This window comes from Actibacterium sp. D185-2 (assembly GCF_054954595.1).
This window is the reverse complement of record NZ_JBPWNX010000005.1, coordinates 110,022-164,323: the sequence shown is the minus strand read 5'-3', so window position 1 is coordinate 164,323 and position 54,302 is coordinate 110,022. Positions and strand designations below refer to the sequence as shown.

General features: G+C 65.1%; 59 protein-coding genes (2 of these 59 cut by a window edge). 21 read left to right on the top strand and 38 right to left on the bottom strand.

Going from position 1 to position 54,302, the window contains the following annotated elements:
* Both ACSR1C_RS11195 and ACSR1C_RS11190 read right to left on the bottom strand, forming a co-directional pair.
* A protein-coding gene (locus ACSR1C_RS11195; RefSeq protein ID WP_460259389.1) for an urease subunit gamma crosses the window boundary here: on the bottom strand, positions 1-220 show its 5' portion. It extends 83 nt beyond the left edge of the window; the window shows 220 of its 303 coding nt (coding positions 1-220); its start codon is at positions 218-220; its stop codon lies beyond the left edge, outside the window.
* Positions 221-229: 9 nt separating this feature from the next.
* On the bottom strand, positions 230-1,066 hold the full coding sequence (locus ACSR1C_RS11190) for an urease accessory protein UreD (protein ID WP_460259390.1): 837 nt from the start codon (positions 1,064-1,066) through the stop codon (positions 230-232).
* Positions 1,067-1,244: 178 nt separating this feature from the next.
* On the opposite strand from ACSR1C_RS11190, the gene pyrC reads away from it, so the two are divergent.
* The 15 genes from pyrC (at position 1,245) to ACSR1C_RS11115 (ending at position 16,721) form a co-directional block, all read left to right on the top strand.
* Positions 1,245-2,282: a dihydroorotase gene (gene pyrC, locus ACSR1C_RS11185; RefSeq protein WP_460259391.1), complete on the top strand. Its 1,038-nt coding sequence runs from the start codon at positions 1,245-1,247 to the stop codon at positions 2,280-2,282.
* A 73-nt stretch (positions 2,283-2,355) separates the two neighbouring features.
* Entirely contained in the window at positions 2,356-3,036 is a 681-nt protein-coding gene (locus ACSR1C_RS11180) for an orotate phosphoribosyltransferase (protein ID WP_460259392.1), read from the top strand.
* Between the two features lie 237 nt (positions 3,037-3,273).
* Positions 3,274-4,767: a replicative DNA helicase gene (locus tag ACSR1C_RS11175; RefSeq protein ID WP_460259393.1), complete on the top strand. Its 1,494-nt coding sequence runs from the start codon at positions 3,274-3,276 to the stop codon at positions 4,765-4,767.
* A 35-nt stretch (positions 4,768-4,802) separates the two neighbouring features.
* Positions 4,803-6,506: a phosphatidylglycerol lysyltransferase domain-containing protein gene (locus ACSR1C_RS11170; protein WP_460259394.1), complete on the top strand. Its 1,704-nt coding sequence runs from the start codon at positions 4,803-4,805 to the stop codon at positions 6,504-6,506.
* Positions 6,507-6,580: 74 nt separating this feature from the next.
* Positions 6,581-7,630: an alanine racemase gene (alr, locus tag ACSR1C_RS11165; protein ID WP_460259395.1), complete on the top strand. Its 1,050-nt coding sequence runs from the start codon at positions 6,581-6,583 to the stop codon at positions 7,628-7,630.
* Positions 7,630-8,409 (top strand): MlaE family ABC transporter permease, encoded by a 780-nt coding sequence (locus ACSR1C_RS11160; RefSeq protein WP_460259551.1) that lies wholly within the window; start codon positions 7,630-7,632, stop codon positions 8,407-8,409. The genes alr and ACSR1C_RS11160 overlap by 1 nt, the downstream gene beginning before the upstream one ends.
* Positions 8,406-9,152, top strand: coding sequence for an ABC transporter ATP-binding protein (locus ACSR1C_RS11155; protein ID WP_460259396.1), 747 nt, complete (start codon positions 8,406-8,408; stop codon positions 9,150-9,152). The genes ACSR1C_RS11160 and ACSR1C_RS11155 overlap by 4 nt, the downstream gene beginning before the upstream one ends.
* Positions 9,152-9,586, top strand: a complete 435-nt coding sequence (locus ACSR1C_RS11150; RefSeq protein ID WP_460259397.1) for a paraquat-inducible protein A — start codon at positions 9,152-9,154, stop codon at positions 9,584-9,586. Before ACSR1C_RS11155 ends, ACSR1C_RS11150 begins: the two co-directional genes overlap by 1 nt.
* Before the next feature lie 251 nt (positions 9,587-9,837).
* A complete protein-coding gene (gene radA, locus ACSR1C_RS11145; protein ID WP_460259398.1) occupies positions 9,838-11,205 on the top strand; it encodes a DNA repair protein RadA in 1,368 nt (455 codons plus the stop codon).
* 18 nt (positions 11,206-11,223) lie between these two features.
* Positions 11,224-11,784, top strand: a complete 561-nt coding sequence (locus ACSR1C_RS11140) for a CvpA family protein (protein WP_460259399.1) — start codon at positions 11,224-11,226, stop codon at positions 11,782-11,784.
* A gap of 138 nt (positions 11,785-11,922) precedes the next feature.
* Entirely contained in the window at positions 11,923-13,386 is a 1,464-nt protein-coding gene (gene purF, locus ACSR1C_RS11135) for an amidophosphoribosyltransferase (protein WP_460259552.1), read from the top strand.
* Complete coding sequence (locus ACSR1C_RS11130; protein WP_460259400.1) at positions 13,383-14,033, top strand: SDR family NAD(P)-dependent oxidoreductase; 651 nt, start codon at positions 13,383-13,385, stop codon at positions 14,031-14,033. The genes purF and ACSR1C_RS11130 overlap by 4 nt, the downstream gene beginning before the upstream one ends.
* A 67-nt stretch (positions 14,034-14,100) precedes the next feature.
* Positions 14,101-14,886, top strand: coding sequence for a 5'/3'-nucleotidase SurE (gene surE, locus ACSR1C_RS11125; protein WP_460259401.1), 786 nt, complete (start codon positions 14,101-14,103; stop codon positions 14,884-14,886).
* Positions 14,883-15,524 carry a protein-L-isoaspartate(D-aspartate) O-methyltransferase gene (locus tag ACSR1C_RS11120; RefSeq protein WP_460259402.1) on the top strand — a complete coding sequence of 214 codons (642 nt, stop codon included), beginning with the start codon at positions 14,883-14,885 and terminating at the stop codon, positions 15,522-15,524. Before surE ends, ACSR1C_RS11120 begins: the two co-directional genes overlap by 4 nt.
* A 57-nt stretch (positions 15,525-15,581) precedes the next feature.
* Positions 15,582-16,721 (top strand): peptidoglycan DD-metalloendopeptidase family protein, encoded by a 1,140-nt coding sequence (locus tag ACSR1C_RS11115; protein ID WP_460259403.1) that lies wholly within the window; start codon positions 15,582-15,584, stop codon positions 16,719-16,721.
* 44 nt (positions 16,722-16,765) lie between these two features.
* Here ACSR1C_RS11115 and ACSR1C_RS11110 read toward each other — a convergent pair whose 3' ends face one another.
* The 4 genes from ACSR1C_RS11110 to ACSR1C_RS11095 are packed head-to-tail and all read right to left on the bottom strand — an operon-like array spanning position 16,766 to position 19,372.
* A complete protein-coding gene (locus ACSR1C_RS11110; protein ID WP_460259404.1) occupies positions 16,766-17,605 on the bottom strand; it encodes an ATP-binding protein in 840 nt (279 codons plus the stop codon).
* Positions 17,602-18,543 carry a twin-arginine translocase subunit TatC gene (gene tatC / locus ACSR1C_RS11105; protein ID WP_460259405.1) on the bottom strand — a complete coding sequence of 314 codons (942 nt, stop codon included), beginning with the start codon at positions 18,541-18,543 and terminating at the stop codon, positions 17,602-17,604. The genes ACSR1C_RS11110 and tatC overlap by 4 nt, the downstream gene beginning before the upstream one ends.
* Positions 18,540-19,121, bottom strand: coding sequence for a Sec-independent protein translocase protein TatB (gene tatB / locus ACSR1C_RS11100; RefSeq protein WP_460259406.1), 582 nt, complete (start codon positions 19,119-19,121; stop codon positions 18,540-18,542). Before tatB ends, tatC begins: the two co-directional genes overlap by 4 nt.
* A 32-nt stretch (positions 19,122-19,153) precedes the next feature.
* Complete coding sequence (locus ACSR1C_RS11095; protein ID WP_460259407.1) at positions 19,154-19,372, bottom strand: twin-arginine translocase TatA/TatE family subunit; 219 nt, start codon at positions 19,370-19,372, stop codon at positions 19,154-19,156.
* A gap of 231 nt (positions 19,373-19,603) precedes the next feature.
* Here ACSR1C_RS11095 and ACSR1C_RS11090 point away from each other — a divergent pair, with 231 nt between their 5' ends.
* The gene (locus ACSR1C_RS11090; RefSeq protein WP_460259408.1) at positions 19,604-19,978 is read left to right on the top strand and encodes a rhodanese-like domain-containing protein; all 375 of its coding nucleotides are present in this window, start codon (positions 19,604-19,606) and stop codon (positions 19,976-19,978) included.
* Positions 19,979-19,989: 11 nt separating this feature from the next.
* Here the strand turns inward: ACSR1C_RS11090 and ACSR1C_RS11085 are convergent, their stop codons facing one another.
* Positions 19,990-21,072 carry an ABC transporter ATP-binding protein gene (locus ACSR1C_RS11085; protein WP_460259409.1) on the bottom strand — a complete coding sequence of 361 codons (1,083 nt, stop codon included), beginning with the start codon at positions 21,070-21,072 and terminating at the stop codon, positions 19,990-19,992.
* An 85-nt stretch (positions 21,073-21,157) separates the two neighbouring features.
* The gene (locus tag ACSR1C_RS11080; RefSeq protein WP_460259410.1) at positions 21,158-21,937 is read right to left on the bottom strand and encodes an SDR family oxidoreductase; all 780 of its coding nucleotides are present in this window, start codon (positions 21,935-21,937) and stop codon (positions 21,158-21,160) included.
* 218 nt (positions 21,938-22,155) lie between these two features.
* On the opposite strand from ACSR1C_RS11080, the gene ACSR1C_RS11075 reads away from it, so the two are divergent.
* Positions 22,156-23,217, top strand: a complete 1,062-nt coding sequence (locus ACSR1C_RS11075) for a Hint domain-containing protein (protein ID WP_460259411.1) — start codon at positions 22,156-22,158, stop codon at positions 23,215-23,217.
* Positions 23,218-23,221: 4 nt separating this feature from the next.
* Here the strand turns inward: ACSR1C_RS11075 and ACSR1C_RS11070 are convergent, their stop codons facing one another.
* A complete protein-coding gene (locus ACSR1C_RS11070; RefSeq protein WP_460259412.1) occupies positions 23,222-23,845 on the bottom strand; it encodes a ParA family protein in 624 nt (207 codons plus the stop codon).
* The gene (locus tag ACSR1C_RS11065; protein ID WP_460259413.1) at positions 23,842-24,006 is read right to left on the bottom strand and encodes a hypothetical protein; all 165 of its coding nucleotides are present in this window, start codon (positions 24,004-24,006) and stop codon (positions 23,842-23,844) included. The genes ACSR1C_RS11070 and ACSR1C_RS11065 overlap by 4 nt, the downstream gene beginning before the upstream one ends.
* A gap of 99 nt (positions 24,007-24,105) precedes the next feature.
* Between ACSR1C_RS11065 and ACSR1C_RS11060 the strand changes: the two genes are divergently transcribed.
* The gene (locus ACSR1C_RS11060) at positions 24,106-25,713 is read left to right on the top strand and encodes a peptide chain release factor 3 (RefSeq protein ID WP_460259414.1); all 1,608 of its coding nucleotides are present in this window, start codon (positions 24,106-24,108) and stop codon (positions 25,711-25,713) included.
* Complete coding sequence (locus ACSR1C_RS11055) at positions 25,641-26,540, top strand: alpha/beta hydrolase (protein WP_460259415.1); 900 nt, start codon at positions 25,641-25,643, stop codon at positions 26,538-26,540. Before ACSR1C_RS11060 ends, ACSR1C_RS11055 begins: the two co-directional genes overlap by 73 nt.
* Before the next feature lie 22 nt (positions 26,541-26,562).
* Here the strand turns inward: ACSR1C_RS11055 and ACSR1C_RS11050 are convergent, their stop codons facing one another.
* A complete protein-coding gene (locus tag ACSR1C_RS11050) occupies positions 26,563-28,131 on the bottom strand; it encodes a calcium-binding protein (protein WP_460259416.1) in 1,569 nt (522 codons plus the stop codon).
* Positions 28,132-28,411: 280 nt separating this feature from the next.
* On the opposite strand from ACSR1C_RS11050, the gene ACSR1C_RS11045 reads away from it, so the two are divergent.
* Positions 28,412-29,845 (top strand): DEAD/DEAH box helicase, encoded by a 1,434-nt coding sequence (locus tag ACSR1C_RS11045; RefSeq protein WP_460259417.1) that lies wholly within the window; start codon positions 28,412-28,414, stop codon positions 29,843-29,845.
* A gap of 81 nt (positions 29,846-29,926) precedes the next feature.
* On the opposite strand, the gene ACSR1C_RS11040 is transcribed toward ACSR1C_RS11045, so the two are convergent.
* The 25 genes from ACSR1C_RS11040 to ACSR1C_RS10920 form a co-directional block, all read right to left on the bottom strand.
* Entirely contained in the window at positions 29,927-31,597 is a 1,671-nt protein-coding gene (locus tag ACSR1C_RS11040; protein WP_460259418.1) for a ribonuclease J, read from the bottom strand.
* Positions 31,594-32,373 (bottom strand): type III pantothenate kinase, encoded by a 780-nt coding sequence (locus ACSR1C_RS11035; RefSeq protein WP_460259419.1) that lies wholly within the window; start codon positions 32,371-32,373, stop codon positions 31,594-31,596. Before ACSR1C_RS11035 ends, ACSR1C_RS11040 begins: the two co-directional genes overlap by 4 nt.
* An 11-nt stretch (positions 32,374-32,384) precedes the next feature.
* Positions 32,385-33,077, bottom strand: a complete 693-nt coding sequence (locus ACSR1C_RS11030; protein ID WP_460259553.1) for a biotin--[acetyl-CoA-carboxylase] ligase — start codon at positions 33,075-33,077, stop codon at positions 32,385-32,387.
* Between the two features lie 52 nt (positions 33,078-33,129).
* The gene (gene nuoN / locus ACSR1C_RS11025) at positions 33,130-34,572 is read right to left on the bottom strand and encodes an NADH-quinone oxidoreductase subunit NuoN (protein ID WP_460259420.1); all 1,443 of its coding nucleotides are present in this window, start codon (positions 34,570-34,572) and stop codon (positions 33,130-33,132) included.
* An 11-nt stretch (positions 34,573-34,583) separates the two neighbouring features.
* The gene (locus tag ACSR1C_RS11020; protein ID WP_460259421.1) at positions 34,584-36,125 is read right to left on the bottom strand and encodes an NADH-quinone oxidoreductase subunit M; all 1,542 of its coding nucleotides are present in this window, start codon (positions 36,123-36,125) and stop codon (positions 34,584-34,586) included.
* A complete protein-coding gene (nuoL, locus tag ACSR1C_RS11015; RefSeq protein ID WP_460259422.1) occupies positions 36,125-38,266 on the bottom strand; it encodes an NADH-quinone oxidoreductase subunit L in 2,142 nt (713 codons plus the stop codon). The genes ACSR1C_RS11020 and nuoL overlap by 1 nt, the downstream gene beginning before the upstream one ends.
* A 6-nt stretch (positions 38,267-38,272) precedes the next feature.
* A complete protein-coding gene (gene nuoK / locus ACSR1C_RS11010) occupies positions 38,273-38,578 on the bottom strand; it encodes an NADH-quinone oxidoreductase subunit NuoK (protein ID WP_460259423.1) in 306 nt (101 codons plus the stop codon).
* A gap of 35 nt (positions 38,579-38,613) precedes the next feature.
* Entirely contained in the window at positions 38,614-39,228 is a 615-nt protein-coding gene (locus tag ACSR1C_RS11005; protein ID WP_460259424.1) for an NADH-quinone oxidoreductase subunit J, read from the bottom strand.
* On the bottom strand, positions 39,225-39,632 hold the full coding sequence (locus ACSR1C_RS11000) for a carboxymuconolactone decarboxylase family protein (protein WP_460259425.1): 408 nt from the start codon (positions 39,630-39,632) through the stop codon (positions 39,225-39,227). The genes ACSR1C_RS11005 and ACSR1C_RS11000 overlap by 4 nt, the downstream gene beginning before the upstream one ends.
* The gene (gene nuoI, locus ACSR1C_RS10995) at positions 39,629-40,120 is read right to left on the bottom strand and encodes an NADH-quinone oxidoreductase subunit NuoI (protein ID WP_460259426.1); all 492 of its coding nucleotides are present in this window, start codon (positions 40,118-40,120) and stop codon (positions 39,629-39,631) included. The genes ACSR1C_RS11000 and nuoI overlap by 4 nt, the downstream gene beginning before the upstream one ends.
* Position 40,121: 1 nt before the next feature.
* Positions 40,122-41,162 carry an NADH-quinone oxidoreductase subunit NuoH gene (gene nuoH / locus ACSR1C_RS10990; protein WP_460259427.1) on the bottom strand — a complete coding sequence of 347 codons (1,041 nt, stop codon included), beginning with the start codon at positions 41,160-41,162 and terminating at the stop codon, positions 40,122-40,124.
* Between the two features lie 11 nt (positions 41,163-41,173).
* The gene (locus ACSR1C_RS10985; RefSeq protein WP_460259554.1) at positions 41,174-41,581 is read right to left on the bottom strand and encodes a hypothetical protein; all 408 of its coding nucleotides are present in this window, start codon (positions 41,579-41,581) and stop codon (positions 41,174-41,176) included.
* Between the two features lie 11 nt (positions 41,582-41,592).
* Positions 41,593-43,602 (bottom strand): NADH-quinone oxidoreductase subunit NuoG, encoded by a 2,010-nt coding sequence (gene nuoG, locus ACSR1C_RS10980; protein WP_460259428.1) that lies wholly within the window; start codon positions 43,600-43,602, stop codon positions 41,593-41,595.
* A 6-nt stretch (positions 43,603-43,608) separates the two neighbouring features.
* Positions 43,609-44,025, bottom strand: coding sequence for a DUF5333 domain-containing protein (locus tag ACSR1C_RS10975; protein ID WP_460259429.1), 417 nt, complete (start codon positions 44,023-44,025; stop codon positions 43,609-43,611).
* A gap of 112 nt (positions 44,026-44,137) precedes the next feature.
* Positions 44,138-44,644 carry a DUF3291 domain-containing protein gene (locus tag ACSR1C_RS10970; RefSeq protein ID WP_460259430.1) on the bottom strand — a complete coding sequence of 169 codons (507 nt, stop codon included), beginning with the start codon at positions 44,642-44,644 and terminating at the stop codon, positions 44,138-44,140.
* Positions 44,644-44,865, bottom strand: coding sequence for a DUF805 domain-containing protein (locus ACSR1C_RS10965; protein ID WP_460259431.1), 222 nt, complete (start codon positions 44,863-44,865; stop codon positions 44,644-44,646). The genes ACSR1C_RS10970 and ACSR1C_RS10965 overlap by 1 nt, the downstream gene beginning before the upstream one ends.
* Positions 44,866-44,870: 5 nt before the next feature.
* Entirely contained in the window at positions 44,871-46,166 is a 1,296-nt protein-coding gene (gene nuoF, locus ACSR1C_RS10960) for an NADH-quinone oxidoreductase subunit NuoF (RefSeq protein ID WP_460259432.1), read from the bottom strand.
* Positions 46,167-46,175: 9 nt separating this feature from the next.
* Positions 46,176-46,400 (bottom strand): DUF5337 domain-containing protein, encoded by a 225-nt coding sequence (locus tag ACSR1C_RS10955; protein ID WP_460259433.1) that lies wholly within the window; start codon positions 46,398-46,400, stop codon positions 46,176-46,178.
* A gap of 7 nt (positions 46,401-46,407) precedes the next feature.
* The gene (locus ACSR1C_RS10950) at positions 46,408-47,073 is read right to left on the bottom strand and encodes a hypothetical protein (RefSeq protein ID WP_460259434.1); all 666 of its coding nucleotides are present in this window, start codon (positions 47,071-47,073) and stop codon (positions 46,408-46,410) included.
* A 35-nt stretch (positions 47,074-47,108) separates the two neighbouring features.
* Positions 47,109-48,269, bottom strand: coding sequence for an NADH-quinone oxidoreductase subunit E (locus ACSR1C_RS10945; RefSeq protein ID WP_460259435.1), 1,161 nt, complete (start codon positions 48,267-48,269; stop codon positions 47,109-47,111).
* Positions 48,269-48,559: a hypothetical protein gene (locus tag ACSR1C_RS10940; protein ID WP_460259436.1), complete on the bottom strand. Its 291-nt coding sequence runs from the start codon at positions 48,557-48,559 to the stop codon at positions 48,269-48,271. Before ACSR1C_RS10940 ends, ACSR1C_RS10945 begins: the two co-directional genes overlap by 1 nt.
* A gap of 118 nt (positions 48,560-48,677) precedes the next feature.
* The gene (locus tag ACSR1C_RS10935; RefSeq protein ID WP_460259555.1) at positions 48,678-49,886 is read right to left on the bottom strand and encodes an NADH-quinone oxidoreductase subunit D; all 1,209 of its coding nucleotides are present in this window, start codon (positions 49,884-49,886) and stop codon (positions 48,678-48,680) included.
* Positions 49,887-50,227: 341 nt separating this feature from the next.
* Positions 50,228-50,839, bottom strand: coding sequence for an NADH-quinone oxidoreductase subunit C (locus ACSR1C_RS10930; protein WP_460259556.1), 612 nt, complete (start codon positions 50,837-50,839; stop codon positions 50,228-50,230).
* Positions 50,840-50,853: 14 nt separating this feature from the next.
* The gene (locus tag ACSR1C_RS10925) at positions 50,854-51,387 is read right to left on the bottom strand and encodes a NuoB/complex I 20 kDa subunit family protein (RefSeq protein ID WP_460259437.1); all 534 of its coding nucleotides are present in this window, start codon (positions 51,385-51,387) and stop codon (positions 50,854-50,856) included.
* Positions 51,378-51,743 (bottom strand): NADH-quinone oxidoreductase subunit A, encoded by a 366-nt coding sequence (locus tag ACSR1C_RS10920; RefSeq protein ID WP_460259438.1) that lies wholly within the window; start codon positions 51,741-51,743, stop codon positions 51,378-51,380. The genes ACSR1C_RS10925 and ACSR1C_RS10920 overlap by 10 nt, the downstream gene beginning before the upstream one ends.
* Before the next feature lie 270 nt (positions 51,744-52,013).
* Between ACSR1C_RS10920 and ACSR1C_RS10915 the strand changes: the two genes are divergently transcribed.
* Positions 52,014-52,475 carry a CreA family protein gene (locus ACSR1C_RS10915; RefSeq protein WP_460259439.1) on the top strand — a complete coding sequence of 154 codons (462 nt, stop codon included), beginning with the start codon at positions 52,014-52,016 and terminating at the stop codon, positions 52,473-52,475.
* On the opposite strand, the gene ACSR1C_RS10910 is transcribed toward ACSR1C_RS10915, so the two are convergent.
* A complete protein-coding gene (locus tag ACSR1C_RS10910; protein ID WP_460259440.1) occupies positions 52,460-53,674 on the bottom strand; it encodes a DegT/DnrJ/EryC1/StrS family aminotransferase in 1,215 nt (404 codons plus the stop codon). The two genes, ACSR1C_RS10915 and ACSR1C_RS10910, sit on opposite strands and share 16 nt — an antisense overlap.
* A gap of 233 nt (positions 53,675-53,907) precedes the next feature.
* Positions 53,908-54,302, bottom strand: the 3' portion of a protein-coding gene (locus ACSR1C_RS10905) for an HAD-IA family hydrolase (protein WP_460259441.1). It continues 274 nt past the right edge of the window; only the last 395 of its 669 coding nucleotides appear in the window; the start codon falls outside the window, past its right edge — the gene reads right to left on this strand; the stop codon is at positions 53,908-53,910.

Genomic DNA, 54,302 nt, shown 5'->3' with positions numbered 1-54,302 from the left:
GGATGCCGGCCATGCACTGATCCGCGGTGATCACATGGGCCCCGGCCTCCATCAGATCGGACACGGCGCGGCCGTCGCGCGCGCCCTCGACCACGTAATCGGTGATTAGCGCGATCGCCTCGGGGTGGTTCAGCTTTACCCCCCGGTCCAGCCGCCCGCGGGCGACCATCGCCGCCAGGCTGATCAGAAGCTTGTCTTTTTCACGCGGCGTCAGGTTCATGCCGTCTCCTCAGATTTGCCAGACCCGGGGCAGCGGCCCGCCCCGGAGTGTCGTGATCGCCCGCGCCAGCGCCCGGCGCAGCGGCGCGGCCTCGGTGCTGATAAACCGCGCCACGCATTTGCCATCCCAGGCCGAGGCCGCGGCCTCGCACCCGTCTGCCGGCAGCGCGCCGCGCAGCGGGGTCAGCGCATCTTCGGCCCCCGGCGCGACAAGCGCAAGGGTCGCAAAGGCGCGCGCGCCCCGCAACCCGGCCGTGGCGTCGCGACGGGCCAGCGTGTCGGCGGTCAGGCGCAGCGGCTCGATCAGAACCGGGCGCCCGTCGCGCGTCACATGGCGGCTGTCATGCAGCGCCGCGTGATGCAGGGTCTCGCCCATCGCGGTGCGGCCCAGCACCACCATTTCGACCATCAAAAGCCGCGCATCGCCCGCCAGCGCGACCGTGGTGCGCCGGGTCAGCGCCGAATGCTCGAACAGAATCGTTTCCTGCGGCAGCCAGTCCAGCGCGCCGCCCGCGCCCACCCGCATCTCGATATCCAGTCGCGCCACCCCGCCGCCGGCGGCATAGGCCCGCTCTGCCGTTTGCGTGGTCGCGGTGGCCGAGGCGCCAGGCGCCAGCGTCAGGCCAAAGCGCATATGATCACCGCCGGTCAGCCCGCCGGCGGTGTTCAGGAACACCACCTCGGGCCGGGACGCGTGAATGCGCGGCAGCATCGCCTTGGCCGAGCCCGACTGGTGCAGATTGGTCAGCCGTGCACCACCGGGCGCGGCGGCCAGTACCACCTCGGCCCGCCCGCGCGTGCGCTGCATGATCGTTCCGGCCTTTGCGGCCTGTACGCCGTCCAACATGGCCCCCTCATATCCGAGATACGGACAAAGCTAAGTCTAGCACGATGCCGCACCGCAGCAATGCCCTTATTTCAAGCGCCCCGCCGAAATGCTGCGCGCCGCCGCCCCGCACCCCCGCGCGTCACCCCCGCGCGATAGAGACTGGAAACCGCGCCGCCAATTGTGTAACGCCGGGGCCATGACACAAAAGCTGACCCTCCGCCGCCCCGACGACTGGCACCTGCATCTGCGCGACGGCGCGATGCTGCAAGGCGTGCTGCCCGAAACCGCGCGTCATTTCGGTCGCGCGATCGTGATGCCCAATCTGGTGCCGCCCGTGGTGACCGGCGCCCAGGCCGCCGCCTATCGCGACCGCATTCTGGCCGCCCTGCCCGACGGCGCGGAATTCACCCCGCTGATGACGCTTTACCTGACCGAAGACACCGACGCCGCCGATGTCGCCGCCGCCCATGCCAGCGGGCTGGCAACGGCGGTAAAGCTGTACCCCGCCGGGGCCACCACCAATTCGGCCTCGGGGGTCAGCGATTTCGACCGGGTGCGCGGCGTGCTGGAAAAGATGGCCGAGATCGGGATGCCGCTGTGTGTCCATGGCGAGGTGACCGACCCGGAGGTGGATATTTTCGACCGCGAGGCGGTGTTCATCGACCGGGTGCTGGATCCGATCCGCCAGGCCACGCCGGGCCTGCGCGTGGTGATGGAACATATCACCACCGCCGACGGGGTGGCCTATGTGCAGTCCGCCGGGTGCGATCTGGGCGCCACGATCACCACCCATCACCTGATCATCAACCGCAACCATATCCTGGTGGGCGGGATCAAGCCGCATTACTATTGCCTGCCCGTTGCCAAGCGCGAAAGCCACCGGCTGGCGCTGGTCTCGGCCGCCACCTCGGGCGATGCGCGGTTTTTCCTGGGCACCGACAGCGCCCCCCACACCGATCCGGCCAAGGAAAGCGCCTGCGGCTGTGCCGGGGTGTTTTCGGCGACCAACACGATGTCCTGCCTGGCCGAGGTGTTCGAGGCCGAGGGCGCGCTGGACATGCTGGAAGCCTTCGCAAGCCTGAACGGCCCGGCCTTTTACGGCCTGCCGGCCAACACGAAAACCATCACCCTGACCAAGGGCGACCCGGTAACCTATCCCGCCAAGATCGAGACCGGCGCCGGGCCGGTGACCGTGTTCGACCCCGGCTTCGCGCTGCACTGGTGCGTGTCGTAGGACGGGCGCGCCAAAGAGTTTTCTTGCCTCCGGCGGGGATATTTGAACGAAAAAGAAGCTGAAAGGTGCCCCCATGATCCCTTCCTCCTTTCCTGACAAGACGGAAATCGCCCGGCTGACCGCGCGGATGCTGCTGGAAATCAAGGCCGTGCATTTCAATGCGGCAGAGCCGTTCACCCTGGCCTCGGGCCTGCCGTCGCCGACCTATATCGACTGCCGCAAGCTGATCTCTTTCCCGCGCATCCGCAGCACGCTGATGGATTTCCTGGCCGTCACCGTGATGCGCGAGGCCGGGTTCGAGGCGTTCGACAATATCGCCGGCGGTGAAACGGCAGGCATCCCCTTTGCCGCGCTGATGGCCGAACGGCTGGCGCTGCCGATGACCTATGTGCGCAAGAAGCCCAAGGGCTACGGCCGCAACGCCCGGATCGAGGGCGTCATGACCGAGGGCGAGCGGGTGCTTCTGATCGAGGATCTGACCACCGACGGCGGCTCGAAGCTGTCCTTCGTCGATGCGATCCGCGACACCGGTGCCAGCTGCGGCCACACGGCGGTGATTTTCTATTACGGCATCTTCGAGGGCACCGAGGCGCGGCTGGGCGACCACGGCGTCGCCCTGCACCACCTGTGCACCTGGTGGGACGTGCTGGCCGAGGCCAAGGCGTCGGGCGCGTTCGACGCGGACACCCTGGCCGAGGTCGAGTCGTTCCTGAACGCCCCGCGCGCCTGGCAGGAGGCCCGGCAAAAGGGCTGACGATTCGCCCGCGCCGCGGCCCCCGCAGCACCGCGAGGTCCCGGCGCGGCCCCCGTTCGCGGGAAAATCCCTGCGCGTGGGCACCTATGGCGGGTCGCAAATTATTGTGGCACCCCCCGCGCATTACCGCAAAGTTTATGGTATCGTCTGTGTCCACAGGCTATCCACAGACTTATACAATTTGATCGGGCACAGCGCGTTCAGCTATGCAGTCTCGCTAAATGACAGGGGCAGGGAATGAACGAGATCGCCGCAATCCGGCAAGACCAACCGAGCAGTGAAGAGAGCGGAACGCTCCCCCATAACATCGAGGCCGAGCAGCAGCTACTGGGCGCGATCCTGACGAATAACGATGTGTTCGACAGGGTTGCGTCCATCATCCAGCCGCATCACTTCTACGAGCCTGTCCACGCCCGGATCTACGAAGTCGCCGCCGCGCGCATCCAGAAGAACGCGCTGGCCTCGCCGGTCACGCTGAAGGCGTTTCTGGCCGAGGACGAGGGCCTGAAGGAACTGGGTGGCCCGGCCTATCTGGCGCGGCTGGCGGGGGCTGCGATTTCGTCTTTCGCGGCGCGCGACTATGCCCAGATGATCTATGATTTCGCGATCCGGCGCGAGTTGATCGAGCTGGGGCGCAATATTTCGGCCAAGGCGGCGACCGTCGCCGTCGACAGCGAGCCGAAGGCCCAGATCGTCGAGGCCGAGCAGGCGCTTTACAAGCTGGGCGAGCAGGGCCAGTCCGAAAGCGGGTTCCAGTCGTTTCTGAAGGCGGTGACCGATGCGGTGAATGTGGCCAATGCCGCCTATCAGCGCGAAGGCGGGCTGGCCGGCCTGTCCACCGGCCTGATCGACATGGACAAGAAGCTGGGCGGGCTGCACCGGTCGGACCTTCTGATCCTTGCCGGGCGGCCGTCGATGGGCAAGACCTCGCTGGCGACCAACATCGCCTTCAACATTGCCAAGGCCTATAAGAAGGGCACGCTGAACGATGGCGGCGAAGGTGCGGTGGATGGCGGCGTGGTCGGGTTCTATTCGCTGGAGATGTCGGCCGAACAGTTGGCCGCGCGGATCCTGTCGGAAGCTTCGGAAGTGCCGTCCGAACAGATCCGGCGCGGCGACATGACCGAGGCCGAGTTCCGCCGCTTTGTCGAGGCCGCCAAACAGCTGGAGGCCTGCCCGCTGTTCATCGACGACACGCCGGCGCTGCCGATTTCGCAGTTGGCCGCCCGGGCCCGGCGGCTGAAGCGGACCCACGGGCTGGACGTGCTGTTCGTGGACTATCTGCAACTGGTGCGCCCCGCCTCCGCCAAGGACAGCCGGGTGAACGAGGTGTCGGAAATCACCCAAGGCTTGAAGGCCATAGCCAAGGAGCTGGACATCCCGGTGGTCGCGCTGTCGCAGTTGTCGCGTCAGGTCGAAAGTCGCGAGGACAAGCGCCCGCAGCTGTCGGATCTGCGGGAATCGGGCTCGATCGAGCAGGACGCCGACGTGGTAATGTTTGTCTATCGTGGCGAATATTACAAAGAACGCGAAAAGCCCGGCGACGACAATCTGGAGGCCATGGCCAAGTGGCAAGAAGAGATGGAGGCCCTGCACGGCAAGGCCGAGGTCGTGATCGGCAAGCAGCGGCACGGCCCGATCGGCACGGTCGATCTGAGCTTCGAGGGCCGGTTTACCCGGTTCGGCAATCTGGTGAAGCCATGGCAGCAAGGGACGGATGACAGGTTCTGACCGGCTCCGCCCGGTGCGCACGAAAGGCCAAAGGCGTGGCTGAAGAAGGCCCTGCCGCCCCGTCCGAACCACGCCGGGTGGCGGCCTGGCTTGCCCGTCTGGCGCCCTGGGGGCAGCCGGTGGTCGGGCTGTTCCTGCTGTCTGGCCGGATCGCGCCCTATCTGATCGCGGCGCTGGTCTTTCTGGGCGGTCTGGTGCTGCTGCTGTCGGGCGCGTTGCCCGAAACCAGTTGGCGCACGGCGTTGCTGCGCGATGCGCTGCCGCTGCCCTTCGCCGAAGCCTCGCACCTGTCGGCCAGTCTGGCCGGGCTGGCGCTGATCGTGCTGTCGCGCGGGCTGGCGCTGCGGATGGCGCAGGCGCGGCTGGCGGCGACGGCGGTGCTGCTGGCGGGCGCGGTGTTTGCGCTGGCCAAGGGGCTGGACTGGGAAGAGGCCGCGCTGCTGGTGCTGGTGGCCGCGGCGCTGTTCGCCGCGCGCAAGACGTTTTACCGGCGCGGCGACTGGCGCAGCTTCCGCCCCGGTGCCGGTACGCTGATCCTGATCGGGATCACATTGGGCGCGGTCACGCTAATCGGCTTTCTGGGGTACCGCAATGTCGACTACCGCACCGAACTGTGGTGGAGCTTTGCCTGGCATGGCGATGCGCCCCGGTTCCTGCGCGCCACCTTCGCCCTGACCATCGCCGCCGCGGCGCTGGCGCTGGACGCGCTGATCAACCGGCCACTGCATGCCCCGCCCCGCCCGGCCCCTGTGCCCGACGCGGTCCGCAAACTGTTGGCCGACTGCCCCGAAAGCTCCCGGCAGTTGGCGCTGCTGGGTGACAAGCAGTTCCTGGTGTCGCCCGACGAGGACGCCTTTTTGATGTATGCGGTGTCCGGGCGCAGCTGGGTCTGCCTGGGTGGGCCGGTCGGCGCGACCGAGGCCGGCACCGCGTTGATCTGGGACCTGGCCGAACGCGCCGACCGCGTGGGCGGCCGCCCGGTATTCTATGGCGTGTCCGCCGCGCGCATGACCCAGCTCCTGGATCTTGGCCATGCCATTCTGAAAACCGGCGAACTGGCCCGGATCGATCTGGCCGCCTTTTCGCTGGAAGGCTCGCAGCGCAAGGATCTGCGCTATGCGCGCAGCCGGGCCACCCGCGACGGGCTGGTGTTCGGCATCCTGCCCCGCGCAGAGGTACCCGCAAATATCGACGCCCTGCGTACGGTATCGGACACCTGGATGGACAGCCGCAAGGGCAACGAAAAGTCGTTTTCGCTGGGCCGGTTCGACCCCGGTTACCTGGCTGAATTCGATCTGGCCGTGCTGCGTCACGAAGGCCGGATCGTGGCCTTTGCCAACCTGTGGCGCGGCGCCCATGATGAAGAAATCGCCATCGACCTGATGCGCTATCTGCCGGGCATTTCGCCGGTGATGATGGATGCGCTGATGACCGAGACGATCCTTTATGGCCAGTCCCAGGGCTATCGCTGGTTCAACCTTGGCGCGGCACAGCTGTCAGGGCTCAGCCGTCACCCGCTCGCCCCGGTCTGGAGCCGCATCGGCACGCTGATTTACCGGCGCGGCGATGAATTCTATGGCTTCGAGGGGCTGCGCGCCTTCAAGCAGAAATTCGGCCCGGTCTGGACCCCGCAATACCTGACCTGCCCCGGCGGCATGTCGATCCCGCGTGTGCTGGTCGATGTCACCTTGCTGATCTCGCGGCCCCGATCCCGGCCCGACGACACGACGCCCCCCTGACCGGCCCCCTGCGGCACCCGCCGGACGCGTTTTCCCCCTTGACCTTGCCAGCCCGTCAACTCAAACCCTTACCCATGGCGACCGGAACCCTCACGATTGATCTCGACGCGCTGGTGCGCAACTGGAAGACGCTGGACGCGGCCTCGGCCGACAGCGTGGAAACCGCAGCCGTGGTCAAGGCCGACGGCTACGGGCTGGGCGTGGGGCCGGTGGCGCGGGCGCTGGCACAGGCCGGGGCGCGGCGATTCTTCGTGGCCGTCGCCGAAGAAGGCGCCGCCGTACGCGAGGTGCTGGGCCGCGGCCCGGAAATCAGCGTCTTCAGCGGGCATATGCCGGGCGATACCGACATGATCCACGATCTGGATCTGGTGCCGATGCTGAATTCGGTCGAACAACTGACCCGCCATATCGAGGCGCTGCCGGGTCACCCTTTCGGCATTCAGCTTGATACCGGCATGAACCGGCTGGGCATGGAAATGGCCGAATGGGCGGCGGTGGCCGAGATCGCGCTTGGCGCGGGGCCGCAGCTGATCATGAGCCATCTGGCCTGCGCCGACGACCCCGACCACCCCCAGAATGCCGCGCAGCTGGCGATGTTCCACGCCATGACCGACGGCACCGGCGTGGCCCGATCGCTGGCGGCGACCGGCGGCATCCTGCTGGGCCCCGACTATCACTTCGAACTGACCCGCCCCGGCATCGGCCTGTACGGCGGCGCCCCGTTCGAAAAGGCCCACCCCGTCGCCCATCTGTCGCTGCCGGTGATCCAGACCCGCGAGGTCGAGCCCGGCGAAAGCGTGGGCTACGGCGCGACCTGGGTCGCCGAAGAGCCCGCCGTGATCGCCACCGTCGCCAGCGGCTATGCCGACGGGCTGATCCGCGCCATGGGTAACAAGGCGCATTTGTTTTTCGAGGGCACCCCCTGCCCCATTGCCGGACGTGTGTCGATGGATCTGATCACCGTGAATATCACCCATCTGGCCGCGGCTCCGCGCGCGCTGGACATCCTCGGCCCCGATCAGGGCGTCGATGACCTGGCCGGGGCCGCAGGCACGATCGGCTATGAAATCCTGACCTCGCTGGGCGCGCGCTATGCCCGCCGTTACACCGGGGGGGCCGCATGATGGTGACCCACGTGCTGGCCTCGATCGGCCGCAATACGCTGGCGATGCTGGCCGGGCTGGGGCGCGGCGTTCTGTTCGTCGCCCAGACCCTGGCCGCGCTGGCACGCCCGCCCTTCTATTTTCGCGAATTCGGCCACGCGCTGCTGACCATCGGCTATTTCAGCCTGCCGGTGGTGGCGCTGACCGCGATCTTCACCGGCGCCGCGCTGGCGCTGCAGATCTATGCCGGCGGCGCGCGGTTCAACGCCGAACAGGTTGTGCCCTCGATCGTCGCGATCGGCATGACGCGCGAATTGGGCCCGGTGATGGGCGGGCTGATGGTGGCCGCGCGGGTCGCGTCGTCGATCGCCGCCGAGATCGGCACGATGAAAGTGACCGAGCAGATCGACGCACTGGTGACCCTGTCGACCGATCCGATGCGTTATCTGACCGTGCCACGGGTGCTGGCCGCGACGCTGGCGGTGCCGGTTCTGGTGGGCATCGGCGACATCCTTGGCATCATGGGCGGCTATGTCGTGGGGATCGAGCGGCTGGGCTTCAACCCGGCCAATTACCTAAAGAACACCGTGGATTTCCTGGAATTCTGGGATGTGGGCTCGGGTCTGGTCAAGGGCGCGGTCTTCGGCTTCGTCGTGGCGATCGTGGGCTGCTATTACGGGATGCATTCGGGCCGCGGCGCCCAGGGCGTGGGCCGGGCCACCAAATCGGCGGTCGTGGCCGCCTCGGTCCTGATCCTGTCCACCAATTATCTGCTGACAGAGGCGTTTTTCACCGAATGATCGAGCTGCGCGATGTTCATAAGGCGTTCGGCAGCAACAGGGTGCTGCGTGGGGTGGACCTGACGATTCCCACCGGGGAAAGCATGGTCATCATCGGCGGCTCGGGCACCGGCAAGTCGGTGGCGCTGAAATGTATCCTCGGGCTGATAAAGCACGACAGCGGCACGATCCTACTCGACGGTCAGGACGTGACCAAGGCCGAGCGCGATACCTTTCTGGCCCATTTCGGGATGCTGTTTCAGGGTGGCGCGCTGTTCGATTCGCTGTCCGTCTGGCAGAATGTGGCCTTTCGCCTGCTGCGCGGTTCGCTGAAACGCCCCAAGGCCGAGGCGCGCGAGATCGCGATCGAGAAACTGCGCCGCGTCGGGTTGAAGCCCGAAGTGGCCGACCTGTTCCCGGCCGAGTTGTCGGGCGGGATGCAGAAACGCGTGGGCCTGGCCCGCGCCATCGCCGCCGACCCGCAGATCATCTTTTTCGACGAACCCACCACGGGGCTGGACCCGATCATGGCCGGCGTAATCAACGAGTTGATCCGCGAGATCGTGACCGAAATGGGTGCCACCGCCATGACCATCACCCATGACATGAGCTCGGTCCGGGCGATTGCCGACAAGGTGGCGATGCTGCATGACGGGGTGATCAAATGGACCGGCCCGGTGACGCAACTGGACAATAGCGGCGACCCCTATCTGGACCAGTTCATTCACGGCCGTGCAGAGGGGCCGATCGAGGCGGTCCGGTAGTGGCGCTGAAACTCGCCAACCTCGCCCTGCTGATCCTGTTCCCCATCGCCTGGTTTGCCCCGCTTCTGCGCGCGGGGCTCCTTCCGCTGTTCGGCATGTCCGAAATCTCGGTCATCTCGGGCCTGCACAGCCTGTGGCGCAGCGATATCCCGCTGGCGCTGATCGTCACCGCCCTTGCGCTGGTCGCGCCCTATCTGAAAACCATCGGCCTGGCGCTGATCCAGTTCGGGCTGGCCCCGCCCCGGTTGCTGCCCGCGCTGACGGTGATGGGCAAGCTGGCGATGGCCGATGTGTTCCTGATCGCACTTTATGTCGTCATCGCCAAGGGCGTCGGCGTCGGCCGGGTCGAGGTCGCCTGGGGGCTTTACCTGTTCACGTTCTGCATCCTCGCCTCGCTGGGCTTGTCACTGCTGTCGCGTCCCAAAGCCCGCTGACGCGGGCTGCCTGCGGCGCGGATATTTTAACCAAAGCAAAAGGAATCGGTGCAACACTGGCCGCACGGTACAGGCGGGGACGCCGATGACCGTCCAAAGCAAGGCGCCCTGTCTCTGGCTTTGAGGCAGGGCGCTTCGTTTGCCGCTTGCTTTGGGCGAAATATCCCGGGGGGTGCGCCCATCGGGCGCGGGGGGCAGAGCCCCCCTGACGTGGCGCTTGATCCTGCCCCGCCGCTCGGGCAGGAAGGGGCATGGCAAAACCGACCACCCAGTTCACCTGTACCGCCTGCGGCGCCGCGCACAAGAAATGGGCCGGGCGCTGCGACGCCTGCGGCGCCTGGAACACGATCGCCGAAGAGGCGCCGCTCTCCTCCGGCCCGGCGGCGAAAACGCTGGGCGGCGCGCGCGGCAAACCGGTGCCGCTGTTCGATCTGGCCACCCAGGAGGCCCCGCCGCCGCGCAGCAGCGCCGGCATGGCGGAACTGGACCGGGTGCTGGGCGGCGGATTGGTCCCGGCCTCGGCCATTCTGGTGGGCGGCGATCCGGGCATCGGAAAATCCACGCTTCTGCTACAGGCCGCGGCCTCGTTCGCGCGGACCGGGTTGTCGTGCATCTATGTCTCGGGCGAAGAGGCCAGCGCCCAGGTCCGGATGCGCGCCCAGCGTCTGGGTCTGGCCGAGGCGCCGGTGAAACTGGCGGCCGAAACCAATCTGCGCAACATTCTGACCACGCTGGACGCGGAACGCCCCGGCCTGGCGATCATCGATTCGATTCAGACCATGTGGGCCGATCATGTGGACAGCGCACCGGGCAGCGTGGCCCAGGTCCGCGCCGCCGCGCATGAACTGGTCACCTTCGCCAAGCGCACGGGCGTCGCGGTGGTGCTGGTCGGCCACGTCACCAAGGACGGCCAGATCGCCGGCCCCCGTGTGGTCGAGCACATGGTCGACACCGTGCTTTATTTCGAGGGCGAGCGCGGCCACCAGTTCCGCATCCTGCGCGCCGTCAAGAATCGCTTCGGCCCCGCCGACGAAATCGGCGTGTTCGAGATGACCGGCGCCGGGCTGGCCGAGGTCGCGAACCCGTCGGCGCTGTTTCTGTCCGACCGCGACCGGCCCGCCTCGGGTTCGGCCGTCTTTGCCGGGATCGAGGGCACACGCCCGGTGCTGACCGAGATTCAGGCGCTGGTCGCACCCTCGCCCCTTGGCACGCCGCGGCGCACCGTGGTCGGACTGGACGCGGGGCGGCTGTCGACCACGCTGGCGGTGCTCGAGGCGCGCTGCGGCATCCCCTTTGCCGGGCTCGACGTGTTCCTGAACGTGGCGGGCGGCATGAAGGTGACCGAACCCGCCGCCGATCTGGCCGTGGCCGCCGCCTTGCTGAGCGCGCGCGAGGATGTGGCCCTGCCCGCCGATACGGTGGTTTTCGGCGAGATCAGCCTGTCGGGCGCCCTGCGTCCGGTCGGTCAGACCGAAAACAGGTTGAAAGAAGCGCAAAAACTTGGTTTCACACAGGCAATCGCTCCCGCACACGGAAAAACCGGGGGCAGCGCCGGGATAACGCTTCGCGAAATGGCGGATCTCACGGCGTTTGTTGGAGAGATATTCGGGGCTGGATAAGCCACGCAGGAGCGGGACATGGACGGTTTCACCATTATCGACGCGGTCGTGGCCGCGGTTATCGTGCTATCGGCCATTCTGGCCTATTCGCGCGGGATCGTGCGCGAAGGCATGGCCATTCTGGGCTGGATCGCCGCGGCGGTGCTGGCCTTCATGTTCGCGCCGCAGGCCGAACCGCTGGTCAAGCAGATCCCGGTGCTGGATTCGCTGATCGCAGACAGTTGCGAATTGTCGATCATCGCCGCCTTCGCCGCCGTGTTCGCGCTGGCGCTGATCGTGGTGTCGATCTTCACGCCGCTGTTTTCGTCGCTGGTACAGCGTTCGGCCCTGGGCGGTGTCGATCAGGGGCTTGGCTTTCTGTTCGGCGTGGCGCGCGGCGCGCTGCTGGTGGCTGTGGCCTTCTTCGTCTATGATATGATCATTACCAGCGACCCGATCCCGATGGTCGATGACAGCCGCTCGGCCGTAGTGTTCGCCAAGCTTACCGACAATATCGCAGAGCGCGACCCGGAACAGGCCCTGGGCTGGCTGACCACCCAGTATGAGCAGTTGGTGGGCACCTGCGGCACCACAAACTAGGGCGCACCACCGCCGCCGCGAAAAACCTGCGTCGCAGTGTCAGGTTTTATGATCCTTTCGTGACACTGGCCGCACAAGGCACTAAGTAAAGGCCATCCTGAAAGCCCACGGATTCGGAGCCCCGCCCGCATGCGCGAGATGCCGCCCAGCCACCCGTTCGACGACGACAAACTGAAAGAGGAGTGCGGCGTATTCGGCGTGATCGGTGTGACCGACGCGGCGAATTTCGTGGCCCTTGGCCTGCACGCGCTGCAACATCGCGGCCAGGAGGCCGGCGGCATCGTGTCCCATGCGCGCGATATCGGGTTCAGCTCGGCCCACCGCTTCGGTTATGTGCGCGACAATTTCACCAAGGCCAGCCTGATGGAAACCCTGCCGGGGCCACTGGCCATCGGCCATGTGCGCTATTCCACTGCCGGCTCCAAGGGTCAGACCCAGATCCGCGACGTGCAGCCGTTCTTCGGCGAATTCTCGATGGGCGGGGCGGCGATCGCCCATAACGGCAACATCACCAACGCCAACGCCCTGCGCAAGGAACTGATCGAGCGCGGCTCGATCTTCCAGAGCAATTCCGACAGCGAATGTATCATCCATCTGATGGCGCGGTCGCTGCAGCGCAATATCCCCGACCGGATGAAGGATGCGCTGCGCCGGGTCGAGGGCGCGTTTTCCATCGTCGCCATGACACGGACCAAGCTGATCGGCGTGCGCGATCCGCTGGGCGTACGCCCGCTGGTGCTGGGCCGCCTGGGCGACGGCTGGGTGCTGTCGTCGGAAACCTGTGCGCTGGACATCATCGGCGCCGACCTCATCCGCGAGGTCGAGCCGGGCGAGATGGTGGTCATCTCGAACACCGAAGGCGTGCAGAGCTTTCACCCGTTCGAACGCGTCCATTCGCGTTTCTGCATCTTCGAGCATGTTTATTTCTCGCGCCCCGACAGCATTCTGGGCGGGCGCTCCGTCTATGAAACCCGCCACGCCATCGGGGTGGAACTGGCCAAGGAGGCCCCGGTCGAGGCCGATCTTGTCTGTCCGGTGCCCGACAGCGGCACCCCTGCGGCGATCGGCTTCAGCCATCAAAGCGGCATTCCTTACGGCATGGGGATCATCCGCAACCAGTATATGGGCCGCACCTTCATCGAACCGACCGAGCAGATCCGCAACATGGGCGTGCGGCTGAAGCTGAACGTGAACCGCGCGCTGATCCGCGGCAAGCGGGTGATCCTGGTCGACGATTCCGTGGTCCGGGGCACCACCAGCCGCAAGATCAAAGAAATGATTCTGGATGCCGGCGCGGCCGAGGTCCATTTCCGCATCGCATCGCCGCCCACGGCCTGGCCGTGCTTTTACGGCGTCGACACGCCCGAACGCAGCAAGCTGCTGGCCGCGAACATGTCCGAAGACGAGATGCGCGAGCATCTGGGCGTCGATAGCCTTAAATTCATCTCGCTCGACGGGCTGTACCGCGCCGTGGGCGAGGCAAAGGGCCGCAGCAACAGCTGCCCGCAATATTGCGACGCCTGCTTTTCGGGCGAATATCCGGTGGCCCCCAGCGACATGATCGCCAACGGGTTTCAGTTGAAAGCGAAAGCCGCGGAATGACCGAAAAACTGGCCCTGATCACCGGCGCCTCGCGCGGGTTTGGCGCGGCTGTGGCCGAAGAGCTGGCCGCCACCGGCTGGCACGTCGTCGCCGTGGCCCGCACCGTCGGCGCGCTGGAAGAGCTGGACGACCGCATCAAGGCGCGCGGCGGCGTGGCCACCCTGGCGCCGATGGACGTGACCGACCCGGACGCGATGCGCCATCTGTGTCGCTCGATCCATGACCGCTGGGGCGGGCTGGGCCTGTGGGTGCATACCGCCATCCATGTGCCGCCGATGACCCCCGCCGACCATCTGGACGAAAAGGACTGGTCGAAAACCGTGGCCACCGGCATCACCGCGCCGGGCCTTCTGATCCCGTTCATCGCGCCGCTGCTGAATGCCGCGGGCAATGGCCTGGCGGTGCATGTAGACGACCCCAACGCCGGCAAGTTTCTGGGCGCTTACGCCGCCGCCAAGGCGGCGCAGCGCGCGCTGTTCGGGGCCTGGGCCGCCGAAACCGCGAAAACCGCCGCGCCGCGTGTGATCAGCTTTGCCCCCGCGCCGATGCCCACCGCCACCCGTGCGCGGTTCTATCCCGGCGAGGACCGCAGCGCGCTGACCCCGCCTGCGGATGAGGCAAGGCGCCTGACCGCGCTGCTGGGATAGGCCGCGCCGCTTGCCGCCCTGCCCTTGCTCTACTATTGAGGGAACAAGCAGAAAAAGGCAGGCGAACATGCGCATTCTCATCACCAATGACGACGGCATCAATGCACCGGGCCTGGCCGTGCTGCACGATATCGCCACCGACCTCGCCGGCCCCGGCGGCGAAGTCTGGACCGTGGCGCCGGCGTTCGAGCAATCGGGCGTGGCGCACAAGATTTCCTATACCCATCCGATGATGATCGCCGAGCTGGGGCCGCGCCGCTTTGCCGCCGAAGGCTCGCCCGCCGACTGCGTTCTGGCCGGGCTTTACGACGTGCTGGACGGCGAATTGCCCGATCTGGTGCTGTCGGGCGTCAACCGGGGCAATAATTCGGGCGAGAACGCGCTTTATTCCGGCACGCTGGGCGGCGCGATGGAGGCCGCGCTGCAAGGCCTGCCCGCGATCGCGCTGTCGCAATATATGGGGCCGGAAAACTTTGCCAGACCGCATCAGTTCGAGGCCGCCGCCGAACATGGCGTTGCCACCGTGCGCGCCCTGCTGGAACGCGGGCTGTGGGATGGCGAGGATTACCGGCTGTTCTACAACGTCAACTTCCCGCCGGTGCGCAAGGCCGGGGTACGCGGGTTGCGGGTCAGTGCGCAGGGCTATCGCCGCGACGCCTCGTTCGGGGTCGAGCCGCACATGTCACCCTCGGGGCGCAAGTTTCTGTGGATCAAGGGCGGCAAGCAGGACATGCCCACCGACCCCGGCACCGATGTGGCCGACAACCTGGAAGGCTATATCTCGGTCACGCCGATGCGCGCGGACCTGACGGCGCATGACACCCTTGCCTGGCTGAAAGATCAGTTGGAATGAGCGACACTGCCGAGCGGAAAATGCAGTTTCTTTTCGCGCTCCGCTCCAAGGGGGTGACGGATGCCCGCGTGCTGACCGCAATGGAAAAGATCGACCGCGGCGATTTCGTGCGCGGGCTGTTCGAGACCCGCGCCTATGAGGACATGCCGCTGCCCATCGCCTGCGGCCAGACCATCAGCCAGCCCTCGGTGGTGGGGCTGATGACCCAGGCGCTGAAGGTGCAGCCGCGCGACAAGGTGCTTGAGGTCGGCACCGGGTCGGGCTATCAGGCGGCGATCCTCAGCCTGCTGGCGCGTCGGGTCTATACGGTGGAACGCCACCGCCGCCTGGTGCGCGAGGCGCAGCGCTGTTTCGACCTGCTGGGGCTGACCAACGTGACGGCGATCCTGGGCGACGGATCGCACGGTCTGCCCGAACAGGCACCGTTCGACCGCATCATCGTGACCGCCGCCGCCGAAGATCCGCCCGGTCCCCTCTTGGCTCAATTGCGCGAGGGCGGTATCATGGTATTACCAGTGGGGCAGTCGGATGCGGTGCAAAGCCTGATCAAGGTCACCCGCACGTCCCAGGGTTTCGATTATGAAGAACTTCGCCCGGTGCGGTTCGTGCCGCTGGTCGAAGGTCTTGGACTAGAGTAGTGAGCGCCCAAGGCCCGGATCAACGCGGGCCGGCACGTCTTGATTGAGGAGAGAGCCATGCCTGCCTCCGCCCGCCCCGCATTGATGCGCGCAGCATTGCTGGGCACGACCCTTCTGGCGGTCGCCGCCTGCGACGATTTCGATATCGACCTGCGCAACAACGGCGCCAACACCTCCGAGGCGGCGCGCCAGTCCACGGCGGAACTGCCGCCCGCCGACGATCGCGGCGTGATCTCCTATCCCAGCTATCAGGTGGCGGTGGCCCGGCGCGGTGACACCGTGGCCGATGTGGCCGCGCGCGTCGGCCTGCCGCCCGAGGATATCAGCCGCTACAACGGCATCCCGCAGGATGTGGCCCTGCGCAAGGGCGAGCTTCTGGCGCTGCCCACCCGGGTGGCCGAACCCGCGGCCACGACGACCGGGCAGATCGACATCGCCACCCTGGCCGGCGGTGCGATCGAACGCGCCGGCAGCCCCGCAACGCCGGCCGCCGACAATGCCCAGATTACCGCTGCCCCCGAGCCGATCCGCCACAAGGTGGAACGCGGCGAGACCGCCTATTCGATCTCGCGGCTCTACAATGTCTCGGTCAGCGCGCTGGCCGACTGGAACGGGCTGGGCCCCGATCTGAGCGTCCGCGAAGGCCAGTATCTGCTGATCCCGGTTCCCGCCGACAACGCCCCCACCCCCACGGCCGTGGCCGCGACCACCCCGCCGGGTGTGCTGTCGCCGGTGCCGACGCCCCCCAGCGCCGCCAGCCCCCTGCCCGAGGATGAAGCCCCCGCCAGCGAAATCGTGGCGGCCAGCCCGGTGCCCACGCCCAATCTGTCGCAAGACAAGACCGTGAAAAGCAAGCTGGCCTTCCCGGTCAGCGGCGCGATCATCCGCGGCTATGAGAAAAAGAAGAATGACGGCATCGACATCGCCGCCAGCGCCGGAACCCCGGTCAAGGCGGCAGAGGCCGGCACCGTCGCCGCCATCACCCGCGACACCGATCAGGTGCCGATCCTGGTACTGCGCCATGACGACAACCTGCTGACGGTCTATGCCAATATCGGCGATATCAAGGTCGAAAAGGGCCAAAGCGTCAGCCGTGATCAGGCGGTGGCCACTGTGCGCGCCGGCGATCCGGCCTTCCTGCATTTCGAGGTCCGCGACGGGTTCGAAAGCGTCGATCCGATGCCCTATCTGAACTAAGGCCCTGACGTGCCGGCAGAGCCGGTGAATTTCGCGGGCAGGCGCTACAGCGTCACGCCCCGGCGCCCGGCCAGATCGGTGAAATACTGCCATGCCACCCGGCCCGAACGGCTGCCGCGGGTGGCCTGCCACTCGATCGCCTCGGCGCGCAATGTGGCGTCGTCGATCACCAGCCCATGGGCGTCGCAATAGCCGCGGATCATCGCCAGATACTCGTCCTGACTGCATGGATGAAAGCCCAGCCACAGCCCGAACCGGTCCGACAGCGATACCTTTTCCTCGACCGCCTCGGACGGGTTGATGGCGCTGGAACGCTCATTCTCGATCATGTCGCGTGGCATCAGGTGGCGCCGGTTCGAGGTGGCATAGAACACCACGTTTTCCGGCCGCCCCTCGATCCCGCCATCCAGAACCGCCTTGAGCGATTTGTAATGCTGGTCGTCATGGGAAAACGACAGATCGTCGCAAAACAGCAAAAACCGCGCATCGGCATCCCGCAGCAGGGCCAAAAGCCGCGCGATGGAGGGCAGATCCTCGCGCTGGACCTCGACGATCTTCAGATCATGGCCAGCGGCCAGCACCGCCGCATGAACCGCCTTCACCAGCGAGGATTTGCCCATCCCGCGCGCGCCCCACAGCAGCGCGTTGTTGGCCGGCAGGCCGCGCGCGAATTGCAGCGTGTTGTCCACCAGGATGTCGCGGGCGCGGTCGATCCCCAGCAGCAGATCCAGGTCGACCCGGCTGACCCGGTCCACCGGCACCAGACGGTCGGGGGCCACATGCCAGACGAACGCATCGGTCGCGGCGAAATCCGGCGCGGCGGCGGGCGCGGGGCTGATCCGCTCCAGCGCCTGGGCGATACGGGTCAGGCTGTCGTCGTTCATGCGTTCTTGTCGTCCGGCTCTTCGCCCGAATCCTGGTCGAATTCCTTCAGCAACGGGTCGTCCTCGACCGGGGTGAAGGCATCATCCTCGGCGTCATCGGCGGCCTCGTCCTCGTCGTCATCGACCCACAGGCCCTGGGCCCGCAGTTCGGCCTCGCGCCTGCGCTCGACCCGCGCGACAAGAAGGATCGAAATCTCATACAGTCCGTAAACCACCACAAACAGGATCACCTGGGTGATGACATCGGGGGGGGTGACCACCGCGGCCAGCAGCAAAATGCCGACCACCGCATATTTGCGCACCGCGCTCAGCCCCTGGGCCGACACCAGCCCGGCCTTGCCCATCAGCGTCAGCAGTACCGGCAATTGGAAACACAGACCGAAAGCCACGATGAACTTGATCGTCAGACCCAGATATTCCTGCGCCGATCCCATAAAAGAGATGGCCGAGGATTTCGCCGTGCCGTCGGTGGTCAGGCTGCCCGGCTGCTGGAAGCCCAGGAAGAAATCGAAGGCCATCGGCGTGACCACATAAAAGGCAAAGGCCGCGCCCAGAAAGAACATGAAGGGCGACGCGACCAGAAACGGCAGGAACGCGCCTTTTTCGGATTTGTACAGGCCGGGCGCCACGAACCGCCACAGCTGATAGCTGATCATCGGGAAGGACAGCACCAGACCGCCCAGCAACGAGATCGAGATCGCGACGAAGAAACCTTCCTGCAGCTTGATCAGCACCAGCCCGCAATCATCCTGGCCCCGCTCGGCCAGCGCGCCGCATAGTGGCTGGGTCAGGAAGTTGAAGATCGGATTCCAGATCGCAAAGCAGATCACCATGCCGACGGTGAAGGCCAGCGCGGCCCGGATCAGCCGGGTGCGCAGTTCGGCCAGATGTTCGATCAGCGGGGCGCTGGACTCCTCGATCTCGTCGGCGTCGTTCATGCGTCACTCTTCCCGGCGGGCTTGGTGGCCGGCTTTTTGGTGGCAGGTTTCTTTGCGGCGGTTTTCCTGGCCGGCGCCTTCTTCGCCGCGGGCGTCTTGGCTGCGGCGGTCTTGGTGGCAGGCGTCTTGACCGGCGCGGCAGCGGGGGCGGCAGGAGCCGCGCCTGCATCGGCAGCGGCCTGTTCGGCGGCCACGCGCTCCTGCGCCTTGCGGGCGGATGCGTCGTGGATTTTCCTGGCGGCGGCGGCGCGCTCTTCGGACAGGGCCTCGGTCGCGGGGCCCTTGGTGGCCGATGGAATCTTCGGTTCCCACTTTTCGAACCGGTCGGCGGCATCCTTCACCGCGTCCAACCCCATCTTGCGCGGGTTGGCGATGTCTTTCAGGCCTTTGGTGGCCTCTTTGATACCGGATTCGTCGGCGGCGTCGTCCATTGCGCGCTGAAACTCGCGCGCCATGCTTTTAGCCTTGCCGGTGAAGCGGCCCAGCGTGCGGAACATACCGGGCAAATCCTTGGGGCCGACCACGATCAACGCGACGACACCGATCAGCAGAAGTTCGGACCAGCCGAGATCAAACATGGATTAATCGCCCTGAAAGCGGGGCAAGGCGATCAGGCCTTGTCCTTTTCCGTTTTGGTTTCCGGCGTCACGTCCTTGGCATTTTCGAGACTGTTTTCCAGTTCTTCGCTGCCGTCCTTCACGCCCTTCTTGAAGGCGGTGATACCCTTGCCGACCTCACCCATCAGCGAGGAGATCTTGCCGCGGCCGAACAGCACCAGCACAACGACGGCGATCAGAAGCAGGCCGGGAAGGCCGATATTGTTAAGCATGATCTTCTCCCTCGGACACATCCACCGGATCGCGCCCATTTTGAAATCTGTCAAACACATTTATGGTCTATGAAGGAGAGATCAAAGCCCCATTCCGCCGCAAAGGACGCTTTTCTTGCAGAAAGTGATGGGCGGCGCGGCGGCACGCCGCAGGCGGACGGCTTCCGGTGCGGCCCGGCGGGGCCTACATGGAACGAGCGGACACGACTCACGTACAAAGGAGCGAGCGACATGCATACCGAAGACCTGAACGGCAAGACCCTGGAACATTGGGATGCCAACGATGTCGAGGCCGGGCTGACCGCGCGAAAGATCATCCTGATCGACGTGCGCACACCGCAGGAATATATGTTCGAATACATCAACGGCTCGCTTCTGGCGCCGATGGCCGGGTTCGACCCCGCCTTCATGCCGCCCGAGGGCGACCGCCAGATCGTGTTCCACTGTGGCTCGGGCGTACGCTCGCGCAAGGTGGCCGAACAGTATCTGGCCGCGGGGCATGAACGGATCGCGCATCTGGACGGCGGCTTTGCGGCGTGGAAGACGGCGGCCAAGCCCTATATGGGCACCGACCCGGCCACCGGCGCACCGCGCAAGGTCGGCTGAGCCCGCGAAGACTAGACCGCCGGAAAGACGAAACAGCGGTCCCGGCGGATCATCAGCCACATCGGCGTGCCGGGTTTGGGCAAGAACACGCCCGGCACCGTCGCCTTCAGGATCGAGCCGTCGAAATCCATCCGGAATTCCAACAGGCTTTCGCTGCCCATGAACCGGGCGCGATCGACGCAGGCGCGCGCCGGCACGCCGTTTTCGGGCGTCGGGCTGGGGCCGTGACCGTTGCGGTCGAACTCGATCTTCAGGTGCTGCGGCCGGATCACGATGTCGACCTGCGCGCCGTCGGGCACGGCGGGCGTCATGAACTGGCCGAACGGGGTTTCCGTCCACAGCCCCTGCACCGTGCCCCGGATCACGTTGATATCGGAAAAGAACCCCGCCGCCGCCCTGTCCACCGGCGCGTTGTAGATGTTATAGGGCGCACCCTGCTGCACGATCCGCCCGTCGCGCATCAGCGCGATCTCGTCGGCCATGCGCATCGCCTCGTCGGGCTCGTGGGTGACCAGCAGAACGGCGGCGCCTTCCTCTTTCAGCAGGCTCAGGGTCTCGTCGCGGATGCCGTCGCGCAGCCGGTTGTCGAGTCCGGAGAACGGCTCGTCCATCAGCATGATGCCGGGACGTGGCGCCAGGGCGCGGGCCAGCGCCACGCGCTGTTGCTCGCCGCCCGACAGGTTGTGCGGATAATCGTCGATGAAGCGTAGCAGATCGACACGGGCCAGCATTTCCTCGACCCGGGCGCGTTTGGCGGCCTTGGGGCCAGTCAGCCCGAAGGCCACGTTGCCGGCCACGGTCAGATGCGGAAACAACGCGAAGTCCTGAAACATCAACCCGACCGAGCGCCCCTCGGGCGGGATCCGGAAGATGGTGTCGCAGACCAGATTGCCATCGGCGAAGATCTTGCCCTCGTCCTGCATGTCCACCCCGGCGATGATGCGCAGCGTGGTCGATTTGCCGCACCCCGACGGGCCCAGCAGGCATGTCACCTGCCCCGGCATCACCTTCAGCGACACGTCGTCCACCACCGCCCGGCCGCCAAAGCGCCGGGTGATATGCTGGATTTCCAGACGGGGGGTTACCTCGCTCACTGCTGCCTCATGTCTTTTCCGAGCGAAAAAATCGGAATTTGACCGGAGATAGCAACCCCTGCCCCGCCCCGCAAGCCTGCGGTCCTCAAAGCGTGATGTTATTCGCGCCGCCATCCAGCAGGATATTCTGTCCGACGATGAACCCCGCCTTCTGCGAACACAGGAACGCGCACATCGCGCCGAACTCTTCGGCCGTGCCATACCGGCGGGCGGGGATCGTGGCCACACGCTGGGCGCGGGCCTCCTCGATCGTCAGGCTTTCCTGTTGTGCCGCAGCGGCGTCCAGGGAAACCGAGCGGTCGGTGGCGTGAATCCCCGGCAGCATGTTGTTGATCGTCACCCCGAACGGGGCCACCTGACGCGAAGTGCCGGCGACATAGCCGGTCAGCCCGGCGCGGGCCGCGTTCGACAGGCCCAGAATGCCGATCGGCGCCTTCACCGACTGCGAGGTGATGTTGACCACCCGGCCCCAGCCCTTGTCGATCATGCCCGGCAGCAGCGCCTTCATCAGCGCGATCGGGGCCAGCATGTTGGCGTCCAGCGCGGCGATGAAATCCGCACGCTCCCAATCCGACCACAGGCCCGGCGGCGGGCCGCCCGCGTTGGTCACCAGAATATCGGCCCCGGCGGCGGCGTCCAGCACAAGCGCGCGGCCGTCATCGGTGGTGATGTCGGCGGCCACCGTCGTCACCGTTACCCCGTAGGTGGTGCGGATGCCCTCGGCGGCCAGATCCAGTGCTTCGGCCCCGCGCGCGTTCATCACAAGATCGACCCCCGCCCCGGCCAGCGCCTGCGCGCAGCCCAGACCCAGCCCCTTGGACGAGGCGCAGACCAGCGCCTTTTTCCCGGCAATTCCCAGATCCATCGAAACTCTCCCTGATTGTCTGCTGCCTGTCGGTACCACTCTGCCCGCCCGACGAAAAGCCCGGCCTGCCAACATGGCCGCTATCGGCGCCGGCCGCGTTGACGAAATGGCCGTGACGCCCTAGGTTTAGAACCACTCAGCAACGCGCGCGCGGTCCGCTTCGGGGGCAGGCCACGCCACCGTAGTTGTGTTATATTACAATGGAGTACGCCGCCATTATGACGCAAGACGCCCGCGCGGTCCTGGCGCCCAGCTATTCGGCCCATGTCTTTTCGGCAGAGGATGTCGAGGTCGTGTCGGGCGCCAATCTGGGCGATCCGCTGATGTCGATCGACGAGCTGTGCCTGGGCGACGTGTATGAATTGCATCCCGATGCCGAGCCGCTGGAACTGATGATCCGCGATGCGGGCACCGCCGGCGCGGGGGCGGATCAGTTTCTGGGGCCGGACAAGGCCGGGCATATGGTGGCCGAAGAGTCGGAGGTCGGCCAGCCGGGCGAGGCCCTGACGCTGGAGGGGCGGCTGACCTTCATGGCACCCGATGGCGGCCAGGTCGTGCTGGCGCTGATCGGGCATCGGCCGCATGACGGCGACAGCCGCGCGCTGTTCTTTCTGCCGCTGACCCCGATCGAACCGAGGGAACAGTACACCCTGCTGTCGGCTGACCCCGATCCCGGCGATGTGCGGCTAAGCGACATCACCCCGGTGGCCTTCACCCGCGGCACGCTGATCACCCTGGCCGACGGCACCCAGCGCGCGATCGAGGATCTGCGCCCCGGCGACAAGGTGCTGACCCGCGATCACGGGCCGCAGCCGGTGCGCTGGATCGGCCAGCGGACGGTGCGCGCCATCGGCCCGTTCGCGCCGGTGGTCATCACCAAGGGCACCCTGTCGAACGAAAGCGATCTGATCGTCAGCCAGCACCAGCGGCTGTTTCTCTATCAGCGCAGCGCCGCGCGGGTGACCAAAACCGCCGAGGTTCTGGTCAAGGCGCGCGATCTGGTCGACGATGAAACGGTGTTCATCCGCAAGGGCGGTTTCGTGGAGTATTTCCACCTGATCTTCGACCGGCACGAAATCATCTATGCCGAATACACCCCTACCGAAAGCCTGCTGATCAACGGCCGCTCGCTGGGCCGCCTGTCCGAGGAATTGCAGCGCGAGGTAGAACAGCATCTGCCCGACCTGTCGCAAGAACAGCATTTCGGCACCGAGGCCGACAAGGCGCTGCTGGACAGGATCGGCCCCGACATGCTGCGCCGAACGAAGCGCGACAACTGACCGGTCAGACCAGCCGGCGCAGCAGCGGCGTCCATTGCGCGCGCATCGGTTCATACAGCTTTTGCGGCCGGTCGAAGACCGTCAGCCCCTCTTCGGCCAGATCGCCGTAGGCCACCCGTTCGCTGATCCGCGCCACCGGCGCCTGGCCGGTACGCTCGAAAAACGCCTCCAGCCGCGCATTGGCCCGGCCGCGCGGCTTGATCCGGTTGGCCAACAATTCCAGCCCGACCTTGCCCTTGCGGATGCGCTTGATCTCCTGCAGCTCCCGCAGGAACCGCTTGGTCGCATCCTCGTCGAAAAACGACGGCATCACCGGGGTGATCACGGCCTCGGCCTCGGCCACAAGGCTTTGCGCCTCTTCGTCATAGAGCGAACCGGGCGCGTCGATGATCACCCAGTCGGTCTTTTTCGGCGTGTCACCCAGCGATTTGGGCGAACTCCAGTCCACCGCCCGGATGTCCGCGGCGGTCGACGGGCGGCGCTTGAGCCAGCGCAGCGCCGATTTCTGCGGATCGGCATCGGCCAGCGCAACCTTCCAGCCGCCATCGGCCAGTGCCGCGGCCAGCGTGATCGCGACGGTGGTCTTGCCACAGCCGCCTTTGCGATTGGCGATCAGAACGGTTTTCACGGTGTCTCCTTGTCGTTTTCCTTGATGAAGTCGCGGATGAAGCGCCGCACCTCGCGCGCGGCCGAGGTGTCCAGCTCGTCGCACAGCGAAACGAACCTCTCCCGCTCCTCGGTCGAGATGCGGATCAGAAGCTGGCTGTCTTTCTTCTTCCTTGCGGGCATGGCCGGACCGTAACGCACATCATTTCGATATGCAATGTATATACATATTACCTGTACCGCGCCCTTCCCTTCGTCCTGCCCGGCCGTTATATCGCCCCCATGCTGGACACCGCCACCAACCGCCCTGAATTGCCTGCCGAAATTGCCCGGCGGCGCACCTTTGCCATTATCTCGCACCCCGATGCCGGCAAGACGACGCTGACCGAAAAGTTCCTGCTGTATGGCGGTGCGATCCAGATGGCGGGGCAGGTGCGCGCCAAGGGCGAGGCGCGGCGCACGCGCTCGGACTTCATGCAGATGGAAAAGGACCGCGGCATTTCGGTGTCGGCCTCGGCGATGTCGTTCGATTACGGCGGGTTCCGGTTCAACCTGGTGGACACGCCCGGCCACTCGGACTTTTCCGAAGACACCTATCGCACGCTGACGGCGGTGGATGCCGCCGTGATGGTGATCGACGGCGCCAAGGGGGTCGAAAGCCAGACCCGCAAACTGTTCGAGGTCTGCCGGTTGCGCGATCTGCCGATCCTGACCTTCTGTAACAAGATGGACCGCGAAAGCCGCGATACGTTCGATATCATCGACGAGATTCAGGAAAATCTGGCGATCGACGTGACCCCGGCAAGCTGGCCGATCGGCATGGGGCGCGAGTTTCTGGGCTGTTACGACATCCTGCGCGACCGGCTGGAACTGATGGACCGCGCCGACCGCAACAAGGTGGCCGAAAGCGTCAAGATCGAAGGGCTGGACGACCCGCTGCTGGAACAGCACATCCCCGCCGACCTGCTGGCAAAGCTGCGCGAAGAGGTCGAGATGGCGCGCGAACTGCTGCCCGCGCTGAACCCGCAGGCGGTGCTCGAAGGGCATATGACGCCGATCTGGTTCGGCTCTGCGATCAACTCGTTCGGCGTCAAGGAACTGATGAACGGTATCGCCACCTATGGCCCCGAGCCGCAGGTGCAGGCCGCCGAGCCGCGCAAGATCGCGCCCGAGGAAACCAAGGTCACCGGCTTCGTGTTCAAGGTGCAGGCCAACATGGACCCCAAGCACCGCGACCGGGTGGCCTTTGTCCGGCTGGCCTCGGGCCATTTTCAGCGCGGCATGAAACTGACCCATGTGCGCAGCAAGAAACCGATGACGATTTCCAATCCGGTGCTGTTCCTGGCCAGCGACCGCGAACTGGCCGAAGAGGCCTGGGCCGGCGACATCATCGGCATCCCCAACCACGGCCAGCTGCGCATCGGCGACACCCTGACCGAGGGCGAGGCGATCCGTGTGACCGGCATCCCCAGCTTCGCGCCCGAACTGCTGCAGACCTGTCGCGCCGGCGACCCGATGAAGGCCAAGCATCTGGAAAAGGCGCTGATGCAATTCGCCGAGGAAGGCGCCGCCAAGGTGTTCAAGCCCGCCATCGGCTCGGGCTTCATCGTCGGCGTCGTCGGTCAGCTTCAGTTCGAGGTGCTGGCCAGCCGGATCGAGATGGAATACGGCCTGCCGGTGCGGTTCGAGCCCTCGCAATTCACCAGCGCGCGCTGGGTGAGCGGCCCCAAGGCACAGGTTGACGCCTTCGTGAACAAGAACCGCGGCCATATCTCCTACGATCACGACGGAGACATCGTTTACATGACGAGGCTGCAATGGGACATCGACCGGATCGAGCGCGACCACCCCGAACTGACGCTGAGCGCGACCAAGGAAATGCAGGTCTGACCCTGCGGACGCTGCTGGCCGCGCTGGCGCTGCTGCTGACCGCCGCACAGGCGCATACGGCCGAGGTTCTGCGCGATCTGCGCTATGGCCCCGATGCGGCGCAGGCGCTGGATGTCTATCTGCCCGGCGCGAAACCGGCAAACGCCCCGGCAATCGTGATGGTGCATGGCGGCGCCTGGACCACGGGCGACAAGGCCAACCGCGCGGTCTGGGACGCCAAACAGGCCTATTGGGGCGCGCGCGGCTATATTCTGATCGCGGTGAACTACCGGATGCTGCCCGCAGCCGCGCCGCAGACCCAGGCGCGCGACATCGCCGCCGCGCTGCGGTTCGTGCAAAAGGGGCTGCCGGGCTGGGGCGGCGATCCGGGCCGGCTGTTGCTGATGGGCCATTCGGCGGGCGGGCATCTGGTGGCGCTGGTCAGCACCGACGCTGCGCTGCGCAGCCAGGCGGGCCTGGCCCCCTGGCGCGGCACGGTGGTGCTGGATTCGGCCGCGCTTGATGTCGTGGGCCAGATGACCCGCCCGCGCGTGCCGCGCTATATGAAAACCGCCTTTGGCAGCGACCCCGCGGCCTGGCCCGCGGTCAGCCCGATGGCGCGGATCGCCGGGCCTACGGGGCCGTTCCTGCTGATCTGTTCGACGCGGCGGCGGCTGTCTTGCGACGAGGCGCAGCGCTTTGCGGTTCGGGTGCGCGATGCGGGCGGTCAGGCGCATCTGGTGCCGCTTGACCTGTCGCACCGCGAGGTCAACACCACGCTGGGCACACCGGGCGCGCCTGCCACCGTGGCGGTTGATCGCTATCTCAAGGGGCTTGGCCTGCCCTGATCCAGCCGCCCCGGGGGCCGGGTCAGAAGACGAAGATATCCTCGCTCACCTCGGCGGCGGACACGCCGCGCAGCTCGATCACGATATCCGAGATTTCCCAGTCGGCGGTGTACCAGGTGATCAGCGCGTCGCCCTCGGCATCCTCGCTGATGGTCAGATCGTCGAAGCCGAGCTCGGTTTCGCTGAAATCCAGCGTGTCGCGGGTGACATCGAAATCCTCGACGATGTCATGGCTGGCGCCGCCGCCCATGCCGCCCAGATTGTTGGGATCGTTCAGCTTGTAGATGATCGTGTCGCTGCCGCCGCCGGTCCAGATGAAATTGGTGCCCGAACCGCCGAAAATCTCGTCGCCCGCGTTGGTGCCGAACAGGATCTCGTTCAACTCGCTGCCATAGGAGCCGTGATCGCGGTCATTGCCCAGATCCTCGCGCGCGCCGTCGACGATCTGAAAGGTCAGCGGATCCCAGTAGGCGCCGTTGAAGGTCAACTCTTCGATGAAACCCGCTGTGCCGGTGAACATGTCCACCACCCGGACCGAGGCCTGATCGCCCTCAAACGAGATCACCATATCGCTGCCCGCACGGGTGAAATGCACGGCGGAAAAGGCTTCGGCCGAACTGCCGCTGGACGGGCCGTAAAAGCCGCGCAGGTCGATCCGGTCCTCGTTCAGGTAACTGGGCGCGTTGCCCTGATCCACGATCACGTCATGGCCCCAGTCGGCCACGCCTTCGGAAACCCCAAAGACATAGACATCGCCGTCGGCGCCGCCGCTCATCAGGTCGTCGCCCAGCCCGCCGTCGATCGTGTCGCGGCCGGCACCGCCCCGGATCTTGTCGCGGCCGGTGCCGCCCTCGAGCCAGTCGTAGCCGTCACCGGCGATGATGCGGTCGTTGCCGTCCCCGCCCAGAATATGGTTCTGGCCGTTTCCGCCATGCAGCAGGTCGTCGCCCTCTTCGCCTTCCAGCCGGTCGTCGCCGTCGCCGCCACCGATCCTGTCGTCGCCCGCACCGCCGAACGCGGTGTCGTTGCCCGCACCCAGCGACATGGCGTCGCCGCCGCCATTGCCGAACATCCAGTCATCGCCGCCGCGGCCAGTCTGACGCTCGGCCAGATCGTTGCCCGCGATGATATCGTTCAGATTGGTGCCATTGCCCGTGGTCGGCAGCGTATAGGTGACACCGGCGCATTGGATCGACTCGACCGCGCCGCCGCCGAAATGATCGACGATCTCGATGTGATAGGCGGGCGAGCCGGGATCGTGGAACCGGTCGGGATCGGCGGGCAGGTCGATGATCAGATCGTCGCCAACCCGCTCGGCCGTGGCCCAGCCGACATAACCCAGGGATGCCGAATGATAGAGCCCCCCGGCATTCAGGATCACATCCGGCGCGCCGTCCGTGCCCTGATCGTCGATCACGAAGTTCATCACCGGGCCGCCGCCAAACCGATACAGATCATAGGTGTCGGCCCCGTTGCCACCGCTCATGAAATCGGTTTCATTGCTGGACGACACCCCCAAGGGCTTGATAATGTCGTCGTCCGCAGTTCCGGTCAGAATATCGGCCCCGGATGTCCCTGTGATCGTCGCCATGGCTTGCTCCCTTGTGGCTGCGGCGCGTGTCCGCGGCCATAAGGGCGGCCCCGGCGGCCCGAAGCAATCGACACATTGATTATTTCGCCGCTTTAGTCCTCAGGTTTATGCCCGAAACCGGCCCCTTTTGACGCGGTCCGCCCTCCGTCCCGCAGCGTTACCTTGACTGCGGGCATGCGCTGGCATATTCATCCCGCCAAGTTGAGAGATCGGCAATACGGTCGGTCGGGCCGCGCGGAATTGCGGCCAAGTCTGTCGCTGAAAAACCCAAAGGGCCTGTATGACCAAATTTGCCGACTTGGGGCTCGACCCCAAAGTGCTTTCCGCCGTTGCTGACGCGGGCTATGAAACCCCCACCCCGATCCAGGCCGGTGCGATCCCGCCTGCCCTGGCCGGACGCGACGTGCTGGGCATCGCCCAGACCGGCACCGGCAAGACCGCCAGCTTCACGCTGCCGATGATCACGATGCTGTCCAAGGGCCGCGCCCGTGCCCGGATGCCGCGCAGCCTGGTGCTGGCGCCGACCCGGGAACTGGCCGCGCAGGTCGCCGAAAACTTCGACACCTACGCCAAGAACACCAAGCTGACCAAGGCACTGCTGATCGGCGGCGTATCGTTCAAGGAACAGGATCAGCTGATCGACAAGGGCGTGGACGTTCTGATCGCCACCCCTGGCCGCCTGCTGGACCATTTCGAGCGCGGCAAGCTGCTGCTGACCGGCGTGCAGATCATGGTGGTGGATGAGGCCGACCGGATGCTCGACATGGGCTTCATCCCGGATATCGAGCGCATCTTCCAGATGACGCCCTTTACCCGCCAGACCCTGTTCTTCTCCGCCACCATGGCGCCCGAGATCGAGCGGATCACCAACACCTTCCTGTCGAACCCGGTCAAGATAGAGGTCGCCCGCGCCGCGACCACCGGCGAGAACATCGAACAGGGCGTGGTGATGTTCCGCGCCAGCCGCAAGGACAAGCAGGCCAGCGAGAAACGCGCGCTGCTGCGCGCGTTGATCGAGCAGGAGGGCGACACCTGCACCAACGCCATCATCTTCTGCAACCGCAAGACCGAGGTCGATACCGTTGCCAAGTCGCTGGCCAAATACGGCTATGACGCGGCCCCGATCCACGGCGATCTGGATCAGTCGCAGCGGACCAAGACGCTGGACTCGTTCCGCGAGGGCAAGCTGCGCTTTCTGGTTGCCTCGGACGTGGCCGCGCGCGGGCTGGACGTGCCTGCGGTCAGCCATGTCTTCAACTACGACGTGCCCAGCCACGCCGAGGATTACGTGCACCGCATCGGCCGGACCGGCCGCGCCGGGCGCAAGGGCAAGGCGCTGATGATCTGCGTGCCCTATGACGAAAAGAACTTCGCCAATATCGAGGCGCTGGTGAACAAGGAAATTCCGCGCGTCGAAAGCCCGCTGAAATCCGCAGCCCCCGCGGCCACGCCTGCCCCGGCCCCGGCTCCGGCTCCCGCGCGCGATGAGGCCCCGAAACAGGCCGCTGAAGCACCCGCCGAAAAAGCGCCCGAAGCCGCGCGTCAGCCGTCTTCGGCCCCGTCGCCGAAGAAACCCGCGTCGTCGCGCAGCAGCAGCAGCAGTTCTAAATCCTCGTCCGGTCGCTCCGGCAGCCGCCGGGACGAGCCGGTGGTGGGCATGGGCGATCACATGCCCGCCTTCCTGACCCGCTCGTTCAAGGCCCCGGCCGACTAAGCCGCGACCGGCTATCGCATTGAAAAAAGGCGGCCCCGCAAGGCCGCCTTTTCTGTATCTTGCGGGGGGCCGACGGCGCGCTCAGGGCACCAGACGGCTGATCACCACCACGACCTCGGGCTTGCGGCCGATCTCGTCCAGCGCAACCTGACGGGTGCGGCGGCGCAGCGCATCCTCCAGCTTGTCGTCGTTCATCAGGGTCTTGTCATCCGACCGTGCCAGAAGCTGGGCTAGATCCTGTTCCAAAACCTCGGCCAGCCCGGCCTTCGAGCGTCCGGTTTCCGGCAGGCCCTTCAGCTCAACCCAGGGTTCGCCCAGCGGCTCGTCCTCTTCGTCGATGATCAGCGTGACCAGGATCAGCCCGTTCAGCGCCATGCGGATCCGGTCGCGCACCACCCCGTCCATCGCGCCGATATGCACCGATCCGTCCAGATAGGTGCGCCCGGCCTCGATATGTTCAACCACGCGCGGGGCGGCGCCGGTCAGATCCAGCATGGTGCCGTTGGTCGCGATCGCAGCCGCGATCCCCTTGTCGCGGGCCAGATTCACATGGGCGCGCAGGTGCCGGTGCTCGCCATGCATCGGGATCAGGATCTGCGGCTTCATGATCGTGTGCATCTGTTCCAGATCGGGGCGGTTGGCGTGGCCCGACACATGATACAGATCGGCCCGGTCGTCGATCACGTTCACCCCCATTTCGGAAAACGCGTTGACGATCTGGATCACGCCGCGCTCGTTGCCCGGAATGGTCTTGGACGAAAACAGGAACGTGTCGCCCTCTTTCATCGTCAGGCCCAGATACTTGCCCCGCGCCAGCTGCGCCGACGCCGCCCGCCGCTCGCCCTGGCTGCCGGTCACGATCAGCATCAGGTGATCGCGCGGGATGCTCAGCGCATCCTCGGGCGGTACGGTGGCGGGGAAATCGGTCAGCACGCCGGTTTCCACCGACGCCTCGACCATCCGGCGCATCGCCCGGCCCAGCAGCACGATCGAGCGGCCCGCCGCATGGCCCGCCTCGGCCAGCGTCTTCACCCGTGCCACGTTCGACGCGAAGGTGGTTGCCACCACCATGCCCTCGGCCTTGCTGACAAGCTGCTCGATCGCCGGGCCCACGGTCGATTCCGACCGGCCCGCCGCGGGCGAGAACACATTGGTGGAATCGCAGATCAGCGCCTGCACGCCGTCGCCGGCCACCTCGGCCCACAGGGCGGGATTGAACGCCTCGCCCACCACCGGGTGCTCGTCGAGCTTGAAATCGCCGGTATGCACCACCCGCCCGGCGGGCGTGTCGATCACCATGGCCGAGCTTTCGGGGATCGAATGCGACACCGGCAGGAACGAGACGCTGAACGGCCCGGCGGTGATCGTTTCGGGCCAGGGCCGCACCACTTTCACCAGGGCCGGGTCCAGGCCCTTTTCCTCCAGCTTGCGGGCGGCGATGTTACCGGTGAAGGCGCGGGTATAGACCGGCGCCTTCAGCCGCGGCCACCCCAGCGCCAGCGCGCCGACGTGGTCTTCGTGCGCATGGGTGATAAAGATCGCCTCCAGCCGGTCGGCGCGCTCTTCCAGCCAGGCGATATCGGCATAGATCAGATCGACGCCCGGCGTGCTGTCCATATCCGGGAACGTCACGCCCAGATCGACCAGGATCAGCCGCTCGGCCCCCACCGGCCCATAGCCATAGACATAGGCGTTCATGCCGATCTCGCCGGCGCCCCCCAAAGGAAGGTATATCAGTCGGTTGCTGCTCATTGTGCCTTGTGGTCCTTGTTATAGGCATGGATCACGGTCAGGCCATGCATTGTAAGATCGTCCTCAATCGTGTCGAACAACAGATCGCCAGTCGCGAAAAGCGGCGCCAGGCCACCCGTGCCGACGACCTTCATCTGTTTGCCGTATTCGGCGCGGATGCGTTCGGTGATTCCCTGGATCAGGCCGATATAGCCCCAGAAGATGCCCGACTGGATACAGGCCACCGTATTGGTGCCGATTACACGGTCTGGCTTGGTAATGTCCACATGCGGCAGCGCCGCAGCGCCCTGATGCAGCGCCTCGAGCGACAGGTTCACCCCCGGTGCGATCACCCCGCCGACATAGGCACCGTCCCCGGCCACCACGTCGAAATTGGTAGCGGTGCCGAAATCGATGACGACCACATCGCCGCCGTGCCGGTCGAACGCGCCAACCGCATTGGCCAGACGGTCGGGCCCCACGGCGGTGCCCGGATCGACCCGCGGCGCGACCGGCAACAGGCAGTCGGGCCGCCCCACGACCAATGGCCGCGTGTTGAAATAACGGTCGGTGAAGACGCGCAGGTTGAACACCACCCGCGGCACGGTGGACGAGATGATCACATCGGTGATATCAGCATCAATACCGTGGTGGCGCACCAGCGTGGTGTACCAGGTGAAATACTGATCCGCGGTGCGCTGATGCTCGGTCGAGGTGCGCAGCGTGCACAAGAACCGGGTGCCGTCCCAGATCGAGAAAACGGTGTTGGTGTTGCCGCAGTCGATACACAGAAGCATCCGCCCCTCCTTCAGAAAAACACGTCCGCCGCCGGGATGACATGGCGACCTTGCGCGGTGTTTAGGACGAGATGGCCGGCGGCGTCCACCGTCTCGAACACGCCGGTTGTTTCCGCGCGGCCGGTGCGGGCGGTGATCACCTCGCCCAGCCGCGCGGCGCGGGCCAGCCAGGCCTCGCGCAGCGGGGCAAAGCCATAGGTGGCAAAGCGCGCCTCCTGCACCGCATAGGCGTTGGCCAGCAGCAGCAGAAACTCTTGCGGGGTGACCCGCGCGCCGGTTTCCGACAGCAGGCTGGCGGGCGGCACCGCGCCCGGCTCGACCTGTCCGGGGGTGGGGGCCGCGATCAGGTTCACCCCGAAGCCGATCGCCAGATGCGCCACGCCGGGCCCCTGACCGACGCTTTCCAGCAGGATACCCGCCACCTTGCCGCCATTCAGCAGCACGTCATTGGGCCATTTCAACGCAAAGGGCGCGGGGCGGCCGGTGGCGGCGACAAAGGCGTCGAACAGCGCCAACGACGCCACGAAGGACCGCAGCGCCACCTTCTCGGGTGGCTCGGTCGGATGCAACAGCAGGGTCGCGGCGAAATTGCCCTCGGGCGCGGCCCAGGCGCGGCCCCGCCGGCCGTGGCCTGCGGTCTGGTGCTGCGCCAGGATCCACAGCGGCCCGGCAGTGTCGGCAACCCGGCGGGCGGCCTCGCGCATGGTGCTGTCGGTCTGGGTCAGCTCCAGCAGGCCATAGCCCGCGGGCCAGGTGTCAGTTGACAAGGGTCTGCGCTGCCGCCTGCGCCAGCCCCTCGACCCCGAACAGGTTGACCACGCCGATCACCATCACCGCCGCCGAAGCCATCAGAAAGCCCCAGAGCACCGGGTTCATGGACCCGTCCAGCCCGGCCTTCTGCTCGTCGCCGAAATACATGTAATAGATGATCCGCAGGTAATAGAACGCCCCGATCACCGAGGCGAGCACCCCGGCAACGGCCAGCCAGACCATATGCGCGTCCACCGCGGCCTTCAGCACATAGAACTTGCCGAAAAAGCCCACCAGCGGCGGCACACCCGCCAGGCTGAACAGCAGCACCATCATCGCCAGCGCCTTCAGCGGCTCGCGCGCGGAATACATGTTCAGCGCGGTGATGTCGGTCACCGGCTTGCCGTCGCGCTCCATGCTCAGGATGAAGGCGAAAACGCCCACATTCATCGTCACATAGATCGCCATGTAGATCAGCATCGCCTGCACGCCGCCCGCCGTCCCGGCGGCCAGCGCCATCAGGGCAAAGCCCATATGCGTGATCGAGGAATAAGCCATCAGCCGCTTGATGTTGCGCTGACCGATCGCCGCGACCGCGCCCAGCCCCATCGACAGCACCGACAGCAGCGCGATCACCTGGCCCCAGTCATGGGTGGCCCCGCCGAACGCATCGAACAACACCCGGGCGAACAGGCCCATCGCCGCCATTTTCGGCGCGGTGGCAAAGAAGGCGGTAACCGGCGTCGGCGAACCTTCATAGACATCGGGTGTCCACATGTGAAACGGCACCGCCGAGACCTTGAAGGCCAGCCCGGTGATCAGGAAGATCAGCCCGAACAGCAGGCCCAGCGGCATCGCCCCGTCCGAGGCGGCGGCGATGATGCCCGAAAACTGCGTGGTCCCGGTAAAGGCATAAGTCAGCGACGCGCCATACAGCAGCATCCCCGACGACAGCGCGCCAAGGACGAAGTATTTCAGCCCCGCCTCGGTCGATTTGACGCTGTCGCGACGCAGGCTGGCCACGACGTACAGCGCCAGCGACTGCAGCTCCAGCCCCATATAAAGCGACATCAGGTTGCCGGCCGAAACCATCATCATCATGCCCACGACCGCCAGCGCCACCAGCACCGGATATTCGAACCGGTCCAGATCCAGCCGCGCCATATAGCCCTGGCTCATCAGCAGCACCGCCGCCGCCGACAGCAGGATCACCACCTTGGCGAACCGCGCGAACCCGTCATCGATGAAAGCGCCGTCGAACGCGGCCTGGCCCGCGCCGCCGCCGAACCCGATCCAGATCGCCAGCACGACGAAGACCCCCGAGGTTGCCCAGGTCAGCAACGGCGTCATCCTGTCCTTGCCCGTGTAAACCGCAAACAGCAGCGCGCCCATGGCATAGACCGCCAGCAGCAGTTCCGGCAGGACGGTGGAGATATCGGCAGAGATCATCGCTCTCCCCTTCAGTTCTGGACAAGCTGGACGGCCGAGCCGCTGTCGAGCAGCGCCGTCTGATGGTTGGAAACGAGCGCCTCGACCGAGGGGCCGATGATATCGGTCACCAGGCGCGGGTAGACGCCCAGCAGCAGGGTCATGACCACAAGCGGCGCAAAGATCGCCCGCTCGCGGCCGGTCATGTCGGTGATCGTCTTCAGGCTTTCCTTGATCAGATCGCCAAAGACGACCCGGCGGTACAGCCACAGCGCATAGCCCGCCGACAGGATCACACCGGTCGCGGCCACGGCGGCGACCCAGGTGTTGACCTGAAACACACCCATCAAGGTCAGGAACTCGCCCACGAACCCGCTGGTGCCCGGCAGGCCGACATTGGCCATGGTGAACAGCATGAAGATCAGCGCATAGGCCGGCATCCGGTTCACGAGGCCGCCGTAGGCGTCGATCTCGCGCGTGTGCATCCGGTCATAGATCACGCCCACGCACAGGAACAGTGCGCCCGACACGAAGCCGTGGCTGATCATCTGAAAGATCGCGCCATCGACGCCCTGCTGGTTGGCGGCGAAAATGCCCATGGTGACATAGCCCATATGCGCGACCGACGAATAGGCGATCAGCTTTTTCATGTCCGACTGCACCAGCGCCACCAGGCTGGTATAGACGACGGCGATCGCCGACAGCCACAGCACCATGGGGGCCAGCAGATCGCTTGCGACCGGGAACATCGGCAGGGAAAAGCGCAGGAAGCCATAGCCGCCCATCTTCAGCAGGATCGCGGCCAGCACCACGGACCCGGCGGTGGGCGCCTGAACGTGTGCATCGGGCAGCCAGGTGTGCACCGGCCACATCGGCATCTTCACCGCGAAACTGGCGAAGAAGGCCAGCCACAGCAGCGTCTGCAATCCGCCCATGATCTGCCAGCCCAGCACGCTGATCGTGCCAGAGCTGAAGTCATGCATCAGCAGGGTCGGAATATCGGTGGTGCCCGCATTCATATACATGGCGATCATCGCCACCAGCATCAGCACCGAGCCGAAGAAGGTATAGAGGAAGAACTTGAATGCCGCATAGATGCGGTTCTTGCCGCCCCAGATGCCGATGATCAGGAACATCGGGATCAGGCCACCCTCGAAAAACAGATAGAACAGCACCAGATCAAGCGCGCAGAACACGCCCAGCATCAGGGTTTCCAGCACCAGAAAGGCGATCATGTATTCCTTGACCCGGTGGGTAACCCCCCAGCAGGCGCCGATGGTGATCGGCATCAGGAAGGTGGTCAGCATCACGAACAGGATCGAAATCCCGTCCACGCCCATCTTGTATTTCAGCCCCATCAGCCAGTCACGCTCTTCCACGAACTGAAAGCCGGTGTCGGACGGATCGAACCCGAACAGCAGGAACAGCGACACCAGAAAGGTCAGCGATGTGGCGATCAGCGCGACCCATTTGGCGTTGCGCTGCGCCGCCTCGTCTTCGCCGCGCAGGAAGAAGGCCAGCACCGCCGCTGCGATCAGCGGGATGAAGGTGATCATGGACAGAAGGTTTTCCATCAGTGCGCGCCCCCGCTGGCAATGGACATCCAGGTGATCAGAACCACGATCCCGATCACCATGGCGAATGCGTAATGGAACAGATAGCCCGACTGCGCCCGCCCGGCGAGCCGGGTGAAGAAGGGCACGATGCCCATCGCCACGCCGTTGATCGTGCCGTCGATCACGTTGCCGTCGCCGCGCCGCCACAGAAAGCCACCCAGCCGCTTCACCGGCTGGACAATCAGGAAGTCGTAGACTTCGTCGAAATACCACTTGTTCAGCAGGAACAGGTACAGCGGGCGCTGGCTTGTGGCCAGGCGCTTGGGCAGGGCCGGGTTCACGATGTAGAACAGATAGGCCACGACAAAGCCAAACAGCATCGCGATGAAGGGCGAGACCTTGACCCAGACCGGCGCATGATGCGCCTCGTCGATCACATGGTTATCGGGGCCCATGAAGATCGCCCCTTGCGGCGCGGTGCCGATATGCAGGTCGGCGGCTGCGGTGTGGCCCGCCCCCTCCACCATCGCGGTGGTGGCGTGACCGGCCTCTGCCGCCGGGGCCTCGGCCGTGGCATGGGTATCGGCCGGTGCGGCCTCTTCGCCATGGCCCGCAGCCATTTCGGTTTCATGCGCGGCGATGCCGAAGAAACGGGTCAGCTTGTCGTGATCGCCGAAGAACGAGCCGTACCAGACCATGCCGGAGAACACCGCCCCCAGCGCCAGAACGCCCAGCGGCACCAGCATGACCATCGGGCTTTCATGCGCGTGGTCATGGGTGTGCTTGTCGCCGCGCGCCGTGCCAAAGAAGGTCAGGAACATCAGCCGCCAGGAATAGAAACTGGTGAAGCAGGCCGCGATCACCAGCAGCCAGAAGGCATAGGCCGACCCGCCGGCCCAGGCGCTTTCGATGATCGCATCCTTGGACAGGAACCCGGCAAAGCCGATCCCGGTCAGCGGAATGCCCACACCGGTGATCGCCAGCGTGCCGATCATCATCGCCCAGAACGTATAGGGGATCTTGGCGCGCAACGCGCCATAGTTGCGCATGTCCTGTTCGTGATGCATCGCATGGATCACCGACCCGGCCCCAAGGAACAGCATCGCCTTGAAGAACGCATGCGTCAGCAGGTGGAACATCGCCGCCGAATAGACGCCCGACCCCGCCGCCACGAACATATAGCCCAGCTGCGAACAGGTCGAATAGGCGATGACGCGCTTGATGTCGTTCTGCACCAGACCCACGGTCGCGGCGAAAAACGCGGTGGTGGCGCCGATCACCACGATGAAGGCCATCGCACCGGGCGCATATTCCATCAGCGGCGACATGCGGCACACCAGGAACACACCGGCGGTGACCATGGTCGCGGCGTGGATCAGCGCCGACACCGGCGTCGGGCCCTCCATCGCGTCGGGCAGCCAGGTATGCAGGAACAACTGCGCCGATTTGCCCATCGCGCCGATGAACAGCAGAACCCCGATCAGGTTGGCCGCGTTCCAGTCGGTCCACAGGAAGGTCAGGTTGGTATTGGCCAGGGCGGGGGCCGCGGCGAACACGTCGTCGAACAGCAGGCTGTCGGTCAAAAAGAACAGCGCGAACATGCCCAGCAGAAAGCCGAAATCGCCGACCCGGTTGACGATGAACGCCTTCATCGCGGCGGCATTGGCCGAGGGCTTCTTCCAGTAGAACCCGATCAGCAGGTATGATGCGACGCCGACCCCTTCCCAGCCGAAGAACATCTGCAGCAGGTTGTCGGCGGTGACCAGCGCCAGCATGGCGAAGGTGAAGAACGACAGATAGGCGAAGAAGCGCGCCTTATAGGGTTCGTCCGCGCCCCATTGTGGATCGTGCTCCATGTAGCCGAAGCTGTAGAGGTGCACCAGCGACGACACCGTGGTGACCACGATCAGCATGATCGCCGTCAGCCGATCCAGCCGGATCGCCCAGTCGGTCACCAGCGATCCGCTTTCGATCCAGCGCAGGATCTGGATGTGCTCGGTCGTGCCGTCGAAGCTCAGAAACACGATCCAGCTGAGCAGCGCCGACAGGAACAAAAGGCCCGTGGTGACCCACATCGCGCCTTTTTCACCGATGATGCGCCAGCCGAACCCGCCGATCAGGGCGCCGACCAGCGGCGCGAAGAGGATGATGCCAACCATTCTCGCTTACCCCTTCATCACATTGACGTCTTCGACCGCGATCGAGCCGCGGGTGCGGAAGAAACAGACCAGAATGGCCAGACCGATGGCGGCCTCGGCGGCGGCGACGGTCAGCACGAACAGGGTGAACACCTGCCCCACCAGATCGCCCAGAAAGGCCGACGCGGCGACGAAGTTGATATTGACCGCCAGCAGCATCAGCTCGATCGACATCAGGATGACGATGACGTTCTTCCGGTTCAGGAAGATGCCGAAAATCCCGATGACGAACAGCGCCGCCCCAACCGCCAGGTAATGTTCCAGTCCGATCATGTCCCTCGTCCTTGCCTCCGGGGTGTTGCGCGGGCCTAAAGCCCCTGCCCCGGTTTCACGTCTTTCAGTTCCATCGCCTTTGCCGGGTCGCGGTAAATCTGCGCCAGGATATCCTGACGCTTGATATCGGGGCGGTGGCGCAGCGTCAGCACGATCGCCCCGATCATCGCCACCAGCAGGATCAGCCCCGCAGACTGAAACAGGTAGATGTAATCGTCATAGATCAGCTGCCCCAGCGCGGCGGTGTTTTGCACGTCGCCGGGGGCCGGGGCCACCGCGTCGCGCGCCGCAAGCGCCGCGTCGCTGATATGCCAGCTGCCGAACACCATGCCCAGTTCCATCAGCAAGACCACGCCGATCAGCCCGGCCAGCGGCACATAGCGCGCCATTTCGCCCTTCAGCTCGGCGAAATCGACATCCAGCATCATCACCACGAACAGGAACAGCACCGCGACCGCGCCGACATAGACGATGATCAGAAGCATCGCCACGAACTCGGCCCCCAGCAGCACGAACAGCCCCGCCGCCGACAGAAAGGCCAGGATCAGCCACAGCACCGAATGCACCGGGTTCTTGGCCACAACCACGAAAAGCCCCGCCACCACCACCGTGATGGCGAACAGATAGAAGGCAAGATCGGCCACGCTCATGCGTTGTCCTCCTCGTTATCCTTGAACACGTCCTGCGCCAGGCGCAGCGCATGGGTCATGGCGGGAATACCGCCCAGCATCGCCATCTGATAGATCACCTCGGCCACTTCCTTCTGGCTGGCGCCGGCCTCCAGCGCGTGGCGCACCGTCATCTTGAACTGCGGCTCGGCCTGGGCGCCCAGCACCGTCAGCCCCGCCAGAACCACCAGCAGCCGGGTCTTGGCGTCCAGCCCGTCCTTGTTGAAGGCATTGCCCCACATCATGTCCATGAAATTCTTGGGCATGGTCGGCATCAGATTGTCGAAGCCGGTCACCTGAAAACTTTCCAACGCCGGGTTGAAGGCCCGGGCCATGGCGTGGCTCTGCTCCATCATCTGCTCAAAGAGTTTTGCGAAATCGGTCATCTGTACGGCGCATCCAGTTCCAGGTTGCGCGCGATCTCTGCTTCCCAGCGCTCGCCGTTATCAAGCAGTTTCTGCTTGTCATAGAACAGCTCTTCGCGGGTTTCGGTCGAGAATTCGAAATTCGGCCCCTCGACGATCGCATCCACCGGGCAGGCCTCCTGGCAGAAGCCGCAATAGATGCATTTGGTCATGTCGATGTCATAGCGCGTGGTGCGGCGGCTGCCATCCTCGCGCGGTTCGGCGTCAATGGTGATCGCCTGCGCCGGGCAGATCGCCTCGCACAGCTTGCAGGCGATGCAGCGCTCTTCGCCATTGGGATAGCGGCGCAGCGCGTGTTCGCCGCGGAACCGGGGCGACAGCGGACCCTTTTCATGCGGATAGTTGATCGTCTCGGCTGGCTGAAAGAAATACTTCAGACCCAGCCGGAAGCCGTTGAAAAAGTCAGCCAGCAAAAAGTATTTCGCGGCGCGGGTATAGTCGATTGCCATATCAGCCTCCGATAGCCCAGCGGGCATAGGCCCCGCCGAAAAGTTCGAAATGGGCGAAGAACGACACCAGCACGACCCAGCCCAGCGACATCGGCAGGAACACTTTCCAGCCCAGGCGCATCAACTGGTCATAGCGGTAGCGCGGCACGATCGCCTTGACCATCGCGAACATGAAGAAGCAAAGCGCCATCTTCAGCACCATCCACAGGAACCCGTCGGCCAGGCCGGGAATGGGCGACAGCCAGCCGCCGAAGAACAGCAGCGTCATCAGCGCGCACATCAGCACCACCGCCGTCAACTCGCCGATCATGAACAGCAGGAAGGGGGTGGCGGAATATTCCACCTGATAGCCGGCGACCAGTTCCGATTCGGCCTCGGGCAGATCGAAGGGCGGGCGGTTGGTTTCGGCCAGCGCCGAAACGAAGAACAGCACCACCATCGGCAGATGCGGCAGCCAGTACCAGCTGAACAGCCCGTAATTGCCATCCTGCGCGCGGACGATATCGGACAGGTTCAGCGACCCGGTGGACAGGATCACCCCGATCAGGATCAGGCCGATGCTGACCTCATAGGAAATCATCTGCGCGGCGGAGCGAAGCGAGCCGAGGAATGGGTATTTGGAGTTCGACGCCCAGCCGCCCATGATCACGCCGTACACCTCGAGCGACGAGATCGCGAAGATATACAGGATCGCGACGTTGATATCGGCGACCACCCAGCCGTCGTTGAACGGCACCACCGCCCAGGCGATCATCGCCATGACAAAGCTGATCAGCGGCGCCAGCAGGAACACGACCTTGTCGGCCCCGGCGGGGATCACCACCTCTTTGAAGATGTATTTGATGAAATCGGCGAAGGATTGCAGCAGGCCGAAGGCGCCGACGACGTTGGGACCCTTGCGCATCTGGACCGCGGCCCAGACCTTGCGGTCGGCATACATCAGGAAGGCAAGCGCCACCAGAAGCGGGACAACCACCAACAGGCATTGCCCCAGAATAAGCAACGCGATCCCCAGATTGGTTGTCGTGAAGAATTCGACCATTGTTCAGCCTTTCACACCGTCGGTATCCCTTCATCGGCGCAGTTTGCCACCACCACTTCCGCGTCGATGGTCTGCACGCCGCGTGGCAGGGCAGGCGAGATGGTGTAAACAGCATCTGCCTGCCAAACGCCACCCTCTTGTGCGACATTCGTCCGCACATGTCGCGCAAATCCGTAGCCCCGGATCAGCGTGTACTGCGCCGCCGCGCATCGGGCGTAATCCGCCACGTCGTCCTGTCCGCGCGCACCCTGCATCCGAACCACGAAATTGACCAGATCGCCGTCCAGAAGCCGCGTCTCGACGCCCAGATAACCGGGCGCGAAATCCGCCTGCGCCACCACGCCCCCCGGCGCGGGCGCACAGCCCGCCTGCCCGCCGAAAACGGCCAGCATCGCCAGAAGGGAAAGCGCGGATCGCATCATCCCCGGCCCTATTCCGCCGCGACCGGCGTGCTACGCCGCGCCAACGCACCCGCGCTCAGCTCGGCCATCAGCGCAGAGGCCCGCGCGATCGGGTTGGTCAGATAGAAATCCGACACCGCCATACGGAAATGACCCTTTTCCAGCGGCCCCGCCGGCAGCGGCGTCCAGGCGTTTTCCGGCACGCTGTCGATCAGCGCCAGATGCGGCACCTCGGCCACCAACCCCTGACGCAGCTGCGCCAGACTGTCATAGGGCAGCACCGCGCCCAACTCGGCCGACAGGGCACGCAGGATGGCCCAGTTTTCCTTGGCCTGGCCCGGCGGAAAGCCGGCGCGCAACGCCAGCTGCGGGCGGCCCTCGGTATTGACGAACAGGCCCTGCTCTTCGGTATAGGCCGCACCCGGCAGGATCACATCGGCCCGGTGCGCGCCGCGGTCGCCATGGCTGCCCTGATAGATCACGAAGGGGCCCGCGGCGATGTCGATTTCGTCGGCGCCCAGATTGTAAACCACCCCGGCCCCGTCCAGCGCGGCATCGATGCCGCCCTCGGTCACCGCACCCACATCCATCGCGCCCACGCGCGCGGCGGCGGTGTGCAGCATCAGGAACCCGGCACCCAGCGCCCCGGCCAGCGCCATGACCTGGCCGATCACACCCGCACCATCGCCTTCCTGAATCGCGCCCTGCCCCAGAATGACCAGCGCGCCCTCTTGCGGCTGTCCCGCGTTCAGCAGGCGGTTGACCACCAGCCGGCCCGGCCCGTGATTGGTCACGTCATAGGTCAGATCCGCCCCCTTGCCGATCACATGCACCTCGGCGCCCGCCAGCCAGGCCTTGCGGATCCGCGCATCCAGCACCGGCGCCTCGACGCGCGGGTTGGTGCCGATCAGGTAGATGTGCCTGGCGGTGTCGATATCCTCGATCCGCGCGGTGCCAACATAGGCCGAACGGTTGCCCGCAGGCAGCTTGGCGCCATCGACGCGACATTCGACGCTGCCGCCCTGCCCTTCGACCAGCTGTCTCAGCGCAAAGGCAGCCTCGACCGGGGCCAGATCGCCCACCAGCCCCGCAACCTTCTGCCCCTTCATCGCGGCGGCGGCGGCGGCCAGCGCCTCGGGCCAGCTGACCGGGCGCAACTTGCCGTTTTCGCGGATATAGGGCGTGTCCAGCCGCTGGCGGCGCAGCCCGTCCCACACAAAGCGGGTCTTGTCGGAAATCCATTCCTCGTTCACGCCGTCGTGGTTGCGCGGCAGGAACCGCATCACTTCGCGGCCCTTGGTATCGACGCGGATATTGCTGCCCAGCGCATCCATCACGTCGATGGATTCGGTCTTGGTCAGTTCCCACGGACGGGCGGTGAAGGCATAGGGCTTGCTGACCAGCGCGCCCACCGGGCACAGGTCGATGATGTTGCCCTGCATGTTGCTGTCCAGGGTCTGACCCAGATAGCTGGTGATCTCGGCATCTTCGCCGCGTCCGGTCTGACCCATCTGGGTGATGCCGGCAACCTCGGTCGTGAACCGCACACAGCGGGTGCAGGAAATGCAGCGCGTCATGTGGGTTTCGACCAACGGACCCAGATCCAGATCCTCGGTCGCGCGCTTGGGTTCGCGGTAGCGGCTGAAATCGACACCGTAAGCCATCGCCTGATCCTGCAGGTCGCATTCACCGCCCTGATCGCAGATCGGGCAATCGAGCGGGTGGTTGATCAGCAGGAACTCCATCACCCCTTCGCGGGCCTTCTTGACCATGGGCGAGTTGGTCCTGACCTGCGGCGGTGCGCCTTCGGGGCCGGGGCGCAGATCCTTGACCTGCATCGCGCAGCTCGCGGCGGGCTTCGGCGGGCCGCCCACGACCTCGACCAGACACATCCGGCAGTTACCCGCGATCGACAACCGTTCGTGATAGCAAAAGCGCGGCACTTCGATGCCCACCTGCTCGCAGGCCTGAATCAGGGTCATGGCGGGATCAACCTCGATCTCGCGCCCGTCAATGATGATTTTCCGCAGGTCCGACATGTGCACTCACTTCGCTTTCAGCAGGACGCCGATCTGGCTGTTTCGTTCGATTTCGTAAAGGCCCGCGGCGCAATAGCTTTGCGGCGTCGCGGGATCAGCGCCAAGGGTGGCAAGATAGGCCCGCGCCGCCGCTTCGACACGCGCCTTTTCGGCCTTGTCTTCCACGAAGGCCTCGATTTCGTCATCGCTGAACCCGGCCGCGTTGGCGGTGCCTTTCAGCGACTGCATGAAGCCATAGGCGCGGATCATCCGCGGATCGACGGTTTCGCAATTCTTGCGGATCATGTCGGCGGCGGCGATAACCGCCAGCCCGTCGTTGATCTGCTTATGCTCGCGCAGGCTGTTGGCCGCGACCGCGCCCGAGGCGGCGGGGATCGCAAGCGCCGCCATCGCGGCAAGGATCTGTTTGGTGAGTTGGGTCATTCGTGGTCTCCTTTCCCAGGAAAGGAGAGGCACGCAAGGGCCGTTATGCAATAACGCGCGGAAATACCGGCCAAAACCCGCCGCCCGCCATCGTGATATGCCTTGCCCCCGGTCATGCGGATCCCGCCACATGTGAACAGGCCCGCGTCTTCCACAGATGCGCCGCGCGCAGATGATCCCAGCCAAAGGCGTGATCGGTATTGCCATGCGCCTGCCAGTGGCGAAACCGCGCCATGCCTTCCGTCAGGGTCGGGCGATGCCCCGCAGGCACCCACCACATCACGAAATTGCCGTTGCCCGCGACGTCATACCATTCGGCCTTACGCTCATAAAACCGGCGATGCACCGTGTTCCACACGAAATGCTCCAGGCTTTCGACATCGCGCCAGACCGACAGGGTCGAGGCGGTATTGGGATCACCGCCAAAGACACCCGCAGCATCGTTCTGCGCCTGATCCATGTCATCGTCACCCAGGCGCCAGATAAAGCCATCGCTTGCCTCGGCCAGACCATTGACCAAATCCAGCCCCTCCACGAACCCCTTGGTTCGCGGATCATCCCACCCGTATTTGAGTGTGCCGAAGTTCAGCTCGGCAAGATGATGGTCCGGTGTCAGCATCAGAGATCCGGCCCCTTTCGCGACTCTGCCGGCCAGTCCTTGAAGGCCAGAACATAAACCATGATCAAGTTGACGACCGGGATCACCATCAAAAGCGAGATCCAGCCGCTATGCCCCGTGCGTTTCCACAACTGGAAGAACGGGATGATCAGGATCAGCGCCGGGATGGTCATCATCACCAGCGCCGGAAAACCTGTCACCTCGTAAGAATGCGATCTCATCCGTTTTACTCCGCCGCTACGGCACTGACGCGCCCGGTGCGCTTGTATTTGATCCGGTCCTCGATCTCGTCCCGGAAATGCCGGATCAGGCCCTGAATGGGCCAGGCCGCCGCGTCGCCCAGGGCGCAGATCGTGTGGCCCTCGACCTGCTTGGTCACATCCAGCAGCATGTCGATTTCCTCAACCTCGGCCTCGCCGGTCACCAGCCGCTCCATCACCCGCATCATCCAGCCGGTGCCTTCGCGGCAGGGCGTGCACTGGCCGCAGCTTTCGTGCTTGAAGAATTTGGCCAGCCGCCAGATCGCCTTGATCACATCCGTGCTTTGATCCATCACGATCATGCAGCCGGTGCCGAGCGAGGATTTATTCTCGCGCATCCAGTCGAAATCCATGATCGCGTCTTCGCACATGTCCTTGGGCAGAACCGGGCAGGATGCGCCGCCGGGGATGATCGCCTTGAGGTTATCCCAGCCGCCGCGGATGCCGCCGCCGTGCTTTTCGATCATCTCGCGCATCGACATCGACATGGCTTCCTCGACCACGCAGGGCGTGTTCACATGGCCGGTCATCGCAAACAGCTTGGTGCCCACGTTGTTGGGCCGACCGAAGCTGGAAAACCACGCGCCGCCCCGGCGCAGGATGGTCGGCACGACGGCGATGGATTCGACGTTGTTCACCGTGGTCGGGCAGCCATAAAGGCCCGCCCCCGCCGGGAACGGCGGTTTCATGCGCGGCATGCCCTTCTTGCCCTCGAGGCTTTCCAGCAGGGCGGTTTCCTCGCCGCAGATATAGGCGCCGGCGCCGTGATGCAGGTACAGGTCGAAATCCCAGCCGGTTCCGGCGGCGTTGCGACCCAGAAGACCGGCGTCATAGGCCTCGTCGATCGCGGCCTGCAGCGCCTCGCGCTCGCGGATATATTCGCCGCGAATGTAGATATAGCTGGCATGCGCGCCCATGGCGAAGCTGGCGATCAGCGCACCCTCGATCAGCGTGTGCGGATCGTGGCGCATGATTTCGCGGTCCTTGCAGGTCGCGGGTTCGGATTCGTCGGCGTTGATCACCAGGTAATGCGGGCGGCCATCGCTTTCCTTCGGCATGAAGGACCATTTCAGACCGGTCGGAAAGCCCGCCCCGCCGCGCCCGCGCAGCCCGCTGGCCTTCATCTCGTCGATGATCCAGTCGCGCCCCTTCTCGATGATCCCGGCGGTGCCGTCCCAATGGCCCCGGCGGCGGGCACCGGCAAGCGTGCGCTCATCCATACCGTAGAGATTGGTGAAGATACGGTCTTCGTCCTTCAGCATTGCAAACCCTCAATTCTCCCGGCGCTTGCGCCAGATCTGATATGTCACCACCAGTGCCCAGAACAGCCCCGCCAGCGCAGCCATGTCGAACAGAAACACATAGCGGACAGGCAGGCCAACCTGCCCCCCGATCCACTGGGCGGCCAGCCACAGGATGATCGTGCCCGCAATCACCAGTGCCACCTGACGGCCCTGGCGCGCAATGGCTTTGTCCTGATCTTGCCCCCGTGTCATGTTCACCTCAATACACGCCGCCCTTTTCGACCTTTTGCGAAAAGGCGGTTTCACCGCCTGCGGCCAATGTCTTTGCCTGTGCCACCCAGTCGTCGCGCGTCACCCGGCCCTTGAACCCCGCAAGGTTCTGATCGACCCAGGCGATCTCGTCCGCCGACCAGCCCGCGACCTGATCGAAATGATAAAAGCCCAGACTGTTGAGCAGCAGTTCCAGCTTGGGGCCGACGCCCTTGATTTTCTTCAGATCATCCGCACCACCCGCGCGCGGGCCGTCCAGCGCCGCAGGCCGGGTGCCTGCGCCCGGCGCGGCAGCAACCGGCGCGGATGCCGCGGATTCGGGCTGTTGTGCGACCGGCGACGGCGTTGCAGCGGCCATCGGTGCGGCGGCAGCGGGGGCGGGGGCTGCAGCCTCCTGCGTATCTGCCTCGCCCGCGATCAGCGTCAGCGGATCCACCGGCTCGGTCGCCGGGGCCGCGCGCACACGCTCGCCCGGGTGGCAGATCAGCCAGGTCAGCAACAGCCCCAACAGGCCGGTCGTGACCACACCAAGGAAGATCGCGGCCAGCCAAGCATAGCCGCTGAACAACAAAAAGAGCGTGACCACAAACCCCACGATCGCCGCAACGATCCAGAGTTTCAGCGGACAGCCCAGCCCTTCTTGTGTCTCTTCCATCTTCCGTTCCCCCTTAGCCAGTTTTTCGCGTGCCCTTAATAGACATCGTCCTTCTTGACGCGGCCCGAGAATTCCGTCTCTCCCCCCTCGGCCAGCGTCCGGGCCTGATCGACCCAGTTGTCGCGGCTGACCCGCCCCTTGAACCCTTCCAGATTCTGGTCAACCCAGGCGATCTCCTCGGCGCTCCAGCCGCCGATTTGATCGAAATGATAAAAGCCCAGACTGTGCAGCAGCAGCTCCAGCTTGGGGCCCACGCCCTTGATCAACTTCAGATCGTCCGCGCCGCCTTCGCGCGGGGCGTCCAGCGTGGCGGGCCGGGTCCCTTCGCCTGTCGGCGCTTCGGCGGCCTCGGCCACTGCGCCGGTTTCCGGCATCCCCTTGCTTTCGACCGGGGCTTCGCGCGTGTCGACCCCGGTTTCATCGGCGGGCACGTCTTCGGCTAGAACGGGTTCATCCGGCGTCGCGGGGCCATCGGTGGCCGCGCCGCTTTGCTTGCCCCAGGGCGCCAGCAGCGGCGCTTCGGTGCCATCGATCCGCTTGACGGTATCGCCCAGATCCACCGCGCGCTGCACCGAGGCGTTATATTGCGTGTGACCGCTGTCGAATTCGGTCAGGCTGGTCAGCCCGGCCAGCGGCTCGGACGCATAGCGCCCGTTCTGCGGCCCCGGCACCGGCACCGCGCCCGCGGCCAGTTCATCTATAATCTCGGCCAGCCGCGCGGCAGTCAGATCCTCGTAGTAATCCTTGCCGATCTGGGCCATCGGCGCGTTGGTGCACGCGCCCAGGCATTCGACCTCTTCCCAGCTGAACTTGCCGTCGGCAGAGAGCTGGTGCGGTTTGTCTGCAATCTTTTCCCGGCACACCCCGATCAGATCCTCGGCGCCGCAGATCATGCACGACGTGGTGCCGCAGATCTGGATGTTGGCGACCGACCCGACCGGCGCGAGTTGGAACATGAAATAGAAGGTGGCCACCTCCAGCGCGCGGATACGGGCCATGCCAAGCATGTCAGCCACATATTCGATCGCCGGGCGCGACAGCCACCCCTCCTGTTCCTGCGCCCGCCACAACAGCGGGATGATCGCGCTGGCCTGACGGCCCGCGGGATATTTGGTCACCTGCGCCTCGGCCCAGGCCAAGTTGGCCTGGGTGAAGGCAAAGCTATCGGGCTGTTCGTGATGCAGACGGCGGAGCATTAGTTTGTACAATCTCCCGAGAGAAGGGTAATGCCGCCCTGTTCGGAGGCATCGACGATTTCCTGATAGATGCGAAGCTTCTCGACGATGGCTTCCAGCACCTCTTCGTCATAGCCGGTCGCGGTTTCGACGGCGGTCGCACGCGCGTCGGTGTCGATGGTGCAGCCGATTTCGATGATCGCGTCGCGGAAGGTCTGCAACTCGTCATCGGTCGGCTCATAGGTTTGCGCAAGGGCGGCGGTGGGAAGGACAGCCAGGCAAAAGGCGGCACTCTTGAAAATGGTCGTCATTGGATAGTCTCCTTCATGCCGGGGGTTCGGCCCGGCAGTGCAAGACGGGTGCGGGGCGCATATGGCCCCTGCCCGGTGGGTCCCCACCCAGAAATTCCGGTATGATCGGCGGTCGGGATCATCGGTCCACCTCGCCGAACACGATATCCATGGTGCCGATGATCGCAGAGATATCGGCCAGCTGGTGACCTTTGGCCACATGATCCATGGATTGCAGATGCAGATAGCCCGGCGCGCGCAGCTTGGCGCGGTACGGCCGATTGCTGCCGTCGGACACCATATAGACGCCGAATTCGCCCTTCGGCGCCTCGACCGCGGCATAAACCTCGCCGGCGGGCACATGGAAGCCTTCGGTATACAGCTTGAAGTGATGGATCAGCGCTTCCATCGAGGTCTTCATCTCGCCGCGGGTCGGCGGCGTCAACTTGCCGCGCGCCAGCACGTCACCCGGTTCGGCCCGCAGCTTGGCGATGGCCTGACGGATGATCAGGGTCGACTGGCGCATCTCTTCCATCCGGCACAGATAGCGGTCATAGCAATCGCCGTTCTTGCCCACGGGGATCTGGAACTCGAACTCGTCATAGCATTCATAGGGCTGCGCCCGGCGCAAATCCCAGGCCAGACCCGAACCGCGCACCATCACCCCCGAATAGCCCCAGTTCTGGATATCCTCTTCGGTGACGACGCCGATATCGACGTTGCGCTGCTTGAAAATGCGGTTCTCGGTCAGCAGCCCGGAAATATCGTCCAGCAGCGTCGGAAAACCCTGGGTCCACGCGTCGATATCGTCGATCAGCTTGGGCGTCAGATCCTGATGCACACCGCCGGGCCGGAAATAGGCCGCATGCAGCCGCCCGCCGCTGGCGCGTTCATAGAACACCATCAGTTCTTCGCGGGCGGTGAAGCCCCACAGCGGCGGCGTCAGCGCGCCCACATCCATGGCCTGGGTGGTGACGTTCATCAGGTGGTTCAGGATCCGCCCGATTTCGCAGAACAGAACCCGGATCAGGCTGGCGCGGCGCGGCACCACCGTGCCGGTCAGCTTTTCGATCGCCAGACACCAGGCATGTTCCTGATTCATCGGCGCCACGTAATCGAGCCGGTCCAGATAGGGCAGATTCTGCAGATAGGTGCGGCTTTCCATCAGCTTTTCGGTGCCGCGATGCAGCAGGCCGACATGCGGATCGGCGCGTTCCACGATCTCGCCGTCCAGCTCCAGCACCATGCGCAGCACGCCATGCGCCGCCGGGTGCTGCGGCCCGAAATTGATGTTGAAGTTGCGGATCTTCTGCTCGCCGGTCAGCGCGTCGTCGAAATTGCCATCCATCATCTTACACCCCCGCCCTGTTGGCATGCCGCAATCCGGCATACCGGCCCGGGCCGGCCACGAAAACCTCGTTGCGCAGCGGCACGGCCGCGGCGCGCAAAACACTGCGCCCGGAGAATGCTCCGGCGCGGGCTGTCAAGACGCGGTCCCCTGCGGCGCGGCGGCATCTGGCCAGCCGCATCGCAAAATCCCGCAGAAGGTCTGGAAACCGCATATCCGAAGACATTCCGGCCATCCTTTGCAGACGCCCCTCCGCGCGGGCAAAATATCCGCCGGTTGTGTCAGCAATGGGGCATGGCACTGCGCGCCCGGTCATCCGTCTCGCCTTTGGCATCGCGGCCTTACCCTTTCGCCCCGTTGGTCTTTTCATCCCCGGGCAGGATGTACTGGGCCCCTTCCCAGGGGCTCATGAAATCAAACTGCCGGTATTCCTGCACCAGGCTGACGGGTTCATAGACCACCCGTTTCTGCTCTTCGTCATAGCGCACCTCGGTATAGCCGGTGGTCGGGAAATCCTTGCGCAGCGGATGACCGCGAAAGCCATAGTCCGTCAGCAACCGGCGCAGATCGGGATGGCCCGAAAACAGGATGCCGAACATGTCGAACACTTCGCGCTCGAACCAGTTTGCGGCCGGATGCACCCCGGTGATCGAGGGCACCATCGTATCCTCGCGCACGGCGCATTTCAGACGGATGCGGTGGTTTTGATACATCGACAGGAAATGATAGACCATATCGAACCGCGCCTCGCGCTCGGGGTGATCCACGGCGGTGACATCGATCAGCGACGAAAACCGGCAGGTGGCGTCGGTCTTCAGGAATTCGACCAGCGCGACCAGCGCGCTTGGCGTGGTTTCCACCGTCAGCTCATCCAGCGTGACCGCATAGGACAACACGTGATCCGGGCGCTTCAGGGCGATATGGCCGCCAAGCTCGTTCAGGGCGTCGGACATGTCGGACATTTGGCTTACCTCGCGATCGTGCCGGTACGGCGGATTTTACGCGACAACTGCAGGATGCCATAGACCAGCGCCTCTGCGGTGGGCGGGCAGCCGGGCACATAGATATCCACCGGAACGATCCGGTCGCAGCCGCGCACGACGGAATAGGAGTAATGATAATACCCGCCGCCATTGGCACATGACCCCATCGAGATCACATAGCGCGGCTCGGGCATCTGATCGTACACCTTGCGCAACGCCGGGGCCATCTTGTTGGTCAGCGTGCCGGCCACGATCATCAGATCGGACTGGCGCGGGCTGGCGCGCGGTGCGGTGCCATAGCGTTCAAGGTCATAGCGCGGCATCGAGGATTGCATCATCTCGACCGCGCAACAGGCCAGACCGAAGGTCATCCAGTGCAGGCTGCCGGTGCGCGCCCAGTTGATGATATCCTCGGTCGAGGTCAGCAGGAATCCCTTGTCCTGCAATTCCTTGTTCAGCACCTGGGTGGCGTGCTCGCGATCCGGGCCGGCGGTGTTGACGGCGGTGCTCACTCCCATTCCAGGGCTCCTTTCTTCCACTCATAGGCAAAGCCGATGGTCAGCACGCCCAGAAACACCATCATCGACCAGAACCCGACCGCGCTCAGATCCCCGAAGGACACGGCCCAGGGGAACAGAAAGGCGATTTCAAGGTCGAAGATGATGAACAGGATCGACACCAGATAGAACCGGACATCGAATTTCATCCGCGCATCGTCGAACGCGTTGAACCCGCATTCATAGGCGGACACCTTTTCAGGGTCGGGGTTGCTGATGGCCAGCACCATTGCAGAGACCAGCAGCACCAGCCCCAGCCCGACTGCAAGGCCAAGAAAAACGATGATTGGCAGGTATTCCCTTAACAGATCATCCAAAGCGTCTCTCCCATTTCGGTCAGCCGGACTCGGCGCGCTCTTGTCATCTCTGGCTGGTTTACTCCCGGTATTCTACCGGGTCAACCGAGCGGGGCAGGCACAACACCCTTTGTTCCTTGAGATTTTCGAAATGGCATACTTTTATGCGCCCGGTTAAGGCGGACCCGCCCCGCCCGCCGAGTCGTCCCACAGCCGGCGCGAAACGCATGTCTTTGAACTTTCGCGCGATTTGCGCATTGTACCCATGACCGTCAGCAAGGACTCAACATCATGTTCAGACCCCTCCTCACAGCCGCCGCCGCCACGATCGCCCTGGCCGCGCCCGCCCTGTCCGAATCCGTGGGCAAGGTCGGCGTGGACTGGGTCGGCAACGACATCATCATCGAGGCGGTTGCCGATCCGGGCGTGCAGGGCGTGACCTGCCACATCGCCTATTTCGACCGTTCGGTGCTGGACCGGCTGAGCCAGGGAAACTGGTTCGAGGACCCGTCAAATTCCTCGATCGCCTGCCGTCAGACCGGCCCGATCGTGATCGGCGAGATCGACCGCAGCCCCGGCGGCGAAGAACTGTTCCGCGAACGCCGCTCGATCATCCTGAAATCGCTGCGCATCAGGCGCATCTTCGACGCGGAAAACCAGACCCTGATCTATCTGGCTCATGCGCGCGAACTGACCGAAGGCTCGGCCAAGATGTCGATCTCGACGGTACCGCTCTATCACTCCGGGGATTGACGGCCACCCTGCCACACGGCCCCGACCTCGGCCCGGATGATCCGCGCGATCTGTTCGCAGTCGGCACGCGAAAAGCTCAGCGGCAGGCGCATGTCCACCAGCCCGGCCAGCACCGCGTCGGTCTGCGGCAGGCGCGGCGGCGCGGCATAGCGCCAGTGGTCATAGCGCGAGGTGAAGGCCACCGGATCGTCGGCACCGAACCATTTCAGCTCGACCCCGCGCGCGCCGCAGCGCGCCAGCAGATCGCGCACCATCGGCCCGCGCCAGCCCTTCAGCAGAAACTGGAACGACGACCCCACGAACCGCTCTGCCGCCGGGCGGCGGATCAGGGTCAGGCCCGGCACATGCTCCAGCCCGGCCTCGACCACACGGTAAAGCGCGGTCCATGTGGCACACCGCCCGGCCAGCGCGCGCAACTGCGGACGCAGGATCGCGGCGCGCAGATTGTCCATCCGGCCGGAAATGTTGGGCACATCCAGCCGCACCGCCTCGAACGCTTCGGACGGCGGCGCGGCGCGGTGGCGCCCGTACAGCATATAGGAGCCCGACAGCAAAACCGCCCGCGCCATCAGATCGGCATCGTCCGAGATCAGCAAGCCACCCTCGCCCGAATTCATGTGCTTGTAGGTCTGGGTGGAATAGCAGGCCATACGCCCGTGCCGCCCCGACGGCACCCCGTTCCACGCGGCCCCCATCGTATGCGCACAATCCTCGACCACCACCACACCCGCGCCGTCGCAAAGCGCCATCAGCGCATCCATGTCGCAGACATGACCGCGCATATGGCTCAGCAGCAGCACGCGCGCGCCACTCTCGCCGATCATCCGCGCCAGATGGGTCAGGTCGATGGTCAGCGCCTCGGTCACCTCGACAAAGACCGGCACCGCCCCCAGACTGACAATCGCGCCCGGCACCGGCGCCAGGGTGAAAGCGTTGGTCAGCACCTTGTCGCCTGGACCGACCCCAAGCGCGCGCAGGGCGCAGCCCATCGCATAGCCGCCCGACGCCACCGCCAGACAGTAGTTCCCCCCCATCGCGACGGCGAACTCCTCCTCCAGAAGCGCAACCTCGCCCGCCTCATCGCCGATCAGGTTATAGCGGTGCAGTCGACCATGGCGCATCACCGCGACGGCCGCCTCGATCCCCTTTTCCGGGATCGGCGGCTGCTGGGTGAAACTGCCTTTGAAAATCTCGCTCATAGCGACCACCTTGGGCATGGCTTGCGGTCAAGGTCAATCGCTTCGAAAAGGCGGCGCGTGCCGCGCCATTTTCATACCTCGTCGGCTGCGCCGCCTCAGGTTGCCTCCGGCAGGAGTATTTTCACCAAGAAGAAGGGGCTTCTTCTCGGTCTAAATACTCAAACCTGAGGCGGCGCAGCCGGCGAGGCAAAAGACCTGATCGGGCCGCAGGGCCGATCACAATTCGGCAAAGTTCAGTCAGGCAGCAGGCGCCGGGCAATATCGAACAGGTCGTCATAATGATCCAGCAGTGCCTCGGGGACCAGCCCCGCCACGCCTTGCCCGTCCGGACCGAAGGTGACCAGCGCGCAGGGCACACCGGCGGCGCGCGCGGTGTCGCGGTCAGTGGCCGTATCGCCCACCAGCATCGAGCGCGCCACCACCCCGCCCGCCCCCGTCACCGCCGCGCGATAGGGGGCCGGGTCCGGCTTGCGCACCGGCAGCGTGTCGGCCCCAATCACCGCGCCGAACAGATCGCGCACCCCGAGCCGCGCAAGCAAGGTTTCGGCCAGCGCCTCGGGCTTGTTGGTGCAGATTCCCACCGCCACCCCCGCACCGCGCAGCCGTTCCACCGCCGCCACCGCGCCGG

What these genes read in the sequence shown, in the direction of transcription:
- tatB (WP_460259406.1), bottom strand. Translation starts at nt 19,121, where the DNA reads ATGTTTGATCTCGGCTGGTCCGAACTTCTGCTGATCGGTGTCGTCGCG.
- ACSR1C_RS11055 (WP_460259415.1), top strand. Translation starts at nt 25,641, where the DNA reads ATGGGACATCGACCGGATCGAGCGCGACCACCCCGAACTGACGCTGAG.
- ACSR1C_RS11130 (WP_460259400.1), top strand. Translation starts at nt 13,383, where the DNA reads ATGACCGAAAAACTGGCCCTGATCACCGGCGCCTCGCGCGGGTTTGGC.
- purF (WP_460259552.1), top strand. Translation starts at nt 11,923, where the DNA reads ATGCCGCCCAGCCACCCGTTCGACGACGACAAACTGAAAGAGGAGTGC.
- ACSR1C_RS11065 (WP_460259413.1), bottom strand. Translation starts at nt 24,006, where the DNA reads ATGCCCGCAAGGAAGAAGAAAGACAGCCAGCTTCTGATCCGCATCTCG.
- ACSR1C_RS10950 (WP_460259434.1), bottom strand. Translation starts at nt 47,073, where the DNA reads ATGGAAGAGACACAAGAAGGGCTGGGCTGTCCGCTGAAACTCTGGATC.
- ACSR1C_RS10935 (WP_460259555.1), bottom strand. Translation starts at nt 49,886, where the DNA reads ATGGATGGCAATTTCGACGACGCGCTGACCGGCGAGCAGAAGATCCGC.
- ACSR1C_RS10940 (WP_460259436.1), bottom strand. Translation starts at nt 48,559, where the DNA reads ATGACGACCATTTTCAAGAGTGCCGCCTTTTGCCTGGCTGTCCTTCCC.
- alr (WP_460259395.1), top strand. Translation starts at nt 6,581, where the DNA reads ATGGCGACCGGAACCCTCACGATTGATCTCGACGCGCTGGTGCGCAAC.
- ACSR1C_RS11030 (WP_460259553.1), bottom strand. Translation starts at nt 33,077, where the DNA reads ATGCGCGAGGCCGCCCGCCGGGTTGCCGACACTGCCGGGCCGCTGTGG.
- ACSR1C_RS11040 (WP_460259418.1), bottom strand. Translation starts at nt 31,597, where the DNA reads ATGAGCAGCAACCGACTGATATACCTTCCTTTGGGGGGCGCCGGCGAG.
- ACSR1C_RS11020 (WP_460259421.1), bottom strand. Translation starts at nt 36,125, where the DNA reads ATGGAAAACCTTCTGTCCATGATCACCTTCATCCCGCTGATCGCAGCG.
- ACSR1C_RS10910 (WP_460259440.1), bottom strand. Translation starts at nt 53,674, where the DNA reads ATGAGCGAGATTTTCAAAGGCAGTTTCACCCAGCAGCCGCCGATCCCG.
- ACSR1C_RS11180 (WP_460259392.1), top strand. Translation starts at nt 2,356, where the DNA reads ATGATCCCTTCCTCCTTTCCTGACAAGACGGAAATCGCCCGGCTGACC.
- nuoL (WP_460259422.1), bottom strand. Translation starts at nt 38,266, where the DNA reads ATGGTTGGCATCATCCTCTTCGCGCCGCTGGTCGGCGCCCTGATCGGC.
- nuoI (WP_460259426.1), bottom strand. Translation starts at nt 40,120, where the DNA reads ATGGCAATCGACTATACCCGCGCCGCGAAATACTTTTTGCTGGCTGAC.
- ACSR1C_RS11005 (WP_460259424.1), bottom strand. Translation starts at nt 39,228, where the DNA reads ATGAGCGTGGCCGATCTTGCCTTCTATCTGTTCGCCATCACGGTGGTG.
- ACSR1C_RS10975 (WP_460259429.1), bottom strand. Translation starts at nt 44,025, where the DNA reads ATGACCCAACTCACCAAACAGATCCTTGCCGCGATGGCGGCGCTTGCG.
- pyrC (WP_460259391.1), top strand. Translation starts at nt 1,245, where the DNA reads ATGACACAAAAGCTGACCCTCCGCCGCCCCGACGACTGGCACCTGCAT.
- ACSR1C_RS10930 (WP_460259556.1), bottom strand. Translation starts at nt 50,839, where the DNA reads ATGTCCGACGCCCTGAACGAGCTTGGCGGCCATATCGCCCTGAAGCGC.
- ACSR1C_RS11045 (WP_460259417.1), top strand. Translation starts at nt 28,412, where the DNA reads ATGACCAAATTTGCCGACTTGGGGCTCGACCCCAAAGTGCTTTCCGCC.
- ACSR1C_RS10925 (WP_460259437.1), bottom strand. Translation starts at nt 51,387, where the DNA reads ATGGGAGTGAGCACCGCCGTCAACACCGCCGGCCCGGATCGCGAGCAC.
- ACSR1C_RS10965 (WP_460259431.1), bottom strand. Translation starts at nt 44,865, where the DNA reads ATGAGATCGCATTCTTACGAGGTGACAGGTTTTCCGGCGCTGGTGATG.
- nuoF (WP_460259432.1), bottom strand. Translation starts at nt 46,166, where the DNA reads ATGCTGAAGGACGAAGACCGTATCTTCACCAATCTCTACGGTATGGAT.
- ACSR1C_RS11175 (WP_460259393.1), top strand. Translation starts at nt 3,274, where the DNA reads ATGAACGAGATCGCCGCAATCCGGCAAGACCAACCGAGCAGTGAAGAG.
- tatC (WP_460259405.1), bottom strand. Translation starts at nt 18,543, where the DNA reads ATGAACGACGCCGACGAGATCGAGGAGTCCAGCGCCCCGCTGATCGAA.
- ACSR1C_RS11075 (WP_460259411.1), top strand. Translation starts at nt 22,156, where the DNA reads ATGACGCAAGACGCCCGCGCGGTCCTGGCGCCCAGCTATTCGGCCCAT.
- ACSR1C_RS10945 (WP_460259435.1), bottom strand. Translation starts at nt 48,269, where the DNA reads ATGCTCCGCCGTCTGCATCACGAACAGCCCGATAGCTTTGCCTTCACC.
- ACSR1C_RS10970 (WP_460259430.1), bottom strand. Translation starts at nt 44,644, where the DNA reads ATGCTGACACCGGACCATCATCTTGCCGAGCTGAACTTCGGCACACTC.
- nuoG (WP_460259428.1), bottom strand. Translation starts at nt 43,602, where the DNA reads ATGTCGGACCTGCGGAAAATCATCATTGACGGGCGCGAGATCGAGGTT.
- ACSR1C_RS11190 (WP_460259390.1), bottom strand. Translation starts at nt 1,066, where the DNA reads ATGTTGGACGGCGTACAGGCCGCAAAGGCCGGAACGATCATGCAGCGC.
- ACSR1C_RS11060 (WP_460259414.1), top strand. Translation starts at nt 24,106, where the DNA reads ATGCTGGACACCGCCACCAACCGCCCTGAATTGCCTGCCGAAATTGCC.
- ACSR1C_RS11050 (WP_460259416.1), bottom strand. Translation starts at nt 28,131, where the DNA reads ATGGCGACGATCACAGGGACATCCGGGGCCGATATTCTGACCGGAACT.
- ACSR1C_RS11155 (WP_460259396.1), top strand. Translation starts at nt 8,406, where the DNA reads ATGATCGAGCTGCGCGATGTTCATAAGGCGTTCGGCAGCAACAGGGTG.
- ACSR1C_RS11000 (WP_460259425.1), bottom strand. Translation starts at nt 39,632, where the DNA reads ATGACCGATTTCGCAAAACTCTTTGAGCAGATGATGGAGCAGAGCCAC.
- ACSR1C_RS11140 (WP_460259399.1), top strand. Translation starts at nt 11,224, where the DNA reads ATGGACGGTTTCACCATTATCGACGCGGTCGTGGCCGCGGTTATCGTG.
- ACSR1C_RS11110 (WP_460259404.1), bottom strand. Translation starts at nt 17,605, where the DNA reads ATGAACGACGACAGCCTGACCCGTATCGCCCAGGCGCTGGAGCGGATC.
- ACSR1C_RS11090 (WP_460259408.1), top strand. Translation starts at nt 19,604, where the DNA reads ATGCATACCGAAGACCTGAACGGCAAGACCCTGGAACATTGGGATGCC.
- nuoK (WP_460259423.1), bottom strand. Translation starts at nt 38,578, where the DNA reads ATGATCGGACTGGAACATTACCTGGCGGTTGGGGCGGCGCTGTTCGTC.
- ACSR1C_RS11080 (WP_460259410.1), bottom strand. Translation starts at nt 21,937, where the DNA reads ATGGATCTGGGAATTGCCGGGAAAAAGGCGCTGGTCTGCGCCTCGTCC.
- surE (WP_460259401.1), top strand. Translation starts at nt 14,101, where the DNA reads ATGCGCATTCTCATCACCAATGACGACGGCATCAATGCACCGGGCCTG.
- ACSR1C_RS11160 (WP_460259551.1), top strand. Translation starts at nt 7,630, where the DNA reads ATGGTGACCCACGTGCTGGCCTCGATCGGCCGCAATACGCTGGCGATG.
- ACSR1C_RS11115 (WP_460259403.1), top strand. Translation starts at nt 15,582, where the DNA reads ATGCCTGCCTCCGCCCGCCCCGCATTGATGCGCGCAGCATTGCTGGGC.
- ACSR1C_RS10915 (WP_460259439.1), top strand. Translation starts at nt 52,014, where the DNA reads ATGTTCAGACCCCTCCTCACAGCCGCCGCCGCCACGATCGCCCTGGCC.
- nuoH (WP_460259427.1), bottom strand. Translation starts at nt 41,162, where the DNA reads ATGGTCGAATTCTTCACGACAACCAATCTGGGGATCGCGTTGCTTATT.
- ACSR1C_RS11035 (WP_460259419.1), bottom strand. Translation starts at nt 32,373, where the DNA reads ATGCTTCTGTGTATCGACTGCGGCAACACCAACACCGTTTTCTCGATC.
- nuoN (WP_460259420.1), bottom strand. Translation starts at nt 34,572, where the DNA reads ATGATCTCTGCCGATATCTCCACCGTCCTGCCGGAACTGCTGCTGGCG.
- ACSR1C_RS10985 (WP_460259554.1), bottom strand. Translation starts at nt 41,581, where the DNA reads ATGCGATCCGCGCTTTCCCTTCTGGCGATGCTGGCCGTTTTCGGCGGG.
- ACSR1C_RS11095 (WP_460259407.1), bottom strand. Translation starts at nt 19,372, where the DNA reads ATGCTTAACAATATCGGCCTTCCCGGCCTGCTTCTGATCGCCGTCGTT.
- radA (WP_460259398.1), top strand. Translation starts at nt 9,838, where the DNA reads ATGGCAAAACCGACCACCCAGTTCACCTGTACCGCCTGCGGCGCCGCG.
- ACSR1C_RS10955 (WP_460259433.1), bottom strand. Translation starts at nt 46,400, where the DNA reads ATGACACGGGGGCAAGATCAGGACAAAGCCATTGCGCGCCAGGGCCGT.
- ACSR1C_RS11120 (WP_460259402.1), top strand. Translation starts at nt 14,883, where the DNA reads ATGAGCGACACTGCCGAGCGGAAAATGCAGTTTCTTTTCGCGCTCCGC.